Origin of the sequence: Flagellimonas flava (assembly GCF_050617915.1) — a bacterium.
GTDB lineage: Bacteria > Bacteroidota > Bacteroidia > Flavobacteriales > Flavobacteriaceae > Flagellimonas > Flagellimonas flava_A.
Genome location: NZ_JBODQE010000003.1, coordinates 1 through 57,671 on the forward strand (window position 1 = coordinate 1; position 57,671 = coordinate 57,671).

58 protein-coding genes and 1 tRNA gene (1 of these 59 running past the window's edge) are annotated in these 57,671 nt (G+C 41.3%); 29 read left to right on the top strand and 30 right to left on the bottom strand.

All coding sequences use genetic code 11. From position 1 onward, the window contains the following. The 6 genes from ACRHOZ_RS08545 to ACRHOZ_RS08570 all read right to left on the bottom strand — a co-directional run. The coding region (locus tag ACRHOZ_RS08545) for a DUF6730 family protein (protein WP_431124644.1) at positions 1-359 on the bottom strand (359 nt) is incomplete at its 3' end. 12 nt (positions 360-371) lie between these two features. Then, positions 372-1,241: a relaxase/mobilization nuclease domain-containing protein gene (locus tag ACRHOZ_RS08550; protein ID WP_431124646.1), complete on the bottom strand. Its 870-nt coding sequence runs from the start codon at positions 1,239-1,241 to the stop codon at positions 372-374. Beyond that, the gene (mbpA, locus tag ACRHOZ_RS08555; RefSeq protein ID WP_431124648.1) at positions 1,238-1,534 is read right to left on the bottom strand and encodes a mobilization protein MbpA; all 297 of its coding nucleotides are present in this window, start codon (positions 1,532-1,534) and stop codon (positions 1,238-1,240) included. Before mbpA ends, ACRHOZ_RS08550 begins: the two co-directional genes overlap by 4 nt. A 45-nt stretch (positions 1,535-1,579) precedes the next feature. After that, on the bottom strand, positions 1,580-2,488 hold the full coding sequence (locus ACRHOZ_RS08560) for a toprim domain-containing protein (RefSeq protein WP_431124650.1): 909 nt from the start codon (positions 2,486-2,488) through the stop codon (positions 1,580-1,582). Between the two features lie 208 nt (positions 2,489-2,696). Beyond that, positions 2,697-3,902 (bottom strand): primase-helicase family protein, encoded by a 1,206-nt coding sequence (locus ACRHOZ_RS08565; RefSeq protein WP_431124652.1) that lies wholly within the window; start codon positions 3,900-3,902, stop codon positions 2,697-2,699. 75 nt (positions 3,903-3,977) lie between these two features. Continuing rightward, a complete protein-coding gene (locus tag ACRHOZ_RS08570) occupies positions 3,978-4,247 on the bottom strand; it encodes a helix-turn-helix domain-containing protein (RefSeq protein ID WP_431124654.1) in 270 nt (89 codons plus the stop codon). 491 nt (positions 4,248-4,738) lie between these two features. Here ACRHOZ_RS08570 and ACRHOZ_RS08575 point away from each other — a divergent pair, with 491 nt between their 5' ends. The 7 genes from ACRHOZ_RS08575 to ACRHOZ_RS08605 all read left to right on the top strand — a co-directional run bounded on the left by ACRHOZ_RS08575 (position 4,739) and on the right by ACRHOZ_RS08605 (position 17,395). Then, positions 4,739-7,480, top strand: a complete 2,742-nt coding sequence (locus ACRHOZ_RS08575; RefSeq protein WP_431124656.1) for a substrate-binding domain-containing protein — start codon at positions 4,739-4,741, stop codon at positions 7,478-7,480. Positions 7,481-7,713: 233 nt separating this feature from the next. After that, positions 7,714-9,054, top strand: coding sequence for a sugar porter family MFS transporter (locus ACRHOZ_RS08580; RefSeq protein ID WP_431124658.1), 1,341 nt, complete (start codon positions 7,714-7,716; stop codon positions 9,052-9,054). Between the two features lie 48 nt (positions 9,055-9,102). Then, positions 9,103-10,725 carry a glycoside hydrolase family 32 protein gene (locus tag ACRHOZ_RS08585; protein ID WP_431124660.1) on the top strand — a complete coding sequence of 541 codons (1,623 nt, stop codon included), beginning with the start codon at positions 9,103-9,105 and terminating at the stop codon, positions 10,723-10,725. Between the two features lie 15 nt (positions 10,726-10,740). Next, on the top strand, positions 10,741-13,902 hold the full coding sequence (locus ACRHOZ_RS08590) for a SusC/RagA family TonB-linked outer membrane protein (RefSeq protein ID WP_431124662.1): 3,162 nt from the start codon (positions 10,741-10,743) through the stop codon (positions 13,900-13,902). A gap of 12 nt (positions 13,903-13,914) precedes the next feature. Beyond that, entirely contained in the window at positions 13,915-15,660 is a 1,746-nt protein-coding gene (locus ACRHOZ_RS08595) for a RagB/SusD family nutrient uptake outer membrane protein (protein ID WP_431124664.1), read from the top strand. Between the two features lie 105 nt (positions 15,661-15,765). Beyond that, the gene (gene ppgK / locus ACRHOZ_RS08600) at positions 15,766-16,527 is read left to right on the top strand and encodes a polyphosphate--glucose phosphotransferase (protein WP_431124666.1); all 762 of its coding nucleotides are present in this window, start codon (positions 15,766-15,768) and stop codon (positions 16,525-16,527) included. 58 nt (positions 16,528-16,585) lie between these two features. Then, positions 16,586-17,395 (top strand): Cof-type HAD-IIB family hydrolase, encoded by an 810-nt coding sequence (locus tag ACRHOZ_RS08605; RefSeq protein ID WP_431124669.1) that lies wholly within the window; start codon positions 16,586-16,588, stop codon positions 17,393-17,395. Between the two features lie 366 nt (positions 17,396-17,761). Here the strand turns inward: ACRHOZ_RS08605 and ACRHOZ_RS08610 are convergent. Beyond that, positions 17,762-17,835: transfer RNA gene (locus tag ACRHOZ_RS08610), tRNA-Ala, on the bottom strand. Between the two features lie 55 nt (positions 17,836-17,890). After that, positions 17,891-18,688, bottom strand: coding sequence for a universal stress protein (locus tag ACRHOZ_RS08615; protein ID WP_431124671.1), 798 nt, complete (start codon positions 18,686-18,688; stop codon positions 17,891-17,893). A gap of 53 nt (positions 18,689-18,741) precedes the next feature. Between ACRHOZ_RS08615 and ACRHOZ_RS08620 the strand changes: the two genes are divergently transcribed. The 5 genes from ACRHOZ_RS08620 (at position 18,742) to ACRHOZ_RS08640 (ending at position 22,760) form a co-directional block, all read left to right on the top strand. Beyond that, positions 18,742-19,242, top strand: a complete 501-nt coding sequence (locus tag ACRHOZ_RS08620; RefSeq protein ID WP_431124673.1) for a GNAT family N-acetyltransferase — start codon at positions 18,742-18,744, stop codon at positions 19,240-19,242. 12 nt (positions 19,243-19,254) lie between these two features. Then, positions 19,255-20,589, top strand: a complete 1,335-nt coding sequence (locus tag ACRHOZ_RS08625) for an MATE family efflux transporter (RefSeq protein WP_431124675.1) — start codon at positions 19,255-19,257, stop codon at positions 20,587-20,589. Positions 20,590-20,638: 49 nt separating this feature from the next. Then, a complete protein-coding gene (locus ACRHOZ_RS08630) occupies positions 20,639-21,406 on the top strand; it encodes an enoyl-CoA hydratase/isomerase family protein (protein WP_431124677.1) in 768 nt (255 codons plus the stop codon). 123 nt (positions 21,407-21,529) lie between these two features. Beyond that, on the top strand, positions 21,530-21,958 hold the full coding sequence (locus ACRHOZ_RS08635) for a DUF3592 domain-containing protein (protein ID WP_431124679.1): 429 nt from the start codon (positions 21,530-21,532) through the stop codon (positions 21,956-21,958). Between the two features lie 34 nt (positions 21,959-21,992). After that, on the top strand, positions 21,993-22,760 hold the full coding sequence (locus ACRHOZ_RS08640) for a UDP-2,3-diacylglucosamine diphosphatase (RefSeq protein ID WP_431124681.1): 768 nt from the start codon (positions 21,993-21,995) through the stop codon (positions 22,758-22,760). Here ACRHOZ_RS08640 and ACRHOZ_RS08645 read toward each other — a convergent pair whose 3' ends face one another. From ACRHOZ_RS08645 to ACRHOZ_RS08660, 4 genes are all read right to left on the bottom strand, one after another. Continuing rightward, positions 22,761-24,017, bottom strand: coding sequence for an MFS transporter (locus ACRHOZ_RS08645; RefSeq protein WP_431124684.1), 1,257 nt, complete (start codon positions 24,015-24,017; stop codon positions 22,761-22,763). Positions 24,018-24,023: 6 nt separating this feature from the next. Then, positions 24,024-25,727, bottom strand: coding sequence for a single-stranded-DNA-specific exonuclease RecJ (gene recJ, locus ACRHOZ_RS08650; RefSeq protein ID WP_431124686.1), 1,704 nt, complete (start codon positions 25,725-25,727; stop codon positions 24,024-24,026). 87 nt (positions 25,728-25,814) lie between these two features. Further along, entirely contained in the window at positions 25,815-26,105 is a 291-nt protein-coding gene (locus ACRHOZ_RS08655) for a GIY-YIG nuclease family protein (protein WP_431124689.1), read from the bottom strand. A 156-nt stretch (positions 26,106-26,261) separates the two neighbouring features. After that, positions 26,262-26,684, bottom strand: a complete 423-nt coding sequence (locus ACRHOZ_RS08660; protein ID WP_420401332.1) for an OsmC family protein — start codon at positions 26,682-26,684, stop codon at positions 26,262-26,264. A 55-nt stretch (positions 26,685-26,739) separates the two neighbouring features. Between ACRHOZ_RS08660 and ACRHOZ_RS08665 the strand changes: the two genes are divergently transcribed. Then, positions 26,740-27,342 (top strand): carboxymuconolactone decarboxylase family protein, encoded by a 603-nt coding sequence (locus ACRHOZ_RS08665; protein WP_431124692.1) that lies wholly within the window; start codon positions 26,740-26,742, stop codon positions 27,340-27,342. Between the two features lie 374 nt (positions 27,343-27,716). Then, on the top strand, positions 27,717-28,301 hold the full coding sequence (locus tag ACRHOZ_RS08670; RefSeq protein ID WP_431124694.1) for a DinB family protein: 585 nt from the start codon (positions 27,717-27,719) through the stop codon (positions 28,299-28,301). Here the strand turns inward: ACRHOZ_RS08670 and ACRHOZ_RS08675 are convergent. Both ACRHOZ_RS08675 and ACRHOZ_RS08680 read right to left on the bottom strand, forming a co-directional pair. After that, entirely contained in the window at positions 28,296-28,610 is a 315-nt protein-coding gene (locus tag ACRHOZ_RS08675; RefSeq protein WP_431124696.1) for a hypothetical protein, read from the bottom strand. The genes ACRHOZ_RS08670 and ACRHOZ_RS08675 overlap by 6 nt on opposite strands. A 2-nt stretch (positions 28,611-28,612) precedes the next feature. Then, the gene (locus tag ACRHOZ_RS08680) at positions 28,613-29,077 is read right to left on the bottom strand and encodes a hypothetical protein (protein ID WP_431124698.1); all 465 of its coding nucleotides are present in this window, start codon (positions 29,075-29,077) and stop codon (positions 28,613-28,615) included. 268 nt (positions 29,078-29,345) lie between these two features. On the opposite strand from ACRHOZ_RS08680, the gene ACRHOZ_RS08685 reads away from it, so the two are divergent. Together ACRHOZ_RS08685 and ACRHOZ_RS08690 are read left to right on the top strand one after the other, a co-directional pair. Then, a complete protein-coding gene (locus tag ACRHOZ_RS08685; protein ID WP_431124700.1) occupies positions 29,346-29,615 on the top strand; it encodes a hypothetical protein in 270 nt (89 codons plus the stop codon). 259 nt (positions 29,616-29,874) lie between these two features. After that, the gene (locus ACRHOZ_RS08690; protein WP_431124702.1) at positions 29,875-30,459 is read left to right on the top strand and encodes a Crp/Fnr family transcriptional regulator; all 585 of its coding nucleotides are present in this window, start codon (positions 29,875-29,877) and stop codon (positions 30,457-30,459) included. A 241-nt stretch (positions 30,460-30,700) separates the two neighbouring features. On the opposite strand, the gene ACRHOZ_RS08695 is transcribed toward ACRHOZ_RS08690, so the two are convergent. The 13 genes from ACRHOZ_RS08695 to ACRHOZ_RS08755 form a co-directional block, all read right to left on the bottom strand. After that, on the bottom strand, positions 30,701-31,276 hold the full coding sequence (locus ACRHOZ_RS08695) for a uracil-DNA glycosylase family protein (RefSeq protein WP_431124704.1): 576 nt from the start codon (positions 31,274-31,276) through the stop codon (positions 30,701-30,703). 112 nt (positions 31,277-31,388) lie between these two features. Next, the gene (locus ACRHOZ_RS08700; RefSeq protein WP_431124706.1) at positions 31,389-31,742 is read right to left on the bottom strand and encodes an SPW repeat domain-containing protein; all 354 of its coding nucleotides are present in this window, start codon (positions 31,740-31,742) and stop codon (positions 31,389-31,391) included. Between the two features lie 37 nt (positions 31,743-31,779). Further along, on the bottom strand, positions 31,780-32,253 hold the full coding sequence (locus ACRHOZ_RS08705; protein ID WP_431124708.1) for a YHS domain-containing (seleno)protein: 474 nt from the start codon (positions 32,251-32,253) through the stop codon (positions 31,780-31,782). A 245-nt stretch (positions 32,254-32,498) separates the two neighbouring features. After that, positions 32,499-32,852 (bottom strand): hypothetical protein, encoded by a 354-nt coding sequence (locus ACRHOZ_RS08710; RefSeq protein WP_431124709.1) that lies wholly within the window; start codon positions 32,850-32,852, stop codon positions 32,499-32,501. 92 nt (positions 32,853-32,944) lie between these two features. Then, positions 32,945-33,997: a helix-turn-helix domain-containing protein gene (locus ACRHOZ_RS08715; protein WP_431124711.1), complete on the bottom strand. Its 1,053-nt coding sequence runs from the start codon at positions 33,995-33,997 to the stop codon at positions 32,945-32,947. A 78-nt stretch (positions 33,998-34,075) separates the two neighbouring features. Continuing rightward, positions 34,076-35,137, bottom strand: a complete 1,062-nt coding sequence (locus ACRHOZ_RS08720; protein WP_431124713.1) for an NAD(P)H-dependent flavin oxidoreductase — start codon at positions 35,135-35,137, stop codon at positions 34,076-34,078. After that, the gene (locus ACRHOZ_RS08725) at positions 35,127-35,495 is read right to left on the bottom strand and encodes a nuclear transport factor 2 family protein (protein ID WP_431124715.1); all 369 of its coding nucleotides are present in this window, start codon (positions 35,493-35,495) and stop codon (positions 35,127-35,129) included. The genes ACRHOZ_RS08720 and ACRHOZ_RS08725 overlap by 11 nt, the downstream gene beginning before the upstream one ends. A 10-nt stretch (positions 35,496-35,505) precedes the next feature. Then, positions 35,506-36,249 carry an SDR family NAD(P)-dependent oxidoreductase gene (locus ACRHOZ_RS08730; RefSeq protein WP_431124717.1) on the bottom strand — a complete coding sequence of 248 codons (744 nt, stop codon included), beginning with the start codon at positions 36,247-36,249 and terminating at the stop codon, positions 35,506-35,508. A gap of 1 nt (position 36,250) precedes the next feature. Beyond that, the gene (locus ACRHOZ_RS08735; protein ID WP_422349494.1) at positions 36,251-36,451 is read right to left on the bottom strand and encodes a tautomerase family protein; all 201 of its coding nucleotides are present in this window, start codon (positions 36,449-36,451) and stop codon (positions 36,251-36,253) included. Between the two features lie 109 nt (positions 36,452-36,560). Further along, positions 36,561-37,118 carry a Crp/Fnr family transcriptional regulator gene (locus tag ACRHOZ_RS08740; protein WP_431124720.1) on the bottom strand — a complete coding sequence of 186 codons (558 nt, stop codon included), beginning with the start codon at positions 37,116-37,118 and terminating at the stop codon, positions 36,561-36,563. An 8-nt stretch (positions 37,119-37,126) separates the two neighbouring features. After that, a complete protein-coding gene (gene rsmI, locus ACRHOZ_RS08745) occupies positions 37,127-37,804 on the bottom strand; it encodes a 16S rRNA (cytidine(1402)-2'-O)-methyltransferase (RefSeq protein WP_431124722.1) in 678 nt (225 codons plus the stop codon). 9 nt (positions 37,805-37,813) lie between these two features. Further along, positions 37,814-38,170, bottom strand: a complete 357-nt coding sequence (locus tag ACRHOZ_RS08750; RefSeq protein WP_431124724.1) for a DoxX family protein — start codon at positions 38,168-38,170, stop codon at positions 37,814-37,816. A gap of 60 nt (positions 38,171-38,230) precedes the next feature. Further along, positions 38,231-38,905 carry a hypothetical protein gene (locus ACRHOZ_RS08755; RefSeq protein WP_431124727.1) on the bottom strand — a complete coding sequence of 225 codons (675 nt, stop codon included), beginning with the start codon at positions 38,903-38,905 and terminating at the stop codon, positions 38,231-38,233. Positions 38,906-39,062: 157 nt separating this feature from the next. On the opposite strand from ACRHOZ_RS08755, the gene ACRHOZ_RS08760 reads away from it, so the two are divergent. From ACRHOZ_RS08760 to arfB, 7 genes are all read left to right on the top strand, one after another. Further along, positions 39,063-39,707 carry a thymidine kinase gene (locus tag ACRHOZ_RS08760; RefSeq protein WP_431124730.1) on the top strand — a complete coding sequence of 215 codons (645 nt, stop codon included), beginning with the start codon at positions 39,063-39,065 and terminating at the stop codon, positions 39,705-39,707. Then, on the top strand, positions 39,700-40,806 hold the full coding sequence (gene alr / locus ACRHOZ_RS08765; RefSeq protein ID WP_431124732.1) for an alanine racemase: 1,107 nt from the start codon (positions 39,700-39,702) through the stop codon (positions 40,804-40,806). Before ACRHOZ_RS08760 ends, alr begins: the two co-directional genes overlap by 8 nt. Before the next feature lie 77 nt (positions 40,807-40,883). Continuing rightward, positions 40,884-41,285, top strand: coding sequence for a large conductance mechanosensitive channel protein MscL (gene mscL / locus ACRHOZ_RS08770; RefSeq protein ID WP_431124734.1), 402 nt, complete (start codon positions 40,884-40,886; stop codon positions 41,283-41,285). A gap of 142 nt (positions 41,286-41,427) precedes the next feature. Next, complete coding sequence (locus ACRHOZ_RS08775) at positions 41,428-42,147, top strand: hypothetical protein (RefSeq protein WP_431124736.1); 720 nt, start codon at positions 41,428-41,430, stop codon at positions 42,145-42,147. 107 nt (positions 42,148-42,254) lie between these two features. Continuing rightward, positions 42,255-43,268, top strand: coding sequence for an aspartate-semialdehyde dehydrogenase (locus ACRHOZ_RS08780; RefSeq protein ID WP_431124739.1), 1,014 nt, complete (start codon positions 42,255-42,257; stop codon positions 43,266-43,268). 82 nt (positions 43,269-43,350) lie between these two features. Then, a complete protein-coding gene (locus tag ACRHOZ_RS08785) occupies positions 43,351-44,361 on the top strand; it encodes a sulfate/molybdate ABC transporter ATP-binding protein (RefSeq protein ID WP_431124741.1) in 1,011 nt (336 codons plus the stop codon). Next, positions 44,324-44,728 (top strand): alternative ribosome rescue aminoacyl-tRNA hydrolase ArfB, encoded by a 405-nt coding sequence (arfB, locus tag ACRHOZ_RS08790; RefSeq protein ID WP_431124744.1) that lies wholly within the window; start codon positions 44,324-44,326, stop codon positions 44,726-44,728. Before ACRHOZ_RS08785 ends, arfB begins: the two co-directional genes overlap by 38 nt. A gap of 15 nt (positions 44,729-44,743) precedes the next feature. On the opposite strand, the gene ACRHOZ_RS08795 is transcribed toward arfB, so the two are convergent. Genes ACRHOZ_RS08795 through ACRHOZ_RS08805 form a run of 3 tightly spaced genes read right to left on the bottom strand, consistent with a single transcriptional unit; the run spans position 44,744 to position 47,918 of the window. Beyond that, positions 44,744-45,196 (bottom strand): 3-oxoacyl-ACP synthase, encoded by a 453-nt coding sequence (locus tag ACRHOZ_RS08795; RefSeq protein WP_431124746.1) that lies wholly within the window; start codon positions 45,194-45,196, stop codon positions 44,744-44,746. An 8-nt stretch (positions 45,197-45,204) separates the two neighbouring features. After that, entirely contained in the window at positions 45,205-46,554 is a 1,350-nt protein-coding gene (locus ACRHOZ_RS08800; protein ID WP_431124749.1) for a sensor histidine kinase, read from the bottom strand. Next, on the bottom strand, positions 46,554-47,918 hold the full coding sequence (locus tag ACRHOZ_RS08805; RefSeq protein WP_431124752.1) for a sigma-54-dependent transcriptional regulator: 1,365 nt from the start codon (positions 47,916-47,918) through the stop codon (positions 46,554-46,556). The genes ACRHOZ_RS08800 and ACRHOZ_RS08805 overlap by 1 nt, the downstream gene beginning before the upstream one ends. 204 nt (positions 47,919-48,122) lie before the next feature. On the opposite strand from ACRHOZ_RS08805, the gene ACRHOZ_RS08810 reads away from it, so the two are divergent. From ACRHOZ_RS08810 to ACRHOZ_RS08835, 6 genes are all read left to right on the top strand, one after another. Further along, entirely contained in the window at positions 48,123-49,463 is a 1,341-nt protein-coding gene (locus ACRHOZ_RS08810) for a TolC family protein (protein ID WP_431124754.1), read from the top strand. A gap of 8 nt (positions 49,464-49,471) precedes the next feature. Then, positions 49,472-50,722: an efflux RND transporter periplasmic adaptor subunit gene (locus ACRHOZ_RS08815; protein WP_431124756.1), complete on the top strand. Its 1,251-nt coding sequence runs from the start codon at positions 49,472-49,474 to the stop codon at positions 50,720-50,722. 72 nt (positions 50,723-50,794) lie between these two features. Further along, on the top strand, positions 50,795-51,490 hold the full coding sequence (locus tag ACRHOZ_RS08820) for an ABC transporter ATP-binding protein (protein WP_431124758.1): 696 nt from the start codon (positions 50,795-50,797) through the stop codon (positions 51,488-51,490). A 99-nt stretch (positions 51,491-51,589) separates the two neighbouring features. Continuing rightward, positions 51,590-53,974, top strand: a complete 2,385-nt coding sequence (locus ACRHOZ_RS08825; RefSeq protein WP_431124761.1) for an ABC transporter permease — start codon at positions 51,590-51,592, stop codon at positions 53,972-53,974. A gap of 50 nt (positions 53,975-54,024) precedes the next feature. Next, a complete protein-coding gene (locus tag ACRHOZ_RS08830) occupies positions 54,025-56,460 on the top strand; it encodes an ABC transporter permease (protein ID WP_431124763.1) in 2,436 nt (811 codons plus the stop codon). A 29-nt stretch (positions 56,461-56,489) separates the two neighbouring features. Beyond that, positions 56,490-57,671, top strand: the beginning of a protein-coding gene (locus ACRHOZ_RS08835; protein WP_431124766.1) for an ABC transporter permease. It continues 1,221 nt past the right edge of the window; only the first 1,182 of its 2,403 coding nucleotides appear in the window; the start codon lies at positions 56,490-56,492; its stop codon lies beyond the right edge, outside the window.

Sequence of the window (57,671 nt, forward strand, 5' to 3'; positions counted from 1 at the left end):
CTATGCTCACTTTGGTCCGCCGCGGGTGGCTCACTTTGACCCGCCGAAGGTGGTATACTATGCCCGTTTTTTGCACTTAATAGGATAAGTGCCGAAAGAATAAATACTAACAACCATTTGGGAATTAGCTTTGCCCGTTTTAGCTTTTTATCGATTTCTCTCAATATTAGTTGACTTTCTGAATGGATTATTTCCTGCTTTTTCAGATTCTCTTTCAAGTGCCACTCCATATTTGAGGTGTCCGCTTTCACTTTTATCTCATTTAGGCTTTTTGATAAAACTTCTAACTTTTCGATTGACTTTTGGAACCCGTTTATTTCGTCCATAAACAGCTCCATGATATCGTCCATTTTTTTCATAATGTTCCTAGTTTAAATTCCCATCCCTTGATCAATGGTTCTTTTGATAGCCTTCTTTATTATTCGTTTCGCTATAGCTGTTACCATATTGGAGCTCAGTTCTACAGCCTTTCCTGCGAGCTTTACCGTAGGTGTTTTTTGTTGTGCTATTCCCTTGTTCATATTGTCCGTGATTTGAGAGATTAGCTTTCCTCCGGACATTGAGCGGTGTACTTCACTTCCCTTCAAATTCTGTCCTTTGTACTCAAATCGAAAGCCTTGAAGTTTATTCTGTTTGTTAATGCTTGGTATTACCCTGATGCCCTTGTCCTTCATCAGCTTGATATAGGTGTCCAAACTTTTTGGTCTTTCGATTTTCATGATGTTCTCATGAATCTTTTTCACTTCATTCCTGATTTCTTTGATTCGTTCAAGTCTTTGGTTTTGGATATCCCTTGCATTGGTAAGCCCCATTTCCTTTGCTACCTCATAGGCCCTCTGTTGGCTTTTCTTTCCGATAAAACTGTCATTGTATGCCTTTCCATCAAATCCTATCCTATTTACATACAAATGGATATGGGTATGTTCTTTATCTCTATGAACAAAGGCAATGGCCTGTCTTTCTTTTAAGTCCATTGCTTTAAGGAACTTTTTAGTGAGTTCCTTTAGTTCTTGTTTGGACAGTTTTTTTCCATCATCGATACTAGGGCTCAGCACAAAACTTAAAGTATTCTTTTGTGTTCTTTGGTTTTGTGACTGAATGATTTTGAACTCTTCGGTTATCTCTTTTGGGTTCTCCCCGGCCAGATGTTGGCTATGGATAATCTCCGCATCTTTTTCTTGGTTCCACCCATAGGAGATGGAAGCCTGGGTATGTGATATGGATTTACCCTTTCCTATCATTTATTGAAGTTGTATAGATGTTTTCTAATCTCATCAGCTAACTGTTCCACTTCTTTGGAAAGCCTTGGGTCCCTTTTCTTGAACATATTGCTTATGCGTTTAAAGTTGTTCTTGTATTTGACAAGCAGGGAATAATGTTCCAACTGTTCTGGGGTCAATCGTTCGATGATGTTATGGCCAAATGCTGAACTACGGCAATATTCGGATAGGGAGAGTCCTGCCCTTTTGGCTTTGAGCTTGAGCATTTTCTTTTCATAGATGCTACACCGGAACTGGATGAACTCCCTTTTCATTTTCCTTTTTTTCTTTTGCGACCTTCGGGAGAAAAAGCAAGATTGTCATGACAATGACACATCTTGAATTGCCTGCCCGTTTGAATCCTTCTGATTGTCAATTAGCCATTCGTTCATATCCTTAAACCCCTTGTACAGTACTGATTTGTCCTTACAGTTTTTTGATTGCTCCAACAGCTTTTGAGCGGTTCTTCTTCCGTTTCCATCGTTGTCCAAATAAAGGTCAATGTTGACATAATCGGATATGGTTTTCATAGCCTTTTGAATAAAGGCCGTGGAGTTCAATACCAAAAAATCATATTCTATTGCTAGGTTAGTATCGTTTTCCAAAAGGGATAATAGGTCGAACATCCCTTCGGTAATAATGAGCTTTTCATTTCCATTTTTGATATGGGTGATGTCCTTTGGTGAACTGGAATTCTTTACATACTTATTCCGCAGTTCCCAGCCTCCTGAGACATTCTTTAACCCTACGGCAAAATACGTTTTGCCCTTGAATCGATAATGGACTTCCTTGATGATGTCCCTAGCTGTCGGTATTGAAATCTTCCGCGATTTCAGATATGCTTTTAGAGCAAAGTGGGTCAATGGTTTAATCTCCCCTACTGCTATTCTTTCATCGTTTTCTTCTTTTTCATGGACCGGTAGCTGATGAAAAGAAAAAGCCATCTGCTCATCTTCGATTACCTTTAAAGCTTCCTTTACAGTTGATTTGGTGATTTGGCAAATAAGATCAATAACATTGCCCCCTTTGCCCGCTCCGTGGTCGTACCATCTATTAAGTTTCTTGGATACCTTGAAAGAGGCTTGGGTTTCTGAGCGGAACGGACTCAGGAACCAAGCTTCTTTTTCGTTTATCCTGGTCGGAAAGTGCCCGAGTTTTGCCAGTGCCCTTTCGATGGGAAAGGCTCGGGCTCTTTCACACGATAATCCTTTTGTTCTTTCTTTTTTCATAAGCCAAATAGTTTTGGGCAATTTTTTGATGATTTGATGATAATCTCTTCTATCGTCAATGTTTACTTAGGTTTCTTCATCATCAAATTCTTCATCGTTTCATCGTTTTCATATTTTTTCTCCAGTTCCCTGTCATCGTTTTTTATTTTGATGAACAAATGATGCTATAATGATGACAGCCTAAGCATCGACTGGCATTGGTAAAAGTTCAATCCGTCATCGTTTCATCAAAATTTTCCGTTAAAAAGGATTTTTCCACCGTAAAGTAGCGTCCCTTGGCGTCCAATAACTGCATGGAGGCATCCTGCCAGATGACCAGTTTTTGATAACTGTGGGAGTTGTCCTTGTTCTCTAGTTTCCAATCTCTTTTCAGTAACCTTCTAAGCTGTGTCAAATCTGTTTTTATTCGTGTCCTATTCAAAAGCTGTAATGCATCCAGAGGGCAAAGGTGTATTTCTGATATATCAAACTGTTCCATGGCACCCAAGAGGATTGTGGCAAGTTCCTTTTCCACCCGGTTCCGGTTGTTCTGCACCAGCCTTGCCAAAGCAGGGGTTCTAATCTGTTTAGGCGAGAACCACATCCTAGTGGTGTGTGCCGTATATAGCTTGCGCTGCTTTAGATAGAACATAAAGGCAGGTATTTCGGATACGAGTTGTTGAAGGAAATCCGTTTTCTCTTTAGTGAGCACTGGTATCTTCAGTACCCAAAAACGGGTCTCGTTCCCATCTATTTTGATAAAGTTGTCCTCATTGTTGCTGCACAGGATAAACTTACCAAAGAACTCCACCTCACGCTTGTCCTTTCCCTTTGCCTCCAGTTTATTGATATTAGTGGTACTCAGATATTTGATGCGCTCGGTAAGTTCTTCCTTGTTGAATAGTACTTCGTCGATGCAGATGAGCAGCTTGTTCGCCCAATCCGCATTGAACTGGCTGCTGAAACTGTCATTGGTCAAATAGGTCAGGTTGTTTTCGAAGATGGCCTTCAACCATTTTAAAAAAGTGCTCTTGCCCGTGGAACGTTCCTTGGAGACCAGGCAGAGAATGGGCAGTACCTGTACGGGTTTTGTATACAGTAATTGCAGGTAGTCCAATCCCAGTTCATAGTGCTTCCCGAATATGTGTTCGACGAAACCCAATGAGGTTTGGTATTCCCCTTCTTTGGGGATTGCCGGTAATGGGGAATAGGTATTGTAGAACCCTTTGTATTCCTGTTTGAAGTCGATATGGCTCGGGATACAGGTAAAGCCATCGTACTTGGGCACCTTACTCAGGTAATCCTTCCCATGGTCCTGGCGAATGGTCTCGATGTTCCAGTGTACCAGGATTTCATTAAAATGCCCCGCGATTGTCGGCGCTTGTACCAGTTTGTAATACGAAGTGCCCACCCTTAAATAAGGAATTGATTTCATATGATAAGGTTTTAGAAGCCAAAGGTGATTCCAGAGGCATACTGTGAATGGACAAAAATCCAGGGTTGGTATTGCCTAACGAACTGGTTCCGCTATAGTTTCGATTTCAGGAATAGGTTTCCTTTCGTTTTGGAGCAGCCAATCGACAATTTTCTTCCTTTCGAAAAAAATTAGTTTCCCGTTGGGTTTGGAGTGCGGGATATGCCCCGCGGCGGTAAGTTTGTACAGATAACTTCTGGATATACCGGTATACTCACAGGTTTCCTCAAAGGTGAGTACCTCTTTATTGGCAATCAACAGTCTTTCCAAACGGTCGAACCGTTCGAGTATTAAAAAATTGTCCATTTTGTTTCTTTTTTAGATTAAAAAATGAACAAAAGCGCTTTTGTTTTCTTTCTATAAAGTGATATTATAAATGTATGATAAAAAGCAAATGAAGTAATAAACGATAACAAATAGTTATTCACAAATAATTGATAAACAGTAAGTTATGTTATATTGGTTTAAATTTAATAGAGTTGAAGAGCTCTTGATTTTATTTGGTTTCATTTGATACTAAACGGAACTGTTCTTAATATAGCCAAATTCCTGATTTGCTCTAAAAAAACAGGGTTATCAACAACTAAAACTGAAGAAATGTGAAAATAGGCAATTTAAAAAGGTAGATTTTCATGTTTTCATGTTTCTAGTTTTAATACCTCTGGCAGTAAGCTAAACATTTTTTTAGAAAAATACTGTCTTGAAAATCGTTCGTTTTACCAGGCAACTGGTATTATAGAGAATAAAGATAAACATTATACAATTTTGACTAAGTTTATAAGGAGTAACTTTCACATATGACCTCAAAAAACATCATTTTTTTTATTCTTCTAGTATCGTTGGTTTTTTCTTGTAAGAAAAGTGAAAAGGACAACACCATTCGTATTGCTTTTTCACAATGTTTGAGTGACCATCCTTGGCGTGATGCTATGAACGAATCAATGAAGATAAAAGCTTCTCTTTATCCTGAAGTACAATTGACAATTTATGAGGCCAAAAATGATATTCAGCAGCAAATTAGTCATGTTGAATTAATGATTAAAAATGGCGTAGACGCAATTATAATTTCTCCGTTAGATCCAAATGCAATAGCTGCTTCTATCGAAAAAGCGTACGATAAAGGAATTCCGATAATTGTTTTAGATCGTAAAGTCAATACTGGAAAATACACAGCTTTTATTGGGGCCGATAACTTAGAGGTAGGAAGAAATGCTGGTAGGTATATAGCTTCAACAACTCAAGAAAATAGCAATGTCATTGAATTAAGAGGTTCAGATGTATCGTCACCAGTTAACGAGAGAAGTCAAGGCTTCAGGCAAATTATTGATACCCTTAGAAGGGTCACACTATTAGCCAGAATGAAGGGTATTGATCGTGGTGTACACAAAGAAAAATTTAAGGAACTACTTGATTCTCTTAAAAAAGAAAAAGTTGATTATGTGTACGCTTTTAATGATGAAATGGCTTTACAAGCTTGGGAAGTCGCGAGGGACATAGGTCGTGAAAAGGAAATAAAATTTATTGGTGTAGATGGTTTGGCAGGTGGAGATGGCGGCATTGAATCAGTCCTTAGGGGTATTTTGGAGGCCACAATACTCTATCCGACGGGCGGTGCTGAGGCCATTGAAGTTGCTGTAAAAGCGATAAACGGTGAAAATGTTCAAAAAAACAATAAGTTGAACACTACGGTAATAGACCGCTTCAATGCGGACATCATGAAGAACCAATTTGATAAGATAAACGACCAACAGAAAGATCTTGAAAATCAGATTGCGGCCATAACATATCAAGAAGAACGCTATGCTGCCCAAAATAATCTGCTTAGACTCATGATGGTACTTTCTGCAGTTATTCTTAGTCTGACTGCTTATAGTATATATTCAATGGTTACTATAAGGAAAAAGAAAAGAGAACTAGAACTAACCAACGAACAGGTAACAATCCAAAAAAACCAAATCTCAAAGTTCGCAAAAGAATTAGAGGTTAGCAATGAGGCCAAAGTAAATTTCTTTACAGGATTATCACACGAATTCAAAACTCCCATCACCTTGATTTTAAGCTCAATAGAATCAATAGGTGAGAATGCCAAGGTAAAAGGAATACAGATTTTGAGCGAGGTAGAGCTTATTTACAACAATTCTAATAGGCTGCTTCGCTTGATTAATAATCTTTTGGATTTCAGAAAAGTTGAGGATCGAAAATTTAATCTAAGAGCTTCAAAAACAAATTTGCTCGCTTTTTCTAACAGTATTTTCAATGATTTCAAAAGAGAAGCCAAGCGAAGGAATATTTCTTTTGGTTTGAGTACCAATAATGATGACTTGGATATATACATCGACCGTAATTTGATAGATAAGGTTTATTTCAATATTCTTTCCAACGCCTTTAAGTTCACACCTGACAATGGTAAGATTCATATTACTATTAATGACCATCAAGAAAGCAACAAGGTATCTATCCATTTTAAAGACTCCGGAATCGGGATACCACAGAACGAAATAAAAAATGTTTTTCAGCCATTTTTTAAAGGTTCCAATAACCGAAAGAATAGTTCAGGTATTGGCCTTCATTTATGTAAAGAATTTGTTACCCTGCACAAAGGGGAAATAAAGGTGTCTTCAATTCATGGTACGGAATTTATTGTTACCCTATATAAAGGCAGTGCTCATTTTAGCGATGATGAAATAACCGTTGAACCAGATTTGATAGGTGCAGACCATATGGATTTTATGTTAAATTCCATGGAAAAGGAAGATTATTTGATCGAGCAATCCCAAGAAGGGGAAGAAAAATATAGTGTGCTAATAATAGAAGACAACAGGGAACTCTCTGCCTTTTTAGGAAATAAATTAAGACAAGAATATAAGATTTACATATCAGATGGAACAGATGCCATAGATAAAGCCCTAGAAACCATACCGGATATTATCATCTGTGATATTATGCTGCCAGATAAAAGCGGTTTTGAAATTTGTGAAATTTTGAAGCAAGATTTACGCACATCACATATTCCAATTATTGTATTGACTGCTTTAGGTAATAAAGAATCCTATATGAAAGGGTTAAAATCGGGAGCTGATCTGTACTTAACTAAACCGTTTAGCTATTCAATTTTGGTGCAATCGATTAAAACACTTTTATATAACAGGGAAAAACTACGTGTGTATTTTACACATAACATTCACAAAATTGACCATTTTGAAACCTTTGGTAATTTAGAGCAAGAATTTGTACAAGGTTTGAATAAGCAAATACATGACAATTTAGATAATAATGATTTCTCCGTTGAACAATTGGCTGAAAGCCTTAATCTTTCACGTGTTCAGCTTTATAGAAAGGTAAAAGCTATGTTGGGAATAAGTGTAAGCGACTATATCAACAACTTCAAATTAGAAAAAGCCAAGGGACTGCTTGATAATACCTCGTTAAGTATTTCAGAAATTGCGTATAGTATTGGTTTCTCTACGCCCAATTATTTTTCAACTGCCTTCAAAAATAAATATGGGGTTTCCCCAATGGCACATCGAAAATCGCTGTAGATTCCGTCAGTAGTATTTATTCCTTAAATAGGTATCAATTTTAGAGATTGATGTAACCATTTTATATCTACTAACTTTTCAGTTTAATAGATATTTTATTTAAGACACTGATATTTAGGTATTTAAATTGTAAATCCTTTTCTCTTAACGAAACCATAACATATTGCAACATCATCAGTATTAAGTCCATTATTTTGAGAATATCTTAGCACTTAGACGACTTAATTACGAAAATGAAAAAAATATTAGTTTGGTCAATCACGGCAGCACTGGCCGGGTTTCTGTTTGGCTTCGATACTGTAGTTATCTCTGGAGCTGAGAAAAAACTGCAATCATTATGGGAATCTTCAGATGTATTTCATGGTACGGTTGTTATTGGAATGGCATTATGGGGAACTGTAGTTGGTGCCATGCTGGGAGGTATCCCTACCAATAAACTGGGCCGAAAAAAAACATTGATTTGGATTGGAATTCTTTACACCATTTCTGCAGTGGGTTCAGCCATGGCAAATGATCCCTACACTTTTGCGGCATTCAGATTTATTGGTGGATTGGGAGTGGGAGCTTCAACCATTGCCGCACCAGCCTACATATCCGAAATAGCTCCACCAAAAGACCGCGGAAGATTGGTAGGTCTTTACCAATTTAATATAGTACTTGGAATCCTGGTAGCTTTTCTTTCAAACTACTTATTGAGTGGTATTGGTGAAAGTGCATGGCGTTGGATGGTTGGGGTTGAAGCCATACCCGCGTTTATCTACACAATATTCGCACTCAGCCTTCCTAAGAGTCCCAGATGGCTTTTGACCAAATCAAGAAATGACGAAGCGGGCAAAGTGCTTAAACTTATAGACCCTGAAAAAGATGTCGAAAAACTGATGCTTGAAATTCAAGAAGAAAGTAAAGGGGCATCTTCAGGAGAAAATATTTTTATAAAAAAATATCGCTTTCCACTGCTACTTGCCTTTTTAATTGCTTTTTTTAATCAATTATCCGGCATAAATGCATTTCTCTACTATGCACCTAGAATCCTTATTGAATCGGGTCTTGAAGAAAGTTCAGCGCTTATAGGTAGTATTGGTGTAGGCTTGGCAAACCTAATTTTCACGCTGATCGGAATCAATCTTATCGATAGACTGGGTAGAAAACAACTTATGTACTATGGCTCAATAGGCTATATAGTTTCGCTTACCTTGGTTTCATGTGCCTTCTTTTTTAACTGGGGAGGGTTGACCATGCCAATATTACTTTTCATGTTCATTGGCGCACATGCCATCGGTCAAGGCACTGTTATATGGGTTTTTATTTCTGAGATTTTTCCAAACCATTTAAGAAGTTCAGGCCAGTCATTTGGTTGTTCTGTTCATTGGATTCTAGCAGCAGTGGTACCTTCTTTGGTCCCGGTTCTTTTTACTGCCATTGGCCCAGGGACAGTTTTCGCCTTCTTTGCTTTTATGATGGTATTGCAATTGCTGTTCGTCGCATTTATGATGCCTGAAACTAAGGGAATTTCATTGGAAGAACTCAGCAAAAAACTAGTAAAATCCAAAAAACCAAAGGTCGCAGGATTATAAAAACGATTCAAACGGGAAAACATATTGTCCGCCATAAAAAATAAAAAGATGCAAACACAAAAAATAAAATCAATGCTCCTACAAATTGGAAAATATGCTCTGCCTATCATCGTGTTTTGCGTGGTAACGGCTTGCAAGAACAAGAACACTTACTCTGAATCTGACCAAAAAATTGCGGATGAATCCACTGAAGAAGAATTGTATCGGCCCAACTTTCATTTTACTCCTAAAGAAAACTGGATAAACGACCCCAATGGTATGTTTTTCTACAATGGGTATTACCACCTGTACTTTCAATATCACCCTGAAGGAAATAAATGGGGGCCAATGCATTGGGGACATGCCATCAGCACTGATATGATTACATGGCGTGAGCAACCGATTGCTCTTTATCCTGACGAATTGGGCTATATTTTCTCAGGAAGTGCCGTAGTGGACGTGAACAATACTTCAGGATTTGGAAAAGAAGGCCAATCACCAGTGGTTGCAATTTATACAAGCCATGACCCCCAGAAGGCAAAGAACGAAAGAATCGATGTGGAGACACAGAGTATTGCCTATTCCTTTGATGAGGGATTAACTTGGAATAAGTATGAAGTCAATCCGGTTATCGAAAACCCTAATCTTCGAGATTTTAGGGACCCCAAAGTTATTTGGGATGTCGACAATAATCAATGGGTTTTAACCCTAGCCGCTGGACAAAAAACGATGTTCTATACCTCAAATAATCTAAAAGAATGGAATCTGGCGTCAGAGTTTGGTGATGGATTAGGAAACCATGAAGGTGTTTGGGAGTGTCCTGATCTTTTTCCAATGCAGGTCGAGGATTCTGATGAGATCAAATGGGTTCATATTGTAAGTATTGGCTCAGGTGGCCCCAACGGTGGTAGCGCAACACAGTATTTCGTTGGCGATTTTGATGGGCAAAACTTTATCGTTGACCCCGAATTTGCCATGGCAATGAATAAAGAGCATGATTTCTGGGTTGATTTTGGAAAGGATAACTACGCGGGGGTCACATGGTCGAATATTCCTGATAGTGATGGAAGAAGACTTTTCATAAGCTGGATGTCGAACTGGCAATACGCAAATGAGGTTCCTACAGAGAAATGGCGAGGTAGCATGACTATAGCCAGAGAGTTAAAATTGACCAAAGAAGACACCTACCGGCTAAAAGTTCTTCCAGTACGGGAAGCGCAAAACTACAGAACAGTCAAATTCAAAGATGAAAGTGTTCATGTTGCTAATAGTACCAAACTGATTGATTCTAAAAAAATTGACTTAACAAAATCTGAGGTCAACTTAGAAATTTCCGATGTTAACGGAAAATCGTTCTCGCTGATATTAAGAAATAACAAAAATGAGAAGCTCCTCTTTGGATATGATGCAAGTAAAAAGGCTTTTTACATTGATAGAGGTCAATCCGGAAAAGTAGGATTTTCAGAAGACTTTGGTGATAAAACCTCATGGGCACCGAGAATTTCTGAAGAAGAAAAACTGACCTTAAAAATACTATTGGACAAAACCTCCATCGAGCTATTTTTTGATGAAGGAAGAACGGTAATGACGGAGATATTTTTTCCCTCTGAACCTTTTAATTCGTTGACAATAGAAACTGAAAATCAAGATTTAATGCTTGACTCAATTGAAATACATGAACTAAAAAATTAACTAAAACTCTCTATCATGAAATTGAAACTTTTATTATTTCTATTAATGATGGTTCCGACCAGTTTCTTACTGGCACAAGGAACTGTCACTGGTACGGTTACATCGCAAGACGATGGCATGCCGTTGCCCGGTGCATCGGTAATTGTTGTGGGGACCACCAATGGCACCCAAACTGATTTTGATGGCAACTACACACTTGATAATGTACCCTCAGACGCTACCTTAAGATTTAGCTATGTCGGTTTTTTAGCGACGGATGTTGCCGTTAACGGTCAGAGTACTATTAGCGTAGTGCTTCAGGTTGATGCGCAACAACTAGATGAAGTTGTAATCACGGGTTATACCGCAGAGCGTAAAGTAGACCTGACAGGGGCAATTACAGTAGTTGATATTGCACCCATAGAAGGTCAGAGTTTAAGCTCAGGTAGTCCGATTCAAGCATTGCAAGGTAGGGTTCCAGGACTTTTCATTGAAAAATCAGGCGACCCAACAGGTACCGCTAGCAGAATCCTTATTCGCGGTGCAACAACATTGGGCAACAATGATCCTTTATATGTTATAGATGGTGTTCCGACCGTAAGGCCAGAAGTATTAGCCAGCATCAACCCCAGCACTATCTCATCAGTTCAAGTCTTAAAAGATGCATCAGCTTCTTCTTTGTATGGAGCGCGAGCAGGTAATGGTGTCATCATTGTAACCACAAAGAACAGGGCTAATGCTGCTGGTGGTGAAAAATTTAGTGTAAGCATCAATTCAAATGTTTCCGTTCTTTCTGAAAAACAACAGCGATATGATATGTTGAACGCTGTACAACGGGGGGAGGCATTGTGGCAAGCTTCGGTAAACGATGGTGCTGATCCAACTGGAGGGTATGGAGAAATCTATAATTTTGATTGGAACAATGATTTTAATAATCCTGTTCTAAATAGTGTCACCATTCAACCTTTCGTTGGCGGAGATTCCAACGTACCTGCTGGCGATACCGATTGGCAAGATGAAACCTATGAAACCGGTTATGTATTCAATAACGAATTAACGGTCTCGGGTGGTACCGATAACTCTTTTCACCTTATTAATATTGGGCATTTAAAGAATACGGGGATATTGAAGTTTACTGACTATGAAAGGTATACAGCAAAACTAAATTCAAATTTCAACCTTTTTGATAACAAGGTTAGATTTGGAATAAACACTCAAATCTCCACTTCAGATGAGACTTTGGCATCTCCGGATGTCGGTAGTGCTCCAGTACCCAGCTTGGCCATTACATTGGCCCCTACGCTGCCCGTTTTTGACGCCAATGGTGAATTTGCCGGTCCGTTGGGAGCAGGTTATTCCGATAGGAACAACCCCGTACTGATGCAGTCAATTAATAGTGATGACAATACTGATCGTACTACTATTTTTGGGAATGTTTATGCCGAAGTAGATATTATCGATAATCTAACCTTTAGAACAAGTATTGGTTTGGACTATGGTGATTTCAAAAGAAGGGATATCGAGCGTAGAGTAAGTAATGGTTTCATTACAAGAAGTAACAACCGCTTAATTGAGGATACCAACAAATTCACAAGTGTTGCCTTTACCAATACATTGAAATATGATCTGGAATTGGGCGACCATCGCTTTGGTTTTTTAGTAGGCACTGAGTCTATAAAGGATGATTTTTCAAGTGTTCTTGCACAGGCTGATGGCTTTGCGGTAGAAAACGAATCGTTCTTTCAGTTGGATGCAGCAACAGGCGCAAGAACAAATACGGGTTCATCAACAGGTAGTAGATTGCTTTCGCAATTTGGCAAAATCAATTATGCGTTTAGTGATCGGTACTTAGCGTCTTTTACATTACGCCGTGATGGTTCTTCCAGATTTGGCCCCGATAATAGGTATGGTGTTTTTCCTGCAGGAACCCTAGGTTGGAGAATCAGTAATGAAGATTTTTGGAAAGAAAACGATGTTGTCAACAGCTTAAAATTCAGAGCAGGTTATGGTGAGGTAGGTAACCAGTCTATTGGTGATGTTGCTAGGTTTGGATTGTTTGAATCAAGATATGGACCAAACCAAGTACAGGCAACTGGAGATACCTTTTTCTTTAATACTTTTTATAATGTGGGTACCGCTTATGACTTGAATGGTGCCGATACAGGTAATCTACCCTCAGGTTTTGTTTCTATACAAGCTGCGAACTCAGAATTAAAATGGGAGACCACAAAGGAGCTGAACTTAGGGGTTGATTTCGCAATGTTCAATAACTCTTTGATAGGTTCCTTCGATTATTTTACAAGAGAAACCAGCGATATTTTGACAACGCCTCCAATTGCCTCGGTTATAGGCGAAGGTCAGTTGAGAACACTTAATGGTGCAACTACAGAAACAAAAGGTTGGGAGCTGTATTTGCAGTATTCAAAATCATTTGACAATGGTCTTTCTTTTACAGTTGCCACCAATTTTGGGGCTTTTAAGGATGAAATTACGGAACTGCCTGATGAGGTTGTTTCCTCATTTCCTGGTACGGTGGACAATTCGATTATTGGAAAGTCGCAATTTTCAATTTTTGGTTATAGAACAGATGGCTTGTTTCAAAGTCAAGCAGATGTCGATGCCAGTGCTTCTCAGGTTGGGGCAAGACCCGGAGGTCTTAAATTTCAAGATTTAAATAATGACGGGGTAATCGATGCAGATGATAGAGATTTCATAGGTACTACACTTCCTGATTTGGAATATGGTATTCGATTGAATGTCAATTATAAAAATTGGGATTTTTCAGCATTCGGTTCGGGAGTTGCTGGAAGAATCGGTCAGGATCCTTACATTTTTTGGAACAATTTTGTTCAGGGTAGAGAAAATGCAGGATTGGGAGTTTTAAACGCTTGGACACCAACAAACACAAATACAGACATTCCTTCATTATCATTGGCATTCAATGATTTAAGGACTTCAGATTATCTTTTTAGAAAGAACTCTTATTTTAAGTTGAGAAATCTTCAAATAGGATATTCCCTTCCCGATAATTTGATTAGCAAATTGGGGCCAATGACTGGTTTTCGGGTATATCTGCAGGGTGAAAATTTGTTTTGGATAACACCAGATGACTATATAGGCTCAGACCCTGAGCGTACCGATGTGAACAGAATTCCAGTACCAACGGTATATTCTGTGGGACTTAACTTAAACTTTTAAAAATTGCAAATCATGAAAAATAATAAATTATTCTTTTTAGGAATTTTTGCCTCTTTACTTTTTGTGGCTTGTTCCGAAGACTTTTTAGATTACGAACCTGAAGGGGTTTTGTCCAATGAAAATGTGGCAACTGCCGAAAATGCAGAAGCCTTGGTTGTAGCAGCTTACGCTGGTATTGCAAATGATGATATGGTTGGGCCATTGACCCATATGTGGGCCTTTGGCAGTGTTAGATCTGATGACTCTTACAAAGGAGGTGGTGGTAGAGGTGATGTTGATATTGTTGACCGTTATGAACAATACAATCTTACCGTGGCAGATGATCCATTGGATTGGTTTGGTCCTAGAACGTGGACCAATTACTATGCAGCCATTTCAAGAGCCAATTTCGCCTTATCTGTTATAAACGAAATTCCGGATGCAGAATATGCCGAAAAAACCCTTAGACAAGCAGAATTAAGGTTTTTGAGGGCACATTCACATTTTGTGCTGAAATTGTTGTTTAAGAAAATTCCTTATATCACAGAAGAATTGTCACAAGAGGAAGCTGCCCAGGTAAGTAATGAGGTTGACAATGATGCCCTTTGGAATACAATTGCTGAAGATTTCCTATTTGCATACAACAACCTACCTCAGGCACAAGACCAAGTGGGTAGAGCTGATAGAAATGCTGCTGCTGCGTATTTAGCCAAACTTAGATTGTTTCAGGCATATGAGCAAAATGACCAACATCAGGTTACTAACATAAATACATCGAGACTAGAAGAGGTGATAACTTTTGCCGATGAAGTAACAGGAAGTCTGCAGCCCGATTTTGGAGAGAATTTCCTTGACGGATTTGACAACGGCCCAGAGTCTATTTGGGCAGCACAATTTTCAATTAACGATGGAACTACGGTAAGTAGGGTCAGTTTTGTTACAGGACTCAATTCGCCGCACGGTACTGGTCTTTATGGTTGCTGTGGCTTTCACCTTGCTAGTCAAAATATGGTGAATGCTTTCAAAACGGATGCCAGTGGATTGCCATTATTGGATACATTCAACGATGCTGATATATTTACCAATGTTGATGCCAATGGTGAAACTCCACCTGATGCAGGTTTGACGGTCGACCCCAGATTGGATCACACTGTAGGTATTCCAGGTCGTCCTTTTAAATACAGAAATACTGTTAATAGCCCTGGTGATATGGTCTATAATTTTAGCTGGGCAAGAGACCCTGGCGTTTATGGTTATTTTGGAAACATGAAGGAGCAACAAGCTCCCGATTGCTCATGTTATGTAAAAGAAGGTCCATTTGTGGGCACGTCAAAGAATGTTGATTTTATAAGATATGCCGATGTCTTATTAATGAAGGCAGAGGCATTGATACAATTGGATAGGCAAGATGAGGCATTACCTATTATAAACCAAATAAGGGCCAGAGCTGCAGCAAGTACCCAGAGACCGATTGATGCTGGTGCCCAGGATATCTACAATGTTGGGCAATATGCATCTTTTCCAGATCAGGCTTTTGCTTTAAAGGCATTACAGTTTGAGCGAAGATTGGAATTCGGAATGGAAGGGCATAGATGGTTTGATTTGGTACGATGGGGTATCGCTGCTGAAACTTTGAATGCGTATTTAGCAGAAGAAAGTACAAAGCGTGATTTTCTGGCCAATGCACAGTTTACCGCTGGAAGAGATGAATATTATCCAATCCCACAGAGAGAAATTGATTTTACTGGCGGGGTTTATGCACAGAATCCAGGATATTAACATGCCATTTCTATAAAAAATAGGTTAGTAGCGTAATCTATAGTTTGAGTTAGTTTAGTTAAGTGGACACGGGTTTAATAGCCCGTGTTCTTTTTAGGAGAAATTATGCAATACAAAATTCTAGGAATTGATATTGGTGGATCGGGCATCAAGGGAGCAGTTGTGAATGTCAAAACAGCTGAATTGGTATCCGAACGACTAAGAATTCCAACACCTCAACTCCCAACACCCTATGCGGTTGCCAATACGGTTCGCGATTTGATTGACAAGTTGGAATGGAAAGGTGTAGTTGGGTGTAGCTTTCCCATGGTTGTTGAAAAAGGCGAGTGTATGACCGCAGGTAACATGTCAGATGATTGGATAGGTATTCAAATAGATACTTTATTTGAATCAAAATGTCCTGATAGTAAGTTTTATTTAGGCAATGATGCTGACCTAGCAGGAATGGCCGAAGTTCAATTGGGTGCAGGCAAGGGCTTGAACGGAAAGGTTATTATGGTTACTATTGGTACAGGACTGGGGTCGGGCGTATTTTATAATGGCGTTTTGATTCCAAATATTGAATTGGGGAGGGTACTTTACAAAGATGGAAGACCTATAGAATTTTATGCCTCTGGCCGTGTAAGAAAATTAGAAAATCTTGAATTAAAAGATTGGGCTGCAAGGTTTGATTTCTTTCTAACCCATGTCAAAAGGGTGATGTCTCCTGATCATTTCGTAATTGGAGGTGGTTTAAGCAAAAAGTTTGAATTGTTCAAAGAAAATCTTTCGGTCAATATACCATTGCATCTCGCGCAATTCGGAAATAACGCAGGTATTATTGGGGCTGCCCTTCATGCCAAATCTTGTTTGGATATGACACAATAACCATTGATCGTAAAATCCATTCTTTTAAAAATGACGTTTGAATTTTCAGTTATTGAAAATGAAATACAAAATTCTATGTACAGATTTAGATGGCACATTGTTGTCAACTAAAAGTGATGTTTCAGATGTTACGATTTCTGAAATTTCACAGATAAAGCAATATCTAAAAGTAATCTTGGTATCAGCGAGAATGCCAAAAGCAATGAGATATCTACAAGAGCGATTAGGTATTCTAGATAACCCGATTATTTGTTACAATGGTGCTTTGATTTTAGATAGATTGAACTGTATTTTTTCAATAGAGTTGCCAATAGACATTGTCCAATCCGTAAATCAACTCGCCATAGCGAATGGGGTAAAACTTGGGCTTTATCATAGGGATGAATGGTATACCTCTCATAACACCGAGTGTATCCAAAAAGAAATAGAATATACTCGAATTACTCCCGTATTCAGGCCAATCAAAGAAACCATTAGTGAATGGAAAATGAGGGACATTGGAGCACACAAACTGATGCTCATGGGAGAAAAAGAAGCCTTGGACTCAATGGCTATTTCTTTCAGTGAACAATTTGATTCAAGGCTTGTTTGGTACCGCTCAAATAATACGATTCTTGAGGTGGCTCCCATAGGCACATCTAAACTCTTGGGTATTAAAAAACTATTAAAAAAAAACCAAACTCTTGATGATGTTATTTCCTTTGGAGATAATTTTAATGATATTGAAATGTTGCAAAAAGCCGGTTGTGGGGTAGCTGTTGGGAATGCTAGGCCTGAGGTAAAGACCAGTGCAGACAAAATTACTTTGAAGAATACTGATGACGGGGTTGCTCACTTTATTAGGCAACATCTTATAACTCAGAAATAAAATTAGTTTTGCTATATGGAAACATCGAAAATTGTGTTTGTGTTTTAAATTGGCCGATTTTTAAGACGCTTTTATCTAAACATAATAACTATACTTAAGAGTGTCCTTTTTTTGGTCTTTTTTAATATTCTCGTTAATTGACCTTTTATAGGACTTAGATTCCTCAATCTAATATTGAAGTTAAAGAATACTATAGATGTTATACTTTTCAAAAAAACTATACTGCGAAGGGTGAAAAAACATCAAAATAGACTAATCTGTATCAAATATTACCAAGCTTAATTTAAAACCCGTTTTGCGTGCAAATTGCGTGCAAATGAAAAAAGCTTCAAAAGTCAAAAACTCTTGAAGCCCTATAAAACTTAGTGGAGAATACCGGATTCGAACCGGTGACCTCTTGCCTGCCAGGCAAGCGCTCTAGCCAACTGAGCTAATCCCCCAGAGAGCGCAAAGGAAAGACTTTTTATGAAAGTTTCAAAATAGGAATGCCTAAGCCTACACTTTTTTAACGCTTAGGACCAAAACAGGAATGGGAACAAAAAATTCTGATTTGGGAATGGTGTTCTTTTCCCACAATTTCTTGAAGAACCCACGCTTTCTTCGGAACACACAAAGCATATCAGGCTGCTCTTTTTGAAAATACTCCAAAACACCCAAATAGGTAGATGCTTGCTCGGTAATGCTCAATTTTTGACTAAGGTCCAGCAAGGCGGTATTGACTTGCAAATCTTCTTCGGAATACCCAGGCCTTTTTACCAAAAGTAGGCTTATGTTGGCCCTGAACTTATCCTTTATGGCCACCAATGGATTCAAAACACGATTCCTTTTTAGAATCCCAGAACCAAAGGCGGTCATTATACTTTTTATGGGTTTGAATTTGGTTCCCTTGGGCACCAATAGTGCAGGGATGTCGGTCTGTTTCACTATTCTGCCAGAGGTGTTCCCCAAATAAAGTTCTTCTTTGATATCATTGCTTCTCGGAGCCATAATAATCAAGTCTATGCCCAATTCCTTATGAATGCTTTTCACTCCATCCACAATATCCCCATTGTAAGTTGCTATTTTAATGTCCACCTTACCAGTGTTCACCGTGTCAATGATCTCCTTTATTTGCTCTTTGCTGCTTTGGGCCACTTTTTGTTCCACGTTGGCTAGACTTCCTGCTGCGGAAATTACAGTGATCACATCCATGACATAGACCTGCGCCCCAAACTTGGCGGCAAAGTCAATGGCATATTGAAGTGTGTCGGCGGAATTAGGGGATGTTCCAATGGGTACAAGAATATTGTTCATGCGTTGGCGGTTATGATTATAGCTTAAATTTACAATTAAATTGAAACCAATCCATGATAAGGCTCGCAAAGATCTCAGATATTGATGGTATTCTTGAAATTACGCGCGCTTGCGCGGCTAAAATGGAGAGCGAGGGAATTTATCAATGGAATGAACACTACCCCTCAAAACAAGCCTTTCTAAAAGATTTGGAAAGAGATGAGCTCTATATAACGGAAGTTGAGGGCAAGCTAGTTGGAGCAATAGTAGTTTCCACTTTTATGGATCAAGAGTATGTCCCTATTGAATGGTTGACTCCCAACGGTAACAGCACCTATATTCATCGAATTTGTGTGGACCCCAATCTTCAGGGCAAAGGATATGCCCAAAAACTAATGGATTTTGCAGAAGAACTATCCAAACATAAAGGGTTTACTTCCGTAAGGCTGGACACCTTCTCCCAGAACAAAAGAAACCAACGGTTTTATGAACAAAGAGGATATCAAAAACTGGGGGATATCTTCTTTCCCAAACAAAGTAGCCATCCTTTTCATTGTTACGAACTAGTGCTGTAACTTGCACCGACTTTGGCAACTGCAGTTAACTTAAAAAGCATCAACCAGCTGGCAATTCCGGCCACCATTTCAGGGATTGCGGAGCCTATTCTGTCCATAACGGATACGGCAATAGTGGGCAACATTCCCGTTGATGGACTTGAATCCCTTGCCGCTGCGGGCATCGTAGGTTCGTTTTTATCCATGCTCATATGGGTTTTGGGCCAAACACGAAGTTCTATTTCGGCCATTATCTCGCAATATTTGGGTGCTGGAAAATTGGAGGAGGTAAAAAACCTACCGGCCCAAGCTATTTTTTTCAACATTCTGTTAAGCATTGTGGTTCTCCTTTCAACGATTTTCATTATCGAGGAAATCTTTAGTTTGTTCGAAGCCTCGGGCAAAATCTTGGAATATTGTATCTCGTACTATTCCATACGGGTCTGGGGATTTCCGCTAACGCTGTTCACCTTTGCGGTCTTTGGCATTTTTAGGGGACTGCAGAATACTTTTTATCCTATGATCATTGCTTTGATCGGGGCTGCCCTAAATATTGTTTTGGACTTTGCATTTGTATATGGCATAGAGGGAATTATCCCGGCCATGTATTTGGACGGCGCAGCATGGGCCAGCCTTATTTCCCAAGCCGTAATGGCCTTGATGGTTTTTGTGCTGCTCATCAAAAAAACTGAAATAAGTTTAAAGCTGGTCTTCCCATTGAACAAGGAACTAAAGCGATTGATTTTTATGAGCCTCAATTTATTTGTTAGGGCGCTGGCGCTGAATGCGGCATTGATCATAGCGGTTAGGGAAGCCACTGCCTTGGGGGATCGTTTCATCGGGGCGCATACCATCGCCATCAACCTATGGTTGTTTGCCGCCTTTTTTATCGATGGGTATGGCGCTGCGGGCAATAGCATGGGCGGAAAATTATTGGGGTCCGAGGATTACAAAGGACTTTGGAGATTGGCAACAAAAATCATGAAGTACGGAATGGTCGTGAGCCTAATCCTGATGCTTCTTGGCTTTATATTTTATTACTCCGTGGGAGAGATTTTCTCAAATGACCTGATTGTTTTGAACACCTTCTATAGCATTTTCTTCATAGTAATTCTTGGCTTACCCATGAACACCATGGCTTTTGTTTTTGATGGCCTTTTTAAAGGACTTGGGGAAATGAAGTACTTAAGGAACGTTCTGCTTTCAGCTACATTTCTTGGGTTTGTTCCCGCATTGTATTTGGGCAAATACATGGGTTGGGGATTTTATGCCATTTGGATTGCCTTTGTGGTTTGGATGATGATCAGGGGACTGGCATTGGTCTGGAAATTCAGAAGAAAATTTAAGCCGTTGGTGCAAAACCGTTAATTTAGTAATCTTATATTCTGAGTTCTGACAACTGATTGCTGAAAAATATATGTCAACCAAGAGAATAAACGGAAGCCTCTACACAAAAATTGAAAACAATATTGCTTGGGTCGAATTTGGACATCCGGCAAGTAATTCGTTTGTTTCCGAATTGCTGGCCAGACTGGCTTCCGAATTTGATAAGATTTCCCAAAACAAGGAAGTTTCCTTAATTGTTTTAAAATCCGAAGGGGACAGGGCTTTCTGCGCAGGCGCCTCTTTTGACGAATTGGTGGCCATTTCCAATCTGGCGGAAGGCAAGGCGTTCTTTGCGGGTTTTGCCAACGTGATCAACGCCATGAGAAAATGTAGCCAACCTATTTTTGGACGGGTTCAGGGTAAAACCGTTGGTGGAGGGGTAGGTCTTGCCTCGGCCTGCGACTATGTGTATGCCACTGAAGCGGCCTCTGTAAAGCTTTCAGAAATTTCTATTGGAATAGCACCCATGGTCATTGCCCCTGCAGTGGAGCGCAAAATTGGGAAATCCGGTCTGGCAGAACTTTCCTATGCACCCACCGAGTGGAAAAATGCATATTGGGCCAAGGAAAAAGGACTATACTCCAAGGTTTTTGACTCCATTGCCAAACTGGACAAGGAGTTGGAGTTTCACGTTCAAAAAATGGCAACATATAACGCCGAATCACTTGCAGAAATGAAACGTGTACTTTGGGAAGGCACCTCGCACTGGGATCAATTGCTTATGGACAGGGCAGAGGCATCTGGAAAGCTGGCGTTATCACCGAACACTAAAGCAGCATTGGAAAAGTTCAAAAAATAACAGCATGGACATTCTTTCATACTTAAATAGCGATCTTGTTTTTCCCATTTTGGCCTTATTGGTCATCGTGGTTTATATTGTAACACGGGTTCGGAACAAAAAAAGGTATAAACGATAGCCGAAATGGCAGCAAAAAGGTACACCATGTGGATTTTGTTGTATGGATTCTTCTTTGTTCTAGGCTTGATTCTGGCATCGGTTGCAGCGCAACAATATCAGAAGACCCAAAAATTGTTGGAAGAAGGCATTAGAACAACAGCTGTAGTCACCACTCTTTTGACTAACAGCGACAGTGATGGCAATACCTATACCCCAGTTTTTGAGTTCAAGGACCGATCCAACACCACTCAAACCTATAAAAGCCCAATTAGCTCCAGTCCGCCAGCGTATAGAGTGGGAGATAAGGTGAAAATAGTCTATGACCGAAGGGATAGCGACCATGTAAAAACGGTCACCTTTTGGGGGCTTTATCGCGTCAGCGTCATTCTTTTCATGATTGCATCACCCCTATTGGTCATAGGAGGCAGCTATTTGCTTTACACCTACAGATAAGTTTCCGCTCAGTTATTGGTTATCTTTAACCCCAATGAAAGACCTAACACTACCAGAAGGAAAGAAAGTCTATTTTGCAAGTGACAATCACTTGGGTGCACCCACCAACGAAGACAGCATGCCCAGGGAAAAAAAATTTGTGGCTTGGTTGGACTCCATTAAGCAGGACGCGACGGCCATTTTTTTAATGGGGGACCTCTTTGATTTTTGGTTTGAATATAAGACCGTAATCCCAAAGGGATTTACCAGAACACTGGGCAAGCTGGCGGAACTTTCGGATATGGGTATCCAAATCACTTATTTTGTGGGTAACCATGACCTCTGGATGAATGGGTATTTTGAAGAAGAGCTAAACATTCCTGTCTACCATAAACCGCAGCAATTTTTAATCAACAACACCTCTTTTTTTATTGGCCATGGAGATGGTTTGGGCCCGGACGACAAGGGCTTTAAACGGATGAAAAAGGTTTTTACCAATCCCTTTGCGAAGTGGTTGTTCAGATGGCTTCATCCAGATTTGGGCGTGAAGCTGGGAAGGCATTTGTCCGTCAACAATAAAATCATTTCCGGGGATGCGGATGCGAAGTTTTTAGGGGAGGACAAAGAGTGGTTGGTGCTCTATGCCAAGAGAAAATTGGAAACCCAACACTATGATCATTTCATATTTGGGCACAGACATTTGCCCATGGAAATCAAGCTCAATGAAAAATCCACTTATACCAATCTTGGGGACTGGATTTCCTACTTTACGTATGCTGTTTTTGATGGGGAACAATTGACATTAGAAAAGTTAGAATCCTAATTACTCTTTTCCGTGCTCTTCCACATCTTTTGAAAGGTCCAATCGTCTAAAGCTTGGGGAAACAATGGCAGTTGTTCCCGTGGTCAAGATGGTCATCACACCCCCAAAGACCACTGCGGTTACGGTGCCTAATAGTTTGGCCGCCAATCCACTTTCAAAAGCGCCTAACTCGTTAGAGGAACCAACAAAAATTGAATTGACCGAAGCGACACGCCCGCGCATATTATCAGGGGTTTTTAATTGTAATATGGTCTGTCTGATGATCATGGAAACACCATCCACAGCGCCGCTTAAAAACAAGGCTGCAACCGATAGCCAAAAAGAGGTGGAAACCCCAAAAACGATAATACAGACACCAAAGGCAAACACGGCCCACAACAATTTACTCCCAGCATTTTTGTGCAGCGGAAATCGGGTGAATCCCAGCATAGTCAATGCAGCCCCAACGGCGGGCGCGGCCCTCAAAATACCAAAGCCTTCCGACCCTACATGCAAGATATCCTGGGCATAAATGGGCAAAAGAGCCACTGCGCCACCAAACAGTACCGCAATCATATCCAAAGTGAGCGCACCAAAAATGGCCTTGCTGCTAAAAACAAATCGTAATCCATCTTTTAAGCTTTCAATTACTGGCTCTCCTATTTTAGGATTCAAGATGGGTTTTCTGGAAATCCGTAGGAGGAAAATGAGCGCTACCAATGAAAATCCAAAAATCAAACACATGGACCAATGCACCCCGATCCAACCAATACTGAATCCCGCTAAAGCGGGACCCATAACCGAAGCCACTTGCCAAGTGGAGCTACTCCATGTAGCTGCATTTGGGTATATCTTTTTGGGGACAATCAATGCAATCAAAGAAAATACCGTGGGTCCAATAAACGCTCGGACCAGCCCTCCAAGAAACACCAGGGAATAAATGGTGTACAAAATGGTATTAGGGGCCAATTGGGTTTCCAAATCGGGATCACTTATAAAGAAAAGCCCAAGACTAACTACGGAAAACCCCAAAATGCACTTGACCAACAAATTCCGTTTTTCCTTTTGATCAACAACATGACCCGCAAAAAGGGCCATGCCAACAGCTGGAATAACTTCCATCAACCCAATGATACCTAGGGAAAGGGGATCTTTGGTCAACGTATACACTTGCCATTCAATAACTATGAATTGCATTGACCATGCAAAAACCATGGCAAAGCGAACCATCAAGAATATGTTGAATTCCTTATATCGTAAGGCTGCGTATGGATCCATAGCAATTTAGCGAAGGTCCCTGAGCTTCAATTGAAGGTTAATAGTTCCGTTCCATTCATTTTCTTCCAAAGAAAATACCGTATTAAAAATACCTTTGTTTTTAACCTTGTCCAATCGGGAGCCCAAGTTAAATCCTATAGCGCTATATGCCTTTTCAATACCACTCAGCTGGTTGGCCGACTTAACCCTAAGTTTCAAGTGCTTTTCATCTTCGCCCACCCCTTTGGCATATCCAGTGTCCATTAGTTTTTCAGCCATAAAGACAGGTGTCATGTTTCCAGGGCCAAAGGGAGCAAATTGTTTGAGGATACGCATTAATCTTGGACTTATTTGATCCAGGCCAATCTGGGCATCTATGGAAAGTTCGGGTTCCAGCAGCTTTGGGTTAATGGTTTTCGACACCACTTTTTCAAAATGCGCTTTGAAGTTTTTGTACTGCTCTTCCGAGAGGGTCAATCCCGCGGCATATTTGTGTCCTCCAAATTGTTCCAAATATTCCGAACAGGCTTCCAGGGCATCGTACACATCAAACCCTTTTACGGAACGCGCAGAAGCTGCTAGTTTGCCTCCACTTTTGGTAAAAACCAAGGTGGGTCGGTAGTAGGTTTCCATAAGTCGTGATGCCACAATACCAATGACTCCTTTGTGCCAGCTTTCATGGAAAACTACCGTGGTAAATTGATCTTCTTCCCCATGGTCTCGAATTTGCTCCAGAGCCTCTTCTGTAATCTTTTTATCCAGATTTTTCCTGTCGGCATTGTATTCCTCAATTTCCGAAGCAAACTGTCTGGCGGCCTCCAAATTGGTCTCCACCAGTAAGTTTACGGCATGCTGCCCATGCTTCATTCGGCCTGCAGCATTGATTCTTGGGGCAATGATAAAAACCACATCTGTAATGGTTAAGGATTTTTTATTAATGTTTTTAATTATCGCTTTGAAGCCCGTTCTCGGATTGTTGTTAATGACCTGAAGTCCAAAGAAAGCCAGCACTCTGTTTTCCCCTGTGATGGGAACAATATCAGCACCAATGGCAGTGGCCACCAAGTCCAGATAGGGAAGCAAATCTTCGGTGTTCAATCCTTGTTTGGAAGCCAAAGCCTGGATCAGCTTAAATCCAATTCCGCAACCACAGAGTTCTTTATAAGGGTACTTACAATCTTCCCGCTTTGGATCCAAAACTGCTACTGCATCTGGTAGATGATTTCCAGGTCTGTGGTGATCACAAATGATAAAGTCCACCCCTTTCTCCTTGGCATAAGCCACCTGATTTAAAGCTTTTACGCCGCAATCCAAAGCAATAATCAAGGAAATATCATTGTCCGCTGCAAAATCTATCCCCTTTATGGATACGCCATATCCTTCAGAATACCGATCGGGGATATAGGTGGCAACGTTGGGATAATAGCTCAGAAGATAAGATGATACCAAGGCCACCGCAGTCGTTCCATCCACATCATAATCGCCATAAACCAAGATATTCTCATTGTTTTCAATGGCAGATTCAATGCGCTCCACTGCCTTGTCCATATCCTTTATGAGAAATGGATCATGTAAATGGGTCAGTTCCGGACGAAAAAACATTTTAGCCTCCTCATAGGTGGTTATTCCTCTTTGAGCCAACAAATGGGCCACCAGTGGTTCCACCTTTAGTTCTTTGGAAAGGTGATCGATGGTGTCAGGGTCAGGTGTAGGTTTTATGGTCCAGCGCATAATGAATTTGGATTTTGATCAACGTCAGTTCGAGTTTTTCGAGCTGGACTGAGGAAGAAGGCCAGATTGAAAAGTATCGAGAACAAGTTATTGAAATTTCTTTTTAGCAAGATTTGGCAAGAGATGATAATTTTCTTCGATTAACGCTTCTTTCTTTGCCCTTGACCATTTCTTGATCTGTTTTTCTTTTTCAATAGCAATTTTGATACATGTAAATTCTGAATAAAAGACCAAAACAACGGGTCGTCTCCAAAAAGTATAACTCGATGGGTATTTTCCTTCAGCATGTTCTTGAATGCGGTTTCCAAGATTAGACGTGACACCTGTATAATACGTGCCGTCTGAACATTTAAGGATATATAGATATGATTTTTTCATTTTCTACCTCATTGACTTCTCGATACATCCCGAAACAGGTTCGGGACACTCGAAGTGACGTTACACAAATCTTGGAATGATTTATTTATGAGGTCGACTTATGAACTTAAATGTAGTTCAATTTTTTGAACTTGAAACTTGAGTTTGAACTTGAACTCATTTATGATGAAAAACCGTTTTGATATCCAATTCGGCAAACCTTCGGAACATTTCCATTACACCACAGTATTTCTCAACGGACAGATCAATGGCTTTTTGCAACTTTTTTTCGTTCAAGTTGCTCCCATGAAAATGGTACTCAATAACCACCTTGTCATAGTACTTGGGATGTTCATCCGTAAGGTTGGCAATGGTCTCAATTTGGAAATCATCCACCTCCAATTTCATTTTCTTGATCAAGGAGGCAACGTCCAATCCAGAGCATCCCGCGAGAGAGGAAAGCATTAGCGCTTTGGGTCTAAAACCTTCTCCTTTTCCCCCATCATCGGGGCCTGCATCAATTTTAAAAGTATGGCCCGATGGGTTGTTACTTTCAAAGGCCATTTCGCCCAACCATTTGGTAGTGATATGATTTGTCATGAAGTCAAATTTTTGTTTCTTGTAGCTTTCAAAAATACGATTAAAAACCGCACTTATGGCATTAGTAAACCCCCTTGACCCGAACCACGACGCAGAGACCAAAAAGCTCGCCGAATTCTTTAATGAAACCCTGGGCTTCTGCCCCAACTCGGTTTTGACCATGCAGCACCGACCTGCAATTTCCAAGGCATTTATCAACTTGAACAAGGCGGTTATGGCCAATGAGGGAAGGGTGACTTCGGCCTTAAAACGAATGATAGCCTGGGTAAGCAGCAATGCCACAGGTTGTAGATATTGTCAAGCCCACGCTATTCGTGCTGCTGAGCGTTATGGTGCGGAGCAAGAACAGTTGGACAATATTTGGGAATACCGTACCCATCCCGCTTTTTCTGAAGCTGAGCGTGCGGCATTGGATTTTTCCTTAGCTGCTTCCCAGATTCCCAATACGGTGAACGGGGACATCAAAGCGCGTTTGTACGAACACTGGAACGAAGGTGAAATTGTGGAAATGCTCGGCGTGATTTCCTTGTTTGGATACCTCAACCGTTGGAACGACTCCATGGGAACCTCTATTGAGGACGGCGCCGTGGAAAGTGCGGAGCAATATTTGGGTGAGATTGGTTGGGAAAAAGGGAAGCACGACGGGTCGCGATATTAGATGTTAGATTTTAGAGACAAGACCGCTTCGCTTATAGATATTACAGCTCTGGTGTAGTTTGATGAAATTCGTCAGTTCGAAAGCCCCGAACGGATGCTGAGCGAAGTCGAAGCATGTTCCAGGATGTATCGAAAACAAGAATTTCAGCGTAACATTGGTTCTCGATAGTTCTGCTGAGCTTGCCGAAGTAAGATTTTTTTGACTTCGACTTCGCTCAGCCAACAAAAAATCACTTGAACTGACGTTTTGGGTTGGAATGCTATACAGGTATTGAAATCTGAGGTCAGATTTCTGAAAACCCTATTTCTTGATTTGCATCAACATTTATTGGCCCAACTTGCCTGAACTTTGTTGGTATCAAAAAACGAACAGTTATGGCAAGCTTACTCATCACTTCCGAAAACCAGATTCAGCGTTTAAACCAGATTGTAAACAAGGTAAAAGAGCTCCAAGCGTTGGATGTTTCCCAACTGACCACCGCTCCCCACTCAAAATCATGGAATGTAGTTGAGGTCATTGAACATTTGAACATTGCTTATGGGATCTATATGCCCAAACTGGATGAAGCTTTTTCCAAAATGCCAAGCCTTGAAGCTGCCCCAAACGAATTCAAGGCCAGAACCTGGCAAAAAATTGTGATTGCGGGCCAACGACCCAAAAATGGGAAGCGAAAATGGAAAATGAAGACCCTAAAACGTTTTGAGCCATTGTTGGACAACCCATTGGCCCCAGAAAAAATAGATGCTGTTTTTGAGACCTTTTTTACCCGTCATGCCCACCTTAAAGAGGCTATCCTAAAAAGTAGAAACAAGGATGTGACCCAAGTAAAGATTACCTCCGCCATTGGACCCATTGTGAATTTTTATTTACCAGAATGTTTTGAGTTTTTGCTCTGCCATTTGGAACGGCATATGGTGCAGATTGATGAGGTTTTGGGTAGTACAAATTATATTCTATGATTCATGAAAATACTCATAAGCATAACCTTCAATTTCCCCGCTTAACTGATTTCCATTTTCATCTTTCAGGTCATACATTTCTTGGATTCCACCAATTGATGCACAACCATCCAAACCTAATAAGATGGAATAAAAAATATCCGTAAAAGAAGTATCCAACACTTTTTTCATTATTTCGTTCTGTTGGTCATTCAGATTCAGTGATTTAATTAAATGCCCAACCTCAGTTTCAGTTTCTTCAGAAATGTACTCCTCTACTAAGCCCTGTTTTTCGGTATAAAACGCATTTACAAATTCTTCCGTTGTCATTTTTATGTATTGGGTTTAATTTCAAAATTGCTGTTCAGGTGATATTTCCAATCATCGGTGAATTCGAGATGCTTTGATCCATCTATGGTAGTTAAGATCATTCCTTGGACACTCGCAGCGTAGAATACTTCCCAATTTTCAATGAAATCCTTTGTCTTTATTTTTATAATTGGATCATCCCAATCAAGCCAAGTGTATAAGAATTCAGATTTGGATAAGTCACTTTTATTTAGCCAATCTCTTATTTCAGATTCGTTGTTTTCATAGTCAAAAAAGAACTGATGATGATTTTCAGTTTTACACCAATCGATGGTTGAGTGGTCAATGTCCCAATTTTTCCCACTATTACTTATTCCCAATCCGGAAAGGAACTTGTTGAGCCCGCCGCTCTTTCCATCAATTCCAATAGATTCGATAAAAGTTAAGTGCTCATGCAAAAAATGCTTCTTGTTCTTAAAAATTCCCATTTAGTTTTTGTCAACTTGTGCGATATTTATTCAACCAATTTAGCCCTTTTACACGATTCTCCCTTGCTTGTTTAAAGACAAATCCCACCATTTTATTTTAAGCTGTATCTTTGGGTTGCTACACTTATTGTTTCAAGGTACCTATGAACATGGTCGAACTAGATATGGTATAGGTAAATGGGTACAAACCCCTGGAATATACAAGGCATTACCTTGATACATTCTATAATTCCATTTCCTTTTTGTTTAACTTTTTAATCACCTTATTATGAGAAATGGTGAAGATGACCAGCGGTGTCCAAAATGCAATTCGCCCATGGCCAAGGGCAACGTACCCAAACTTACCCCCGCACAAGTAAAACTATTGCAGTATGTAGATGCCCTGGATGGGCCCAATAGGGTAAAAGCCCTAAAATGGCTGCACGATGTAGTGGTCTACGATTCCAACGAACCCTTGTACTGTGAGGAAAAAGAGGCCCTGTACCAAGTAAAGGTGCTTTGGCAGCTAATCGAAGAAACTCTAAACAATGAGCAATAAACAATGTTCAATGAACAATGAGTGAAGGGAAGGCGGTCAAAAGGCAACTGAAAACGTCATTCTGAATTCATTTCAGAATCTCATTAGTTAGGAACTATTGTTTGTGGAGAACTGAAATAAATTCAGCACAAGCAAGTTCAGTTTTACGCAAACCATGCTTTTTGGACTGCCTAGTGCAAGCTTGCTCAGGCGGTCATCTCGAAGTGACATTCGGGACAGGAGTATTTTGGTTTATTTTTGAGAAAAATATCCTTCCTCAATGGATGATGCTTCATTTACCCAACTAAAAGCGTTCTATCCCCAAGTACAATTTACAACTGAGGAGGAGAATCACTTTAGGTCTTTGTGGTCGGTAAAAACCTTTAACCAATACGACCTCATCACCGAAGCGGGGAATATTGAACGCTATTTCTATTTTGTTTTGGAAGGGGTGCAAGCTATCTACATTCTTAACGAAAAAGGGGAGAAAGTGGTGCTGGGCTTTTCGTATTCGGGAAGTCCTTCCGGAGCGTTTGATTCGTTTATCAAAAAACAAGCTTCGGACACTTTTTTGGAAGCACTGAAACCTTCAAAAATGTTGGCGATTTCCTATGAAGATTATCAAAGCTTGTTTGAAAAACACCAAGAGTTTTATGTGTGGGGGCACCAATTTTTTCAAAATATTCTGTTCGGGCGACTGCATCGGGAAGTGGAGCTTTTGACCCTCTCCGCAGAGCAACGGTATAAAACCTTTATGCAACGTTGCCCAGATGAGCTTAAGGTGATTCCCCAGAAATATTTGGCTTCCTACCTCAACATGAAACCGGAGACTTTTAGTAGGTTGCGGTCATGTGCTTCCTATTGAAAGTTGGCGTCAATTCGAGTGAATTTCATTCATGAAATTTGTATCGAGAATTTATCGCATCATAACTCGTTCTCGATACAAAATTCTTATTACTTCGGCTTCGCTCAGCAACCAAGAATTTTACTCGAACTGACGTATTCAGTAAAAGGACTTCTCGATGCTCCTTCGACGGCCTGCCCTCCTTAAAAGACTTCTCGACTGCCTGCCCGTTCCGGTCAAGGCGGGCGCTCCAAGTGACGGCTTATGAATTTAGCTGCTTGGCTATCTGTTCCTGAAACTCTGGAATCACCTCTGTTTCAAACCAAGGGTTCTTGCTCAACCAAAATCGGTTTCTAGGAGAGGGATGGGGTAACACAAAATATTCAGGAGCGTAGTTGCCAAAATTCCGAACCGTTTCCGTCAAGTTTTTTTCCATTCGATTTCCCAAATAATGTCGTTGTGAATATTGTCCAATCAAAATCGTCAGTTTTAGATTGGGCAGGTTATCCAAAAGCTGTTGGTGCCATTGGGGCGCACATTCGGGTCGTGGGGGCAGATCCCCAGATTTTCCTTTCCCTGGATAACAAAAGCCCATGGGCATTTGGGCTATTTGGGTTTCATCATAAAAAGTTTCATCCGAAACACCCATCCATTTTCGGAGTTGTTTGCCACTTGGATCATCCCAGGGAATTCCTGTTGCATGCACTTTGGTTCCGGGGGCATGACCAATAATCAATATTTTGGCATTGGGATGCGCCGCAACAATGGGCCTAGGCCCCAAAGGAAGGTGGGCCTTGCAAATTTCACACTTGCGGATATTAATAAGTAGTTCTTTCATAAGGTTACATTGAATATACCTAAAAAGAGGAATGCCCCAACTAAATGTCAAGGCAATCCTTCATCACACAACCCATCACAAATACTCCAATGTATTTGAATTTCAAGACGGTTTAATTACTCACTTCAGGCTTGTGCAGGCTCACCACAATTAACACGGCAACCCCATTGATCCAATAATAATATCCATCCAACCCTTCAAAGGACAGCACAAAAGGAGCCAGGATAAACACCACGGCAACCAAAAAGTCTACCAGTAGGTGATACTTATATGGAATTACGCGAAATACTCCCAAATGATGATCTGTCAGCAAAGTCAAGGCCAAGGCCGCAACGCCAACCACAACGGAGAGTTGCAATGCCAAGGGATTGGAGCTCCCCAAGCCCAGTAAAAAGGGTAACGCCATAAGGGCAAATGCCACTGGATAGTCCAAAAATGCATGTATTCTTTTTGTCACGAATTTCATACCATTAAATTTTAGTTGAACTCTTTATCTATTTACACTAGTTATAGGTTTTACTCAGCTTTTCCCAGTTGGTGTCCGCGGCGCTCTTTAACTTACCATGGTTGTTTTCTGCCAGCCATAATTGTTTGGCATCCAATTCCACATTGTTCAAAAACAAGTAATATTTACCATCCTTCACCATAAATTTGTTGGGATCCACCCTAAACTTTGCTCCTGCATACACCCCAAAGGCACAGTATCCGCCGTACTGTGGCATGTATCTTTCTGGGTTCTTGTCAAACGTCTTCTTTTGATCTTCTGAGGTGAAATAATACGCCACCTTTTTGTGTTCGGATTTGAAGGCTTTGTTCCCTATCTGTGCCAATCCTAAATCCAAGTAGGACACGGGGCTGTAGCCTGCAAGTGCAATATTGCTGTTGTCAATGTTGTTCGCTTTCTTGTCTTGTCCAAATGCGATGGATCCCATTGCGAAAGCAAAAATTAGTACTGTTGTTTTAATTGTATTTTTCATCTTTTTGTTTTTGATAATTGTCTTAATTGTTTTTTAATTCTGATTAATCGAGGCAAGCATTGGCATTGCCTATTTAAGGTGCCTTTAAGCTTGGGTTTCCAAAACAGTTGGTGCCTTCACGATCCACCTGTGATGAACTTGATCTTATCCATTGCGCTCGCGTAAAAAGAGCCCCAAAATGAAACCTTTTCTGGTTTAACAATCGGTCACGGCGTGTAGTGTTGGTGGAATACATCTGAACTTCATTATTGTGCATTAAAGTATTCTTCCTGAACCACTTCTCCGTTCTCGTCCCAGATACGTCGTATGATTTCATGCCAGTAAATTTTACTGTCGTCTTTCATGTTGAAATCGAAAGTGAATTCAGAAGCTGATACATTTCCATCCACAATAGTGTGGTGGTGCGTAATGCCGTTCACTTGGGCAATTGCTCCTGCAAAGCCCTCCATTTTTTCGACCATTTGTTGTTTGTTGGTCGTTGCAACACCATTGTAATCCGATGTGGTGGCATCCTCCGAAAAGTATTGCTTTACCGCATCTACAATAGCACCTTTGGCAACAACACTGTCCATTTCTGTGGCTAATGATTTAATATCCATTGCTTTTATTTTTAATGATTAAACAAATTTTAGTTTGTAATTACATTGCAAATTTCAGCATGGAATGGTCCTAAAGACCTACAAAAAAGACGCTAAGAATTGTACTTTTTGATCCGGAAATCGGAGGGAGTTGTACCCGTATAATTTTTAAAGAAGTGCGAAAAGTGGTTGGCTTCCTCAAAGCCCAATGTGAAGGCCACCTCATTTATGGGTGCATCTTGGGCCAGCATTTTTTTTGAGGTGGAAATCAGCTCGTTTCTTATGAGCTGACCTAGGGAAATGTTCATTTTTGCCCTTGTTTTTTTGGAAAGTGCTTTGACCGAAAGGTGCATCTTGTCTGCGTAGAATCCTAGCGATCGTTCCTCTTTGTGGTGTTGTTGCAAAAGATGGGTAAGGTCTTCTATGAAGGGGTCTTTTCGATTAAAATCAAAGTGTTCCCTAAAATCGGAGGGGTTTTGACCAGTGCTCTTTTTGAAAACACGATTAAAGTAAGCTGGATCCTTGAATCCCATATCATAAGAAACCTCCTGAATGCTTTTTTCGGTAAAAGCAATGTCCTTTTTGCTCTCTGTAAGCCTTTTGTTGGCCAACATGGTCTTTATGGTGATTCCCAGTTTGTCCTTGACAAGAGCTTGGGCATTGAACCCATTATCTTGAATTAAGGCCACCAAATCCCTATTGGTCAAATGGTTCTGAAATTCTTGGTCCACCACTTCCTTAATGTCAAAAATAACCTGGTATTCGTTCTGACTGGCGTTAAAGGGATTTTGCCAGTACCATTGTTTTAGTGATACGTCTATGATTCCCTTGGTGTTTTCTGCAAAAACAGTGCTGGATAGATACTTTTGGCATTCATCGCATTCATCAAAGTTGATGTATCCCAGAGAGATGAGGTGCTTGAACAGCACCCTGACCTCTTGGTTTTCAAAAATCTCTTGATTGGGAAATTCGATGGTTCTCACCACAAAGTCCCCAGACAGGAATTTGATGTATTGCCCTTTTTCCAGATAGATGGCCTTGTCTTGCCAATTATTGTAATTTTTAAAGTCCACCTGGATGCTCCCAGAACCCGATAAAATATGGAAGAGGGTATACTGGTTGATGAAGTATACCTTGTTTATTTCAGGAATTAGTTTTTGAACCATAGTTGGGCGGCTGTCCTATTTTGGTCGGAAATGGGGTTGCTAACTAACGATGTTGCACCAATTTCAGCCGTAGCCCGATCAGGACACATTAAGCTCATCCACCAAGGAAATAAACAACTCCCCTGCACTTTTGTGGCTAAGAATTTCGGTAGGTTGTCCTGCCCAAAATGCCATTAAATCCATTTTTCCGTTTTCCGCATACTTTTTACGAAGGGGAGCCAAAAAAGAACTCTGTAGTGGATAGGGTGCAACTTTGGTGTTCACATTATCCTCAACAAAAGGAGATTTAATTACCCTACCATACCTCCCTGTAAAGACCCTGGTCAATGTGGTTTCATATCCAGTTTTGGAAAAAAGCTGATTCTTATGAACGCCACTGGCGCCAGATTCCTCGGTGGCCAAAAACACCGTTCCCAGCTGTACCCCAGAGGCACCTAGGGCAAACATTTTTTTGATGTCCGTGGATGTCGTGATTCCTCCCGCAGCGATCACGGGGATTTTTACTTTTTCAAGTGCTTTTGGGAGCAAATCTTGGGTTTCCAAAAAGGATGTTACTTCTGGATTCAGGAACGCAGCCCTATGTCCGCCGGCTGCATTTCCCGTGGCCACAACCAAATCTGCCCCCCTTTCTTCAATGTATTGCGCTTCCTCTACAGTAGTGGCCGTACCAATGATTTTGCTTCCCCCTTTTTTGAGCTCCTTGATTACATCGCTATCGGGCATTCCAAAAATAAAGCTGGCCACGGGGGGTTTGGATTGGATAACAGCTTCGATTTGCCAATCATAATCAGGCCCGCTTGAGGAGACTGTGTCTGGCTCTTCCATGTTTTCAGCATTAAATAAAGGCAAAAACTGTTTTTTTACCTCCTCAAAATCTTCATTGGTGAAGGTTTTAACAGGGTCGTTTTTTAGGGGCACCCATAAATTCAGGGCATATGGTTTATCCGTTCGTTTTTTGATTTCCTTGTTGACCTCCAAAATTTCTTCGGGTTGATAGGCATTCAAACCAAATGAACCCATACCCCCAAAATTAGAAACCGTTGAAACCAGTTTGGCAGTAGAAAATCTACCGCCAAATGGTCCCTGAATTATGGGATATTCAATGTTTAAAAGTTCCGATACTTTGGTTTTATTCCACATGGGAGAACAATTTGTTTACAATGGACCATTTTCCATCGCTATAATATAGGGATAGAAAATCGTAGTAGTTGTAACCGAGCATGGGTAAATGTGCTTTAACCATGGCCAGCCTTCCCATAACTTCCACACCCACAATCGCCATGTTAAAATCCTCCTTTAGGTCTTTTGGACTCTTTCTTTGCTTCACAGACTCCAAATAGGGATCCAACTCCTTTGCATAGGGTTCTCCTTTGATATCTCCATAGAGAATCGCGTTTTTGCTGAACGCGCTTTTCAAAAGTTCAACATCGCCTTGGTAAACTCCCTTGAAATAATCAGATACGACCGCTTCTATTTCTTTGATACTATTTCCAAACATAAGCGCTGGTTTAAATGGCGTGCCCAACCGTGTGACCCCCGGCCACATTTATGGTCTCGCCAGTTACAAATTCTGCTTGGGCCAGGTAATAAGCGGTTTCAGCAATTTCATCCGCTTCCCCAATTCGGTTTAACAAATGCAATCCCGCCAAGCTGTCTGCATCTTCCACTCCAATTTTACCTTGCAAGGGACTTCTTATGATTCCGGGTGAAATGGTGTTGATCTTGATGTTGTCCTTCCCATATTCTGCAGCCAACTGCCGTGTAAAGGTGTGAATGGCACCCTTACTTGAAACCGCCGCACTAGCTGGGAACCCGGAAATGGCATGATCTACCAAAACGGTTCCAATATTGATTATACTGCCACCTTCTTGTTTCAACATTTCTGGAATTACAGCCTGACTGGTATAGTAGGTTCCTTTAAAGTTGGTGGTCAGGTAGCGGTCCAAGTCACTTTCTTCTACCTCCAAAAATGGCTTTGGATGGAACACACCTGCGTTATTGATCAGTACGTCCACAGAGCCAAAATTGCTCAAGGCAACCCGCACCAAATCCTGTCCTGTTGTTTTTTGGCCTACATCGCCACTAACGGGAATTGCATTGGAAGGACTACCCAAACCCTGATATGCCTTTTCCAATCGTTCTGGATTGTTGGCATTCATGATTACGTTGCTTCCTTTTTCAATAAATAGCTTCGCAATGGCATATCCAATGCCTGTGGAAGCTCCTGTTACAATTACTGTTTTTCCTTTCATTTTAGTTGTGCTTTTTTAATTCTCCATATTGTTCTCCCCGCACACCCCAGTTGTTTACATGTACTTCATCTATAACTATATGTGTGGTTTCTGGGTCTTTGTCCAAGACATTGACCAATAGTTCTGTTACTCCCTGAATGAGTTTCCTTTTTTGTGTTGTGGTGACGCCCTCATCGGTCACCTTAATGTTTACATAAGGCATTTTGTTTGTTTTAATAACAAGGCAAAGTTGGGGACAACAGATTCCGTGTGAAATGAGCTATCTCACAAATTTGAAGTGACGTAAGTCACAAAACTGATACTTGGATTTGCTAGTATAGCCGGCTGAGGGTTTCTCTGGACACACCCAAGTAGGACGCAATCATTTTCTTGGAGACTCTTTGTATGATATTGGGGTATTGGGCAGACATCAATTCGTAGCGTTCCTTGGCCGTATTTTTTAGCAAGGAAAGCACCCTATTTTGGGAGGCGATGTATCCAAATTTGGTTTTTCTGGCCCAGAACCGTTCCATCTTGTGAAATTCTTGGCTAAGTTTTTCTCGATCACTTTTGGTGATGTAAAGCAATTCGCAGTCTTCCAGGCAATCGATATAGATTTGGGATTTTACCTGTTTTTCAAAGGCCTGGTAGTCGGTAACCCACCAGTCTTCCAAAGCAAACTGAATGATATGTTCCCGTCCTGATTCGTCCAGCACATAAGCCCGAAGACATCCTTTGATTACCCAATATTCCTTATCAATTAACTCCCCTTCTTGAATGAGGTACTGATGTTTGCGTTTTTTTATGGGAGTGAAATGGCTAAGAACATGGTCGAACTCAGCATCTTCCAAGGAAATGACTTCCTCTATATGTCTTCGTAAAGGATGCATCCTAAAATTTACGAAGATTTCTTTCCGCCCACAACCAGGACCAGCTCACCTTTTGGCGGCTTGGCGGTGAAATGCTCCAACACCTCTGCTAAACTGCCCCTTATGGTTTCCTCGTATAGCTTGGTCAATTCACGGGAAACCGAAGCGGGCCGTTCTGCACCAAAGTACTCCACAAAGTGGGTCAAGGTCTTTACCAGTTTGTGCGGGGATTCATAAAACACCATGGTTCTTGATTCTTTAGCCAAGAGTTTCAATCGCGTTTGTCTGCCTTTTTTTACGGGAAGAAAGCCTTCAAAAACAAATCTGTCGTTGGGCAAACCGCTGTTGACCAAGGCAGGGACAAAAGCTGTAGCCCCAGGCAAACACTCCACCTCAATGCCATTTTCAACACAAGCACGGGTCAATAAAAAGCCAGGATCGGATATGGCAGGGGTTCCCGCATCTGAAATCAACGCCATTTGGGTGCCACCCTTCAACTTTTGCACTAAGGACTCCACCTGTCTATGCTCGTTGTGCATATGGTGACTTTGCAAAGGGGTGTCAATTTCAAAATGCTTGAGCAGTTTCCCACTGGTACGGGTATCCTCTGCCAAAACCACGTCCACCTCCTTTAGCACCTTAATGGCTCTAAGGGTGATATCCTCCAGATTTCCGATAGGAGTTGGAACCAAAAATAATTTTCCCATAGGCCAAAGTTAAGGCCTTACTTGCTTTCCTGTGAAATAAGAGATCAAAACAAAAACAAGACCCATTCCAGCTCCCCATTGACTGCCATCACTGATCATGTAATGGGCAAAGAAGGCAAGGAGCGTATTAAAGAAAAATCCGGCGTAAGCCCATTCCTTCAGCCATTTGGAGAAGTTGCCCCAGATAGCCAATAGACCCAATAGCTTTGCTATGGCCAATGGATAAATAAGATATGTAGGATAGCCCATGGCCTCAAAAAAGCCTCTAATAGCTTCATGGTTGAAAAAGTAATTGAAGACGGAAAAACACATTAGGGCTGTAAGCAAACCCGTGGACAACCAAAAGGCAATCTTTTTGAATTTCATAGGAGAATTTTTAGGATTGAAGTCTTCCTAAAAATAAAAAAAGTAAATGGAAAAAAGATTTTATGCGAACCGGCGTTCAATCAAGGCCATAAATCGGGCTTCATAATCTTCTTTGCCCTCCCAGTTACTGTATTCCGGTTTCACCATATTTTCGATAAAGGCAATGGACCGTTCTTCCGTATTGATGGTATTCAATTGGGAAAGTACCCGTTTGTACTCCTCGATATTATCGTTGAACAAATGTTTAACGAAAGCAAGCTTGTCATTCAAGCCTATTTTTAAATCCCTTACCAAAGCATCATTTAGAGATTTGGCCCCGCTAGCTTCGTTTTCCGGAGCGGATAGGATTTCCTTCTCATTTTTTAGGGTTTCGGGCTTGGCCACAAACTCGGTAAAAACATGTTCCACAGCCGTATCTGATGGCATTTCGGAAACCATGTCCTTAATGGTGTCCATTCCGGGAATGATGATGTCTTCCTCATGGGGATTGGTCTCGGGCACAGCTATATTGCCACTTAAAACGGCATTGGCCATTTTCTCGAACCGCTTTGCTATCACATTTTTGGATACATCCACCTCAACATCGGCCAATTTTTCATCTATAAACTTCAAGACGGCCAATTTTTCGTAGATGTCCTTGGCCTTATCATATAGTTCCGTAAGCTCTTTATCTTCTCTTGCTGTTATAATGTCCGTGGACAGTTTAATCAACTCCTCCCTTAATTTCCGTATCATCGCCATTATTCTTTACTATAAATTTAGTTGGATTTTGCTTACAAGCTTACGAACAAAAGGTTAAATTTTATTCAAAAGCCTTGGCATATTTTTTTAGTAGTTTTGTGTTTCTTATAATCAAACGAAAAAACTACCCAATTTCGTTTAAAAGTACGGTATGTTTCTCGAAAATACGGTTAACCCTAAAGAACAGTTTGGATGGATAGAAGTTATCTGTGGCTCCATGTTTTCGGGTAAGACCGAAGAGCTTATCCGTCGCTTGAGACGTGCCCAATTTGCCAAGCAAAAAGTAGAGATTTTCAAACCTATTGTGGATACCCGTTATCATGAGGATAGGGTAGTTTCCCACGATTCCAACGAGATACGGTCTACGCCCGTTCCTGCTGCTGCCAATATCCGACTGCTGGCAGACGATTGTGATGTGGTTGGGATTGATGAAGCGCAATTCTTTGATGATGAGATAGTTACGGTATGCAATGATTTGGCCAATAGAGGGGTGCGTGTGGTTGTTGCCGGCCTGGACATGGACTTTAAGGGTAATCCTTTTGGCCCCATGCCCGCCCTAATGGCAACCGCAGAATACGTGACCAAGGTGCATGCAGTGTGCACAAGAACCGGAAATTTGGCCAACTATAGTTTTAGAAAAACCAATGATGAAAATTTGGTGTTACTGGGAGAGACTGGAGAGTACGAACCTCTAAGCAGGGGTGCTTTTTACAAGGCCATGTTGAAGGAAAAAGTGAGCCAAATGGAAGTTGAAGCCGAAGAAGTGGATGCCAAAAAGAAAACGGCCAATGGGTAAGATTGGTGAGACCACCCTGGAGATAGATCTGGCTGCGCTGGAACACAATTTCAGGTTTTTAAAGTCAAAGATTGGCCCAGAAACCAAGTTTTTGGCCGTAGTAAAGGCATTTGCATACGGCAGCGACATGCTTGCCATTGCCCAAAAAATGGAAAATTTTGGGGTCGATTATTTGGCTGTTGCTTACACCAAGGAGGGAGCTTTGCTGCGGGAAGGAGGTATAAAATGCCGCATTTTGGTACTGCATCCGCAACCAGCCAACTTTGAAGAACTCTTTCAACATCATCTGGAACCAAGCATTTATTCCCCAAATCTTTTAAAGTCTTTTCTTCAATTTATTGAAGGGCAGCAGTCGGCATATCCAATCCATATAAAATTTAATACAGGACTAAATCGGTTGGGGTTCTGGGAAAACGATGTGGACTATATAGTGGAACAGCTTAAAGATCGAACCGAAATAAAAGTGGTCTCGGTGTTTTCGCATTTGGCCGCCTCGGAGGATCCGAAGGAAAAAGAGTTCAGCCAAAGACAAATCCAATCATTCCAAAAAATTTGCGAGCACCTTAATGGCAAACTGGGTTATACCCCTTTTAGACATATGCTCAACACTTCAGGAATAATCAACTATCCCGAAGCCCAATTTGAGATGGTCAGAAGCGGTATCGGTCTTTATGGTTATGGCAATGAGGAAAAAGTGGATAAATACCTAAAGCCTGTTGCTAGTTTAAAGACCGTAATTTCCCAAATACATCGAATCGAACCCAACGAAAGTGTAGGCTACAATCGAGCGTTTAAATCCGAAGGATTTAGAACAACAGCTACCTTGCCTTTAGGCCATGCAGATGGCATTGGCAGGCACTACGGAAATGGCAAGGCCCATGTATTGATCAAGGGCAAAAAAGCTCCGATCATTGGCAATGTGTGCATGGATATGATCATGGTTGACATTTCTGGGATTGACTGCAAGGAAGGTGATGAGGTTTTGGTTTTTGGCCCTGACCGTTCTGCAGAGGCATTTGCTTCCTCCGCCCAAACCATTTCTTATGAAATATTAACGGCCATTTCCCCTAGGGTTAAACGGGTGATAATCAACCCCTAAATCTTGCCACACTAAATTGGCAGAAACCCTCTTTTTGGTTACATTGTAGCTCAATTAACCTCTTAAACTATAAAATTATGTTGAAAGAATTCAAGGATTTCGCAATGAAAGGAAACCTGGTGGACATCGCCGTAGGTTTCGTTATGGGTGCCGCATTTAATAAAGTGGTGGCCTCTTTCACCGGTGGAATTGTTTCCCCATTGATTGGTCTGCTATTTAATGCGGACTTTAAGGATGTAAAATGGATTATCCAAGAAGGTACAGCTAATGATGCTGGTGAAGTTGTCGGTGAGGTTGCAGTTCTTATTGGAGAGTTTGCTACCAATGTAATCGACTTTATCATTGTTGCCTTCGTTATGTTCATGATTGTAAAGGGTGTCAACAAGATGAAGAAAAAAGAAGAGCCTGCTCCTGAAGCTCCAAAAGGACCAACCACAGAAGAATTGCTGGTTGAGATTCGGGATGCACTGAAGAAATAAACCTATACTTCCTCGGAAGTATTTATATGATTCAACCTCAATTTACGAGGATGGCGTAAGTCATCAATTAAGTTCAACTCCTTGATTATCTGTCAGATAACCAAGGGGTTGGACATTACAATTGTTGGTTAAATAAACATAAATGCTTCCAGAAGAATATAATTGCATTGAACGCTTTCGAAACTTCGTCCACGGATGCTTCCACAACCATCCAGATTTAAAAAATTGCGAGGGAGCCAAGGAAAAACATATCAATGTTATTAAAAAACTGGCCGGGCAATACCAGCTACCATCGCTATATCTAGGATATCTAGCCCACTACGGAGCCAACGATGGCCCGATCGAGCTAGGTGAAGACTGCGCCTGTTCCGCGCTTGCCGTTATAAAATATATCAATAAGAATAGGCGAGGGGAATGGCCATTAACTACTGATAATGGAGTACTTATCAGCAATCACTCCCTTAGCTTTGCCGGATCCTTGATTTATTTGGATAAAAGGAAAGAACCCTATGTGGCCATTACAGAGGGTGATTTTATTTCCGAAATAATTGCTGATAGCTTTGGCACCTTTTTATATCGCCAGGTATGGCTGCATCGGTATTTCTTTGGCCACAAAGAGCAGAGTAGCCATTTACATGGCCATAGGTCAATCAGCTTTGATAAAATTGAACACGCAGTAGAGACCATTGGTTTTTCAACTACCTTTTTTTCTGATGATTACCGATTTACTGCAGAATATGGAGAATTGAAGCTTTTTGCCTGGAAAAATGTTGATTCACTATGCGTCTCCATTGTAGCCAGCGAACTTTGGCTCTCACATTTATATGCCGACAAGCTTGCCAAGCTGCTGCAGATGAAATAACCAGTATGTTTTATTTATAACATTTTGTTATTTTTTGCTTAATACTTGCTTAAATGCTTGTTTAGAACCTATTCTGTTCTAAATTTGTTCCCTCTAAATAAGATAAAATGAAAGTAGCCGTTGTTGGAGCCACTGGAATGGTAGGCGAAGTAATGTTGAATGTATTGGCGGAGCGTAATTTCCCCATAACGGAATTGTTGTTGGTAGCCTCTGAACGTTCGGTTGGGAAGAAATTGCTGTATAAAGGCGAAGAGCATACGGTAATAGGCCTTGCAGATGCGGTAGCCGCGCAGCCAGAGATTGCCATTTTCTCAGCAGGCGGGGGCACTTCCTTGGAATGGGCTCCAAAGTTTGCCGAAGTGGGCACTACTGTTATAGACAATTCATCCGCATGGCGAATGGATCCTGACAAAAAGTTGGTGGTTCCTGAAATCAATGCCGATCAGTTGACTACTGAAGATAAAATTATAGCCAACCCAAATTGCTCTACCATTCAGATGGTTTTGGCTTTGGATCCCTTGCACAAAAAATACCAGATGAAAAGGGTGGTGGTTTCCACCTATCAATCTGTTTCAGGAACCGGGGTAAAAGCGGTTCAACAATTGGAAAATGAAATTGCCGGGGTGGAAGGCGAAATGGCTTATCCCTATCCCATTGGCAAAAATGCATTGCCCCACTGCGATGTGTTCTTAGAAAATGGTTACACTAAGGAAGAAATGAAACTGGCCCGGGAGCCACAAAAAATTCTGGATGACCGTACCTTTTCAGTATCTGCAACCGCAGTGCGAATCCCAACAGCAGGAGGTCACTCTGAATCGGTGAATGTGGAATTCCACAAGGATTTTGATCTCAATGAGGTGAGACAACTGCTCGGCGAAACTCCAGGGATTATCGTACAGGACAATCCAGAAACCAACACCTACCCCATGCCTATTTATGCGCATGGCAAGGACGAGGTATTTGTGGGGAGAATCCGTAGGGATGAAACCCAGCGCAATACCCTGAACATGTGGATTGTAGCGGATAACCTAAGAAAAGGGGCCGCTACCAATGCCGTGCAGATAGCGGAATATTTGGTGGCAAACAATTTGGTAGCGAATGCTTCTGAAGCTGTTTCATAACCTAAACATATTAGAACCATGGTTTACGCATAAACCAGCATTAAATCCGTTTCAATAGAGACGGATTTTTATTTTCAACCTTATGCTCAACGTTCAGATTGATGCTTTTTCCTATCAAAACGAAGCCACTTTGAAGGATATTTCCTTTCAAGTGGACAAAGGGGAGCATATGGCCTTAATGGGAGAAAGCGGTTCAGGGAAAAGTACCCTGCTCAAAATAATCTATGGGCTTTTGCATATAGAAAATGGGCATGTGCTATGGGGCGACAAACAAGCTTTGGGCCCCAATTTTAATCTTGTGCCAGGTGAATCCTATATGAAGTATCTGGCCCAAGATTTTGATTTGATGCCGTTCACTACCGTGGCTGAGAACATTGGCCAACATTTATCAGTTTTTGATCGGGAAAACCATGCGGCGCGCATTCAAGAACTTTTACTGCTCATTGAACTCGAGGATTTTGCCAAGACCAAAGTAAAAAACCTTAGCGGCGGACAACAACAACGAGTGGCACTGGCAAGGGTTTTGGCCCAAGAACCGGAGCTTTTATTGCTCGATGAACCCTTTGGGCACATAGACAACTTTAAACGGAATTCGCTGCGAAGAAATCTGTTTGCCTATTTAAAAGAAAAGGGGATTACGGTACTTACCGCCAGTCACGACCCCAACGATGTTTTGCCCTATGCAGACCGGACGATAGTGTTGGAAAACGGGAAAATTATTGCCAACCAAAAAACAAAGAAGCTATACCAAAACCCTCCAAACTACTATACGGCCTCGTTATTTGGCGAGGTCAACGATGTTCCTATCAGGATGCTAAAATCCTATGCGGCAATCGACAAATCCGTTTTGATTTACCCCCATGAATTCCAGGTATCCGAAACTTCAGGACTAAAAGTGGTTGTGACCAACTCCTTTTTTAAGGGAAGCCATTACCTTAATGAATGTGAAGAAGGGGAAGGCATTGTTTTATATTTCAATTCTCCCAAGAAAATAAAACCAGGAGAAGCAGTTTTCCTTAACGTATCTTTGGAAACCATCAATAGCCGACTCCAAGTTGAACAAGGAACAGATTCAGAAAGAACTTCAATTTAAGGCCGTACGAAGCAGTGGTGCCGGAGGGCAGCATGTGAACAAGGTCTCTTCCAAAGTTGAACTTAGTTTTGACATTCACCAATCCTTGGGTCTTTCAGATCGGGAAAAAGAAAGGCTATTATTAAAACTGGATTCCAAATTGACCAAGGAAGGGATCTTGAGATTGCAATGTGATGAAGCCCGAAGCCAACATCAAAACAAGAATCTGGTTATTAAACGCTTTTACGGCTTATTGCAAACTGCGCTTAAGGAAGCAAAAAAAAGGAAAGCCACAAGACCTACTAAGTCCTCAGTGGAAAAAAGGCTGAAATCCAAAAAAATAGCCTCTAACAAAAAAGTCAACCGAAAACCACCAGAATTGGAATAGGGCAATACTGCTATCTTAGGTCAGTTCCAGGATTTTATGGTTTTTTCCATTAAATATAAAGGAGTCACCAACTTCTTTGCCCAGCAACAATTTTGCAATAGGGGTGCTTGGTGAAATACAAAAGATGGGTTTTCCGTTTTCTTCTTTAAAAGCGCCTACGGAAATCGAAATGAAGTAATGGGCAGTTGAGGTTCGCACCAGATTGCCCAATCCTATTTTTTGGGTTGAGGTACCTAGGTTTACCAATTTTAAGACTTGGGCCATTTTTTCAATTTCTTGTAGCTGCTGTCCCAGCTTTTCCTGTTCCAACTGCACCATGGCCCGCCCTGTTTCATGCTTGTCTCCAGCACTGCTTTTAGTTTCCGAATTCAAGGACTCCTGCAGAGAAGCGCCTCTTTTTTTGAGCACTTCCTTTTTTTGACGCACATATTCTTGGCAGAAATGCAATAAGGCTTCCTTGATTTCCATGATGGCTTTTAAGCAAAAGTTAATTTGAACACCGTCTCTTGATGGGGAATGGAATGCACTTTCAATGTTCCGCCGTGCAACTGCACTACCCTTCTGGAAAGACTTAGGCCAATTCCCGTACCTTCCGTCTTGGTGGTAAAAAAGGGCACAAAAATTTCATCAATAAGGTCAGCGGGAATCCCAGGTCCATTGTCCACCACTTGAATAAATTTGTTCCCATCGCCATCTTCCCCAGCCAGCAATCGCACCTTTCCATTTTCTGTTTCCTTTACAGACTGAAGTGCATTTTTGCTCAAATTGATAAGTACCTGTGAGATTTGCTTTTCGTCAATAAAGAATTCCAAATGCTCTGGATGACAGTTAACCTGAAAGTCTGTTTCTTGCTCCAGTTTGGGGGACATAAGCACCTGGATTTTCTCCAAAAGTTTACTTCCTTTAACGATGGCTTTGTTGGGTTCGGGTACATTGAGCATACTTCTATAGGACTGCACAAAATCCATAAGATTACTGCCTTGTTCCTTAATGACCTCCAATCCTTTTAAAGTATTCTTGATCTGGGTTTGATCCAAATCTTCCAAAGCCACTTGCTTGCCCTGCTTTCGATAGTATTTGATGATGGAATCCGAAATAGAGGCAATCGGGGTTATGGTATTCATAATCTCATGGGTAAGCACCCTGATCAACCGCACCCAGGATTCTGTTTCTTTTTCATCCAACTCTTCATGAATATCCTGCACCACAACCAACAACAGGGATTGACCATCCAGCTCCAAAGGAGTCGACTTTAGTGCCAGTTGATTTTGTTCCCGTTCATTGGTCAACTGAAACAAACGTCTTTCAAAAGGCTTGAACGATTTGAAAACTTCATACAACCCCTCATCAACTTGGGCCAATTGTTTGATGTGGTTCAAAGGGGAATAATTCAGCAGTTTTTCCAAGGTGGGATTGGAGAACAAGATATGCCCCTTTTCATTAAAGGACATGATTCCGATACTAGCTTGTTTCAGAATCTCTTGGTAATATTGCTCCCGAATTTGCAACTGCAAATGCACTTCTTGGATCAGTCCGTTGACCCGATTAAGGCTTTGGTTAAGTTCCTTGAATGATTTTATGGTAACCCTTTCAGGGAATCGGAGCGTAAAATCCTCATTGCGGATGGCATCAAAAAAATAGGCGATTTTACGGTTGGTTCTATTGATGAACCGGATCAAGGCATGCACTTGGGCTACCATCAAAATAATGGCCAGTCCCAAAGTAAAATACCAGCCCTCAACAACAGACCAAGCTAGAAGCAAAGCCGTAAGTGTAATCAAGATAACACTAAAAATAAGCTGCAAATAAAAATTCCGACTGGCCATTACCTATTCTTTTTTTTCATTTTGTTGTACAGGGTCTGTCTGGAAATTCCCAGCTGATCGGCGGCGGCACTATAGTTTCCGTCATGCTGTTCCAAGGCTTTGGAAATCATTTGTTGCTCCATTTCATCCAAAGTGGCCGGGCCGGCATCAAAAGATTGTGAGGGTTTGGAGTGCAGCAAGAAATCCGTGGGCTTTAAAACATTTCCTTCGGAAAGAATTACCGCACGCTCCATGGTGTGCTGGAGTTCTCTTACATTGCCGGGCCAAGGATATTCCATTAGCTTTTCCTGGGCCAAATTGTTGATTCGCAATCCAGGTTTGTCATATTTACTGGCGAATTTTTTCAGGAAAAAATCGGCTAAAATCAAAATATCCCCTTCCCGCTCCCTTAAGGGAGGAACTTCTATATTGATGGTGTTGATCCTATAGAGTAGATCTTCCCTGAATAATCCATCAGCGACCATCTGTGGCAAATTGCAATTGGTAGCACAAATGAGGCGTATATCAACATCAATGGGTTTGTTGGAACCTACCCTGACCACAGATTTATTTTGTATGGCTGACAATAATTTGGCCTGCATTTGCAAGGAGAGGTTTCCCATTTCATCCATGAACAGGGTGCCTTTATGGGCGGCTTCAAATTTACCGGCGCGGTCATCCTTGGCATCGGTAAATGCTCCCTTCATATGCCCAAACAGCTCGCTTTCAAACAGGTTTTCTGCAATGGAGCCCATGTCCACTCCAATGAAAAGCTCATCTTTTCTTATGGATAGGCGATGCAATTCCCGAGCAATAAGTTCTTTTCCCGTGCCATTTTCACCGGTTATCAAAACATTGACATCGGTCTTGGCCACCTTCCGAACTAAGTTTAACACGGAAGTCAATGCCTGGGAATTTCCTATGATGAAATTTTTGTCCTCATTAATGACCTGCTTGAGTTCGTTTTCCTTTTTCTTGAGCTGATGAATTTCTTGTTTGGATTTCCTGAGCTCAAATGCGGATTTAACCGTGGTCAGCAAACGCTCATTGTTCCACGGTTTTAGCACAAAATCTGATGCGCCTTGCTTCAAAGCCTTAACGGCCAAATCCACCGCTCCGTAGGCAGTCATCATAATTACAGAGGTATGGGGGGATTTTTTCTTGATTTCATTCAACCAGTACAATCCTTCATTGCCCGTATTGACCCCAGCCGAAAAATTCATGTCCAAGAGCACAATATCTATTTGGTCCATGTGCGCAAAGGAGGAAATTTGGTTGGGGTTGAAAAGCGTTTCCACACTTTTATACTCAAATTGCAATAGAATTTCCAGAGCACTCAACACGCTCTTGTTATCGTCTATCACTAAGATTTTGGCGTCCGTCATGGAATATCTATTTCAACTTTGGATCTAAATCTACAAATTGACCCACATAGTTTTGCAAATGTGTCAAATTATTTGACATTTTTTGTATAAATATTTTACACTTTGATACAACGATGAATTAGGACAACTCTCTTAGGTGCTGAAATTCAACAAGTTGAGTATTTGGCACAGGAATAGTAATAAGTTTGGCACAGTAAATAAAAAATGACTTTAAAACATCATATTTTCTTCTTTGCCTTGCTGATTTCAACAGCAGCCCTGAGTCAAAAAACGTGGTCATTGGATGATTGTGTGGCATACGCTATTGCCCATAACCTTCAAGTGAAGAACACTTCCTATACGGAGGACTCCAATCAGGAAAGCTACAGGCAATCGGTACGGAATCTTTTGCCCAGTGTTACCGGTTACTCGGATTATAGAATACAGTTTGGTAGATCTGAAGATCCAAACACCAATGATTTTGTCAACACCGAATTTTTTAGAAATAATTACTCGCTTGGAGCCAATTTAGATGTATTCAGAGGGTTTCAAAAAATCAATTCGATTAAAGCTTCCAAGTTTATTTATAAGGCGGCCCAGGAAGATGTGACCCAGCAAAAGTTTCTTTTGGCCTTTAGGGTAATGAGTGCTTTTTATGACATCAAATTTTTTGAAGGTGTGGTGGCCAATTCTTTGGAGCAACAAGAAATTTCCCAATCCAACTACGATTTAGTTCAAAAACAAGTGGAGTTGGGGATGATGGCGGGAGCTGATCTTTACGAAGCCGAATCCAATTTGCTGGGAGATAAATTACTGGTGACCCAAAACCAGAATTTGTTGGCCAATGCCAAACTGGTGCTTTTTCAGGAAATGAACTATACCGAAAATGAGGAAATCACATTGCAAACTGCTATTGAATCGGTTGGAGATGCCAACACCGAAGATGTGTCTTTGGATTCGCTCTACCAAACAGCCAGAGGTTTTGTTCCCTTGGTAAAATCACAGGAATTCAGGCTTAAAGCGGCCAAAAAACAATTGCAGGCTACAAGAGGAAACCTGTACCCCTCCCTTGCTTTCATTGCGGGAATTGGAACCAGTTACTTTGAGACCAATGTGGACGCTGATGGCAACCTCATTCCCTTTAGGACTCAGATCAAGGACAACACCTCCAAGTTTATAGGAGCCGAGCTCAACATACCCATAAGCCTGGGTTGGTCCAATCGCTCTCAGGTAAAGCAACAGAAGATCGCTTATTTGCAGGCCAAGAACAATTTGGAAATTCAGGAACAAGAGCTGTTTCAGCTGTTACAGCAATTGGTTCAGACGCAAAGGGCGTTGGTGGCTGAATATGAGCAGAGCAATAAAAGGGTACAGGCGCAAGAGTTGGCCTTTACCATTGCACAGAAAAGATATGAGAAAGGGCTGATCAATGCGCTGGACCTTTTCCAAGCCAAGAATTTATACGGGGTTGCCCAGAATGAAAACTTACAGGTAGGACTGCGTTTGAAAATAAACAAGAGCACGATCGATTTTTACAATGGACTACCAATTTTTAATATCAACTAAAAAGTAAAATGGATATACAACTCGAAAAAAAGAAAGGACTGCGTCCAAAACACTATGGCTACATTGCCCTAGGGCTATTGCTTTTGTTTGTGGGATGGAAGTTGCTTTTCTCCACTTCGGTATCAACTTATAGAACCCAAAAGGAACGACTTTCCATTGCGCAGGTCAGTGAAGGGAAGTTTGACGACTTCATTACCATCAATGGCAATGTGGCACCTATAGCTACCATTTATATGGATGCCTACGAAGGAGGTCGTGTTGCTGAAAAACTGATTGAGGAAGGCACCATGGTGAAGAAAGGGGACATTATCCTGAAACTGGAGAATATTGGACTTTATGAGCAGATTCTTGCCAGTGAAAGCAACTTGGCCCTAAAGCAAAATGACCTTCGTTCCACCAAACTCACTTTTGATTCAAGACAGGTAGAAGGGCGACGAAATTTGGCCACGGCGGAATACGACCTTCAGCGGTTGAAACGAAATTATGAGCAGAATGAAGCGCTCTTTAATGATGAATTGATTTCGAAAGAAGCCTATTTGTTGTCCAAAGAAAATTATGAGCTTTCCAAAAGACAATTTGATATTGTAAAACTGCAAACTGAGCAAGATGATGAGTTGCGCAAAACCTCCTTGACCAGCTTGGATGTGGACTTACAGCGCATGCGACAAACCCTGTCCATGGTCTACGAACGTTTGGACCACCTAAATGTACGCGCACCCGCGGATGGACAGTTGGGATTTTTGGATGCTGAAATAGGACAGAACATCACACAAGGGCAACGTATAGGACAAGTCAACGTCTTGACAGATTTCAAGATTGAAGCTGAAATTGACGAACATTATATTGATAGAGTGAAACGGGAATTGTCCGCCACCTTGGAACGCAATGGAAACGAATATGGGCTTAGAGTCCGTAAAGTTTATCCAGAGGTAAGAAATGGAAGGTTCCAAGTGGACTTGGTCTTTACTGGTGAAAAGCCGGAAACCATTAGAACCGGGCAAAGCTATAATATCCGATTGCAATTGGGCGCATCCAATGAGGCCTTGCTTTTGCCCAAAGGCGGATTTTTCCAGAGTACTGGAGGACAGTGGGTTTTTGTGGTCAATGAAAATGAAAACGAAGCTTTAAAGCGTAATATCAGAATAGGAAAACAAAACTCGAGATACTTTGAAGTGCTGGAAGGACTGCAGCCCGGTGAAAGGGTCATCACCTCCAATTACGACAGTTTTGGGACCGCAGAAAGAATTGTATTAAAATAAAATGGAAGTGTCACATCGAGCGTAGTCGAGATGTCTTTACATACAGAAGTCAAATTAGATAACAATCAAAAAATGATACAAATACAAAAACTAAAAAAGAGCTTTAGAACCGAAGAAGTAGAGACCTTGGCCCTAAACGGGGTAGACCTCAACGTTGCCCAAGGGGAATTCGTTGCCATTATGGGCCCTTCCGGATGCGGAAAATCAACTTTGCTCAACATCATTGGTATGTTGGACAATCCCACCGAGGGGAGCTATGAATTTGCCGGTCATCAGGTAGGTGGGCTCAAGGAAAGTCAGCGCACCCAATTGCGGAAGGGGAACTTAGGTTTTGTTTTTCAAAGCTTTAACCTGATTGACGAGCTTACCGTCTATGAAAATGTGGAATTACCACTCATCTACCTAAAGATGAACAAAAGCGAGCGCAGGGAGAAGGTGAAAAAGGTTTTGGAGCGAATGAAAATTGCGCACCGCGAAAAACATTTTCCACAGCAGCTCTCTGGTGGACAACAACAAAGAGTCGCTATTGCCCGTGCCGTTGTGACCAATCCAAAATTGATCTTGGCGGATGAGCCCACGGGTAATTTGGACTCCAAAAATGGGATAGAGGTCATGAACCTGTTAACAGAATTGAATCAGGAAGGGACCACCATCGTAATGGTGACACACTCCGATCGTGATTCGCATTATGCGCACAGGGTCATCAACCTCTTTGATGGGCAAATTGTAACCCAAAGTCAAAACAAACCAATGGGAGCTATGGTTTAAAAGTGCTCCCGAGTTTATTCATCAATCTATGCTGAACTTGATTCAGTATCAAAAATCAGCCTGTGTTAAACCACAGGTACAATCAAAAAAACGAGAACCATGTTTAAGAACCATTTCCGAATTGCCTGGAGAAATTTAATCAAGAGAAAGGTATTTACCGCAATCAATATTCTTGGACTTGCGGTAGGATTTGGCAGTAGCATCCTGATCTACCTGTTCTTAAACTATCATCTGTCATTTGACAATTTTCATGCAAATTCGGATCGGATCTACAGGATGGTCACCGAGGAACACAGGGATGATATTGAATATGACCCCAGTGTTCCACCCGCTTTTGCCAAGACTTTTTTGAATGAATATGACTATGCAGAAAAGGTGGCAAAAATTGTCAACTATGATGGGCTGGTGGTCGATACGGAAATCAATGGGGGGGAAAGCAAGTTTAAGGAAGACATTGTTTTTGCCGAGGAAGATTTCTTCAAAATCTTCAATTTCCCGCTGGTAGACGGAAGCAATAATATCTCCTTGGCAGCACCCAACACTGCCGTGTTAACGGAAACTGCTGCAAACAGACTATTTGGGAAAACCGATATTGTAGGTGAAACCTTTATACTGGAAAATGACAGAACAATCCAAATCACAGGGATTTTAAAAGATCTTCCAAAAACAACCTTCCTTAAAAGTGAGCTGTTTGTTTCCTTCGACAATGTCAAGGATTTCTTTGAGTTTGCGGGATCGGAAAGCTGGGGTGGGATCACTACCAATCTTCAGTGCTACTCCCTGCTTAGGCCCAATCAGGATATAAGTACAATTGAAACAGCGCTTTTGGAACTCCCAAAAAAGCATAGGGCAAAAAGTAAAAACAAACATATTTATAGGTTGCAACCTTTAGCGGAAGCTCATTTAGATCCAGCCTATGGAGGTTTGGATCCAACCCTTCTTTGGGTGTTTGGGATTATCGGGCTTTTCTTGATCATCATTGCCTCCATCAATTTCATCAACATATCAACGGCACAGGCTTTCTATCGATCAAAGGAAATTGGTGTGCGCAAGGTCTTGGGAAGCTTTAAACAACATCTGTTTTGGCAGTTTCTTTCTGAGACTTTTGTAATTGGGCTGTTTGCACTCCTTATCGGTATAGGATTGGCCATTCTGTTTCTACCCGCCTTTAATGCATTATTTCAGATTGAGTTATCCGCGTATAATCTTTTGAACACACAATTTATTGTCTTTTTGACCTTGGTATTATTGATAGTTTCCTTCCTTTCCGGAAGTTATCCCGGCATTCTCATGTCGCGCATTGTTCCCGTCCTTGCCCTAAAAGGAAAACTGGATCACAATGATACGGGGGGAGCAACAACCCGAAAAATATTGGTAGTTGCCCAGTTTGCCATTTCCATCACCTTGATTGCGGCCACTTTGATCATCTCCAGACAAATTGACTATGCTGTAAACACCGATTTAGGGTTTGACAAAGATTTTGTTGTCATGGTGGACATTCCCAGCGAGTTGGATCGGGTTCAGCTGAATGGGTTAAAGGAACGTCTTGGTCAAATTGCAGGAGTTGAAAATGTTTCGGCTTGTTTAAGCAGCCCAGGGGGATCCAACAGCAATTGGGGTACCAGCATAAGATATCATAACAAAGCAGAGCCAGAGGAATTCAGTATTGAGATTAAGGCGGGAGACACCAACTACCTGAACACATTTGATATTCCTTTAATTGCTGGACGCAACTTCTTTGAAAACGATTCCCTTGCAGAAGTTTTGGTCAATGAGAGATTGGGAGAGAAACTGGGCTTGAATTCACCCGAGGAGATGTTGGGCAAAAAATTTGAAGCTAGTGGAGGAAGTGTAAAAGCTACCATTGTTGGTGTGGTCAAGGATTTTCACGACACCGATTTTACCCATGCGATCAATCCAGTTTTTATTGGTGCCAAAAACTCCTGGTTTTCTGAATTGGCCGTCAAGATAAATAATACCAATACCGCGCTTACCTTGGAGCAAATAGGAGAAGAATGGTCCAACGCTTTTTCGGGATATATCTACGAGTATCGCTTTTTGGATGAGAGAGTGGCAGAACAATACGAAACGGAACAACGTTACCTATCATTGTCCAAAGTCTTTTCGGCATTGGCTATTTTAATAGGTTGTTTGGGCCTATATGGTCTCATCCTATTCTATGTGGGGCAACGTACCAAGGAAATCGGGATTCGAAAAGTTTTGGGAAGCAATGTAGCCAATATACTGGCACTTTTTTCCATGGACTTCTTTAAGCTTATCCTTATTGCGGGCTTGTTTGCAACCCCAATAGCCTGGTATTTAATGGAACAGTGGCTACAAGGGTACACGTATAGAACAGAGATTCATTGGTGGGTTTTTGCCTTGGCCATTTTCTCCATCATGGTGATTACCCTGCTTACAATAAGTTACCAAACGTTGAAGGCGGCCATAGCCAACCCGATTAAAAGTTTAAGAACGGAATAAACAACTAGCCCTGAGCAAAGTCGACGGGCCAAATAGAAAAACGAACAGTCATGTTTAAAAATCATATAAAAATCGCATGGAGAAGTCTAAAAAAGCAGCCCTTTTTTACTTTTCTGAATTTATTTGGATTGGCTATTGGGATTGCAGGTGCGCTCCTGATTGCCCTTTACATTCAAGATGAACTGAGCTATGATACCATGTTTGCCGATGCCAATCGCATTCATCGGATAAATGCAGACATCAAATTTGGAGGGGAGGACCGCAAGTTTGCTGTAGCCCCGGCACCCTTGGCGGAGGCTTTGGACAACGATTTTGCTGAGGTGGAACTGACCACAAGGTTTCGCACCCGGGGAAGTGTCCTAATCAAACGCACAGGGACCGAAGTGAACGTAAAAGAGCAGCAATCTACTTTTGTGGATTCTACTTTTCTAAAAATGTTTGGGTTAAAACTACTGGCAGGAGACCCCAACACAGCTCTAAAATTGCCAAACACACTTTTGCTCACCAAAACTGCTGCAGAAAAGCACTTTAATGTTAACGAGGCAGTGGGCCAGACCTTGGAACTGAACAACACCCAGACCTTTACCGTGGCTGGGGTAGTTGAAGATATGCCAAAAAACTCGTTCTTAAGAGACCACTCTGTTTTTATGGCAATGTCCGGGTATGAGGATTCTCGAGTAGTAAATTGGGGCAGCAACAATTACCAAACATTTTTTAAGCTGATTCCTTCCGCCAAAGCTGCGGATTTGGAGGATCCGCTCCGCGCATTTTTAGGGAAATATGTTATTCCGGGAGTTCAACAATTTATGCCTGGAATTACTGAAGAACAATTCTTGGCCGCTGGAAATCATTTGTTCTATCATTCCATTCCACTTACGGATATTCACTTGAATTCGGATCGGGTTGCGGAAATAAGTCCAAACAACAATATCCAGAGTATTTATATTCTATCCTTTATTGCCATTTTCCTCTTGGTGTTGGCCTGTGTAAATTTCATGAATCTTTCTACGGCCCAATCGTTAAAAAGAGCCAAGGAAGTTGGAGTGCGAAAAACATTGGGGTCCAACAAAGTTGATCTGATCCGTCAATTCTTGGTTGAGTCGGGACTGGTATCTTTTGGAGCCTTGCTCTTGGCCGTTTTGGTGGCCGTTATTGCTTTGCCATTTTTCAATGATTTGGCGGACAAGGCGATTGTATTCCCGTACGCGAGTCCTGCTTTTTGGTTTAGTCTTGTGGCTGCTGGGATCCTCCTAGGTGTTTTCTCAGGAAGTTATCCGGCATTCTTTATGTCAAAGTTTATTCCTGTAAAAGTATTGAAAGGCTCCAACAGCAATAGCCTCGGCGGTAGTAAGGTGCGCAACGGATTGGTTATTTTCCAGTTTGCCATATCTGTCTTCCTGATCATTGGCACCCTTGTGGTCTATCAACAGTTGGAGTACATTCAAAACAAAGATTTGGGCTTCTCCAAAGAACAGGTACTCGTTGTGAATGATGTATATACCGTAGGTGATCAGGCAGAGTCCTTTAAGGAGGAGGTCAAAAAATTGGGCTTTGTAAAAAATGCGACCTTAACAAGCTTTTTCCCTACCCCTTCCTCTAGGGGCGATAGCACTTTTGCTCCGGAAGATGGAGTGACCGATCAAGAACGCGCCGTAAGCATGCAGACGTGGCATGTGGACCAAGACTATGTCAATACCATGGGATTTGATCTAATTGCTGGGCGTGACTTTGACAGACGGTTCAAAAATGATTCCACCAGCATCATTATCAACGAATCCGCTTTGGCCACTATGGGTTTTTCCCCAGAAGAAGTGCTTGGTAAACGTTTTACTAGCGATTGGGGATTGGAAAATCCAAAGTTTTATTCTGTAATAGGGGTGGTTAAGGATTTCCATTTCTCTCCTTTCCGTGAGGATATTGAAGCGCTTAGCCTTTTTCTGGGCGACGATACAGGCTCTATGGCCATTAAGCTGGAAACCGCAGATTTTCAAGCTGCTTTGACCAGCGTACAGGACATCTGGAGGAGATTGGCCCCGGGCCAGCCATTTGATTACTACTTTATGGAAGATTCCTTTAACAAGACCTATAAGGCAGAGCAACGCCTGGGCAGAATCTTTTTCATCTTTACAACCCTTTCCATATTAATTGCCTGTCTCGGCTTGTTTGGCCTGGCGGCCTTCAACGCTGAAAAACGTACCAAGGAGATTGGGGTACGCAAAGTTTTAGGTGCCAGTGTAGGTCAAATTACGTACAAGCTTTCTGCTGATTTCTTGAAATTGGTCGCGGTAGCCATTGTGATTTCGTTACCCGTAGGATGGTATGCCATGAACCAATGGTTGGCGGATTTCTCCTATCGTATAGAAGTTAAATGGTGGGTTTTGGTACTTGCTGCAGTCTTGGCAGTGGTTATCTCACTGCTCACCGTGAGCTACCAAAGTATAAAAGCGGCTATTGTTAATCCTGTAAACAGTTTAAGAACAGAATAAAAGATAGATGCAACCAAAAAGCGATAAACATGTTTAGGAACTACATTAAAATAGCCTGGAGAAACATCATTAAAAATAAGGTGTATTCCCTTATCAATATTGGTGGGCTAGCGATAGGGCTAAGTTGTTTTTTGCTTATCACGATTTATATTACAAAGGAGGTTTCCTACGATTCCTATCATGAAAAGGGCGATAAGATCTATCGGGTTGCACATCATAGCAATCCAGATGATGAAACTGCGGCATGGATTTGGGGAAATGCTCCAGTGGGTCCCGCATTGAAGTCGGATTTTCCGGAAGTAGTTGAAAAAGTTCAATTTTCGGGGCGTTCAGCAATCCTCCTAAAATATGGAGACAATGCCTTCCAAGAGAACGATTGTTTTTATGCGGATGCCTCGGCATTGCAAGTGTTCAGTTGGCCTTTAATTTCTGGAGACCCTATAACTGCATTGGAAGCCCCTTATTCCATAGTGCTAACGGAAACCACCGCCAAGAAATATTTTGGGAACCAGGACCCTTTAGGAAAGATCATCGAGGGCGTAGGAGGTAGGGCCAACGATGGGAACTACACCGTAACGGGAGTAATGAAGGATGTTCCCGAGAATTCCCATTTTTCATTTGATGTGCTCATGTCCATGGGGAGTTTTTATCAGTCCCGACCTGAAATTTTTGACATGTGGGGATATGTTGACTTTTACACTTACCTCTTGGTAGCCAACAATTTTGACCAAAAAGCTTTTGAATCCAAAATCCCAGGGTTTCTGGGCAAACACTTGGAAGTGGTTGCCAACGATGAGTACTATTACAATATTTCTTTGGAGCCTCTAAAAGATATATACTTATACTCCAAAGCGGATCGCCAACCTGGGTTGGTGGGAAGTCTGTCCAATATTTACATTTTTGCCATTATAGGTCTCTTCATTTTGGTTATTGCCTGCATTAACTTCATGAACTTGTCCACGGCAAGATCCTTGGAACGGGCCAAAGAAGTGGGGGTGAGAAAGGTTATTGGAGCCAAGAGAAATGGATTGATCTATCAGTTTTTTGGAGAATCGCTGGTCTTGGTATTTCTATCCTCCATAGTAGGGTTGTTGTTGGTATTCTTGGCGCTGCCCTGGATGGCCAATCTAACAGGAATTGCATTTTACGCCAAAGATGTCCTTCAATTGCCATTGCTCTTGTTCTTCTTTGGAACAGCTTTGATAACAGCA

Bases quoted from the DNA above. Each gene is read 5' to 3' on its own strand.
- ACRHOZ_RS08700 (WP_431124706.1), bottom strand. From the start codon at position 31,742: ATGAAATTCGTGACAAAAAGAATACATGCATTTTTGGACTATCCAGTG.
- ACRHOZ_RS08550 (WP_431124646.1), bottom strand. From the start codon at position 1,241: ATGATAGGAAAGGGTAAATCCATATCACATACCCAGGCTTCCATCTCC.
- alr (WP_431124732.1), top strand. From the start codon at position 39,700: ATGGGTAAGATTGGTGAGACCACCCTGGAGATAGATCTGGCTGCGCTG.
- ACRHOZ_RS08675 (WP_431124696.1), bottom strand. From the start codon at position 28,610: ATGACAACGGAAGAATTTGTAAATGCGTTTTATACCGAAAAACAGGGC.
- mbpA (WP_431124648.1), bottom strand. From the start codon at position 1,534: ATGAAAAGGGAGTTCATCCAGTTCCGGTGTAGCATCTATGAAAAGAAA.
- ACRHOZ_RS08575 (WP_431124656.1), top strand. From the start codon at position 4,739: ATGACCTCAAAAAACATCATTTTTTTTATTCTTCTAGTATCGTTGGTT.
- ACRHOZ_RS08655 (WP_431124689.1), bottom strand. From the start codon at position 26,105: ATGAAAAAATCATATCTATATATCCTTAAATGTTCAGACGGCACGTAT.
- ACRHOZ_RS08645 (WP_431124684.1), bottom strand. From the start codon at position 24,017: ATGGATCCATACGCAGCCTTACGATATAAGGAATTCAACATATTCTTG.
- mscL (WP_431124734.1), top strand. From the start codon at position 40,884: ATGTTGAAAGAATTCAAGGATTTCGCAATGAAAGGAAACCTGGTGGAC.
- ACRHOZ_RS08640 (WP_431124681.1), top strand. From the start codon at position 21,993: ATGAAAGACCTAACACTACCAGAAGGAAAGAAAGTCTATTTTGCAAGT.
- ACRHOZ_RS08820 (WP_431124758.1), top strand. From the start codon at position 50,795: ATGATACAAATACAAAAACTAAAAAAGAGCTTTAGAACCGAAGAAGTA.
- ACRHOZ_RS08800 (WP_431124749.1), bottom strand. From the start codon at position 46,554: ATGGCCAGTCGGAATTTTTATTTGCAGCTTATTTTTAGTGTTATCTTG.
- ACRHOZ_RS08815 (WP_431124756.1), top strand. From the start codon at position 49,472: ATGGATATACAACTCGAAAAAAAGAAAGGACTGCGTCCAAAACACTAT.
- ACRHOZ_RS08620 (WP_431124673.1), top strand. From the start codon at position 18,742: ATGATAAGGCTCGCAAAGATCTCAGATATTGATGGTATTCTTGAAATT.
- ACRHOZ_RS08825 (WP_431124761.1), top strand. From the start codon at position 51,590: ATGTTTAAGAACCATTTCCGAATTGCCTGGAGAAATTTAATCAAGAGA.
- ACRHOZ_RS08755 (WP_431124727.1), bottom strand. From the start codon at position 38,905: ATGATACGGAAATTAAGGGAGGAGTTGATTAAACTGTCCACGGACATT.
- ACRHOZ_RS08660 (WP_420401332.1), bottom strand. From the start codon at position 26,684: ATGACAAATCATATCACTACCAAATGGTTGGGCGAAATGGCCTTTGAA.
- ACRHOZ_RS08735 (WP_422349494.1), bottom strand. From the start codon at position 36,451: ATGCCTTATGTAAACATTAAGGTGACCGATGAGGGCGTCACCACAACA.
- ACRHOZ_RS08730 (WP_431124717.1), bottom strand. From the start codon at position 36,249: ATGAAAGGAAAAACAGTAATTGTAACAGGAGCTTCCACAGGCATTGGA.
- ACRHOZ_RS08760 (WP_431124730.1), top strand. From the start codon at position 39,063: ATGTTTCTCGAAAATACGGTTAACCCTAAAGAACAGTTTGGATGGATA.
- ACRHOZ_RS08665 (WP_431124692.1), top strand. From the start codon at position 26,740: ATGGCATTAGTAAACCCCCTTGACCCGAACCACGACGCAGAGACCAAA.
- ACRHOZ_RS08805 (WP_431124752.1), bottom strand. From the start codon at position 47,918: ATGACGGACGCCAAAATCTTAGTGATAGACGATAACAAGAGCGTGTTG.
- ACRHOZ_RS08560 (WP_431124650.1), bottom strand. From the start codon at position 2,488: ATGAAAAAAGAAAGAACAAAAGGATTATCGTGTGAAAGAGCCCGAGCC.
- ACRHOZ_RS08780 (WP_431124739.1), top strand. From the start codon at position 42,255: ATGAAAGTAGCCGTTGTTGGAGCCACTGGAATGGTAGGCGAAGTAATG.
- ACRHOZ_RS08705 (WP_431124708.1), bottom strand. From the start codon at position 32,253: ATGAAAAATACAATTAAAACAACAGTACTAATTTTTGCTTTCGCAATG.
- ACRHOZ_RS08785 (WP_431124741.1), top strand. From the start codon at position 43,351: ATGCTCAACGTTCAGATTGATGCTTTTTCCTATCAAAACGAAGCCACT.
- ACRHOZ_RS08595 (WP_431124664.1), top strand. From the start codon at position 13,915: ATGAAAAATAATAAATTATTCTTTTTAGGAATTTTTGCCTCTTTACTT.
- ACRHOZ_RS08740 (WP_431124720.1), bottom strand. From the start codon at position 37,118: ATGCATCCTTTACGAAGACATATAGAGGAAGTCATTTCCTTGGAAGAT.
- recJ (WP_431124686.1), bottom strand. From the start codon at position 25,727: ATGCGCTGGACCATAAAACCTACACCTGACCCTGACACCATCGATCAC.
- ACRHOZ_RS08580 (WP_431124658.1), top strand. From the start codon at position 7,714: ATGAAAAAAATATTAGTTTGGTCAATCACGGCAGCACTGGCCGGGTTT.
- ACRHOZ_RS08635 (WP_431124679.1), top strand. From the start codon at position 21,530: ATGGCAGCAAAAAGGTACACCATGTGGATTTTGTTGTATGGATTCTTC.
- ACRHOZ_RS08590 (WP_431124662.1), top strand. From the start codon at position 10,741: ATGAAATTGAAACTTTTATTATTTCTATTAATGATGGTTCCGACCAGT.
- ACRHOZ_RS08775 (WP_431124736.1), top strand. From the start codon at position 41,428: ATGCTTCCAGAAGAATATAATTGCATTGAACGCTTTCGAAACTTCGTC.
- rsmI (WP_431124722.1), bottom strand. From the start codon at position 37,804: ATGGGAAAATTATTTTTGGTTCCAACTCCTATCGGAAATCTGGAGGAT.
- ACRHOZ_RS08570 (WP_431124654.1), bottom strand. From the start codon at position 4,247: ATGGACAATTTTTTAATACTCGAACGGTTCGACCGTTTGGAAAGACTG.
- ACRHOZ_RS08630 (WP_431124677.1), top strand. From the start codon at position 20,639: ATGTCAACCAAGAGAATAAACGGAAGCCTCTACACAAAAATTGAAAAC.
- ACRHOZ_RS08750 (WP_431124724.1), bottom strand. From the start codon at position 38,170: ATGAAATTCAAAAAGATTGCCTTTTGGTTGTCCACGGGTTTGCTTACA.
- ACRHOZ_RS08585 (WP_431124660.1), top strand. From the start codon at position 9,103: ATGCAAACACAAAAAATAAAATCAATGCTCCTACAAATTGGAAAATAT.
- ACRHOZ_RS08695 (WP_431124704.1), bottom strand. From the start codon at position 31,276: ATGAAAGAACTACTTATTAATATCCGCAAGTGTGAAATTTGCAAGGCC.
- ACRHOZ_RS08795 (WP_431124746.1), bottom strand. From the start codon at position 45,196: ATGGAAATCAAGGAAGCCTTATTGCATTTCTGCCAAGAATATGTGCGT.
- ppgK (WP_431124666.1), top strand. From the start codon at position 15,766: ATGCAATACAAAATTCTAGGAATTGATATTGGTGGATCGGGCATCAAG.
- ACRHOZ_RS08720 (WP_431124713.1), bottom strand. From the start codon at position 35,137: ATGTGGAATAAAACCAAAGTATCGGAACTTTTAAACATTGAATATCCC.
- ACRHOZ_RS08685 (WP_431124700.1), top strand. From the start codon at position 29,346: ATGAGAAATGGTGAAGATGACCAGCGGTGTCCAAAATGCAATTCGCCC.
- ACRHOZ_RS08605 (WP_431124669.1), top strand. From the start codon at position 16,586: ATGAAATACAAAATTCTATGTACAGATTTAGATGGCACATTGTTGTCA.
- ACRHOZ_RS08710 (WP_431124709.1), bottom strand. From the start codon at position 32,852: ATGGATATTAAATCATTAGCCACAGAAATGGACAGTGTTGTTGCCAAA.
- ACRHOZ_RS08680 (WP_431124698.1), bottom strand. From the start codon at position 29,077: ATGGGAATTTTTAAGAACAAGAAGCATTTTTTGCATGAGCACTTAACT.
- ACRHOZ_RS08725 (WP_431124715.1), bottom strand. From the start codon at position 35,495: ATGTTTGGAAATAGTATCAAAGAAATAGAAGCGGTCGTATCTGATTAT.
- ACRHOZ_RS08690 (WP_431124702.1), top strand. From the start codon at position 29,875: ATGGATGATGCTTCATTTACCCAACTAAAAGCGTTCTATCCCCAAGTA.
- ACRHOZ_RS08715 (WP_431124711.1), bottom strand. From the start codon at position 33,997: ATGGTTCAAAAACTAATTCCTGAAATAAACAAGGTATACTTCATCAAC.
- ACRHOZ_RS08810 (WP_431124754.1), top strand. From the start codon at position 48,123: ATGACTTTAAAACATCATATTTTCTTCTTTGCCTTGCTGATTTCAACA.
- ACRHOZ_RS08830 (WP_431124763.1), top strand. From the start codon at position 54,025: ATGTTTAAAAATCATATAAAAATCGCATGGAGAAGTCTAAAAAAGCAG.
- ACRHOZ_RS08565 (WP_431124652.1), bottom strand. From the start codon at position 3,902: ATGAAATCAATTCCTTATTTAAGGGTGGGCACTTCGTATTACAAACTG.
- ACRHOZ_RS08615 (WP_431124671.1), bottom strand. From the start codon at position 18,688: ATGAACAATATTCTTGTACCCATTGGAACATCCCCTAATTCCGCCGAC.
- ACRHOZ_RS08670 (WP_431124694.1), top strand. From the start codon at position 27,717: ATGGCAAGCTTACTCATCACTTCCGAAAACCAGATTCAGCGTTTAAAC.